This window comes from Nostoc sp. MG11, assembly GCF_014904695.1.
Taxonomy (GTDB): Bacteria; Cyanobacteriota; Cyanobacteriia; order Cyanobacteriales; family Nostocaceae; genus Komarekiella.
The window spans coordinates 57,672-98,829 of the sequence record NZ_JACXXN010000023.1; the positions used below are offsets into that span (position 1 = coordinate 57,672).

The window sequence follows — 41,158 nt, forward strand, 5'->3', positions numbered from 1 at the left end:
GATCAGAAAGTTGATTTTGCGATCGCCAGAGTCACAGCAACCGAGTCACGCGCTCGCCTAGTTAATTTCAGTGTTCCTTACTACTTCGATGGCGCAGTCTTGGTTACAAAAGATGCCTCTGTGCAAAAGCTGAGCGATTTGGCAAAACGGAAGATTGCCGTACTTAATAACTCCAGTACCATCGCCCAAGTGCGTTACTATGTGCCAAATGCTGAGTTAGTAGGAGTAAATTCTTACGAAGAAGCAAGAGAGCAAATAGAAAGTAATACCGCCGTAGCTTTTGCCGCAGATGCTAGCGTTCTAAGTGGTTGGGTGCAACAATATCCTCAGTATCGGCTACTGCCAACCAAACTATCTACTGAACCCTTGTCCGTAGTAATGCCCAAGGGATTGCAGTACGATGAGTTAAGACGAGGAGTGAATGAAGCGATCACTCGTTACTTAGCAGAAGGTTGGCTTCAGCAACGCTCTCAATATTGGGGCTTACCGTAATTTGCACGGTAGCGGGGCGTTTAGCCCGTGCTGAGTGGGAGATGAGGAAGCGAGAGACAAAGAGAATAACTACTAACTCTTGACCCTTGACTTTTGACCCTTGACAAAAACCTGATAATAGATACAGAAGTAACTTTTAATAATTGTATTTGCAAATAATGGATAACAATCTAGCCGTTGTTTATCTCTCGATTTTGGTGGGTCTACTCGCATTTACACTTGTGGGTGTTTTTCGCCAGATTTTGAAAACTCGCAAGCTTGAAAGCTCTCTGTCACGATTGCGAAAGAAATTAGAGAAAGAAAAGGGTACAGCTCAAGAATATTATGAGTTAGCCAGTATTTATTCAGAAAAAAAATTGTTTTCCCAGGCGATCGCGCTATTTCAAAAAGCTCTTAAAGCCGCTGAAGAAGAGGGTGAAGAAAATATTGCCCCCATTTACAATGGTCTAGGCTATGCTTACTTTACCCAAGAGCAATACGACTTAGCGATTCGCCAGTACAAAGAAGCGCTCAAAAAGAAACCAGATTATGTAACAGGGTTGAATAATCTTGGTCATGCTTACGAGCGAAAAAAATTAACTGCTCAGGCATTACAAACTTACGAAGAAGCACTAAAATATTCTCCCAACAACTCTACTGCTAAACGCCGTGCAGAATCTTTACGCCGTTTAGTTTCTGCGTAAATAAAAGTAACTGAGTATCAGTTAAAGCGAGAGGGGTAAGGGGCTAAGAAAGAATTATCCCCTTACCCTTTAACCTTTCCCCTCTTAAGAGTCCCTAGCTGTTAGCAAATTAATTTGACATTAATCTCTTAATTTATCGGTTTCTAGGCTATTGCTCGGAAATAGATAAATATACGTTTATTGGAAAAATGTAAAGGGATGATTAAGAGATTCCGTTTTTTTTGGATAGCTATTACCCTCATTGTCTTAATTACTATCTCACTAGGATTTATGGAAATGTTGTCTGCTCAGCAGCCCTCGATTTCCCATCCTCTTACTGAATTAACTGAGGTAGAAATTAGAACAGCTGTTTCGGTGATCAAAAGAGCAAAAACTTTGAGCGAAATGGCAGCTTTTCCACTGATTACTTTGCAAGAACCAGATAAAAATGAAGTTATAAAATTTACACCTGGTAAAGCCTTCCAGCGAAAAGCTTTTTTGGTAGTGTATGAACGTTCGCAAAACAAAACTTACGAGGGAATTGTTGACTTAACAAGCAAAACTTTAAGTTCTTGGAAAGAAATACCCTCTGCTCAACCTGCAATTATTAATCCAGAATATGAACTAGCAACTCAGGTAGTCAAAGCCGATCCCCAGTGGCAAAAAGCGATGAAAAGCCGGGGAATTACAGATTTCAATCAAGTTAAAATTAGTTGTTGGGCGCCAGGAATCCTGAGTCAACTCGAAGTTGTCGCAGGCGATCGCCTTTGTCGAGCTTTATCCTATTACAAAGGCGATCGCTGGAATTTTTACGGTAGTCCCATTGAAGGAGTGCTAGCAACCGTCAATTTGAATACAGGTAAAATTGCCAGTTTTGTTGATAGAGGAAAAGTACCTTTTTCCAAAGAAAACTGGAACTACGATGTTAAGTCCTTGGGCAAATTACTTTCACCACCTAAAGCATTGAAAATTTTCCAACCTAATGGTAAAAGCTTCCGGCTCAACGGTAATGAAATTAGCTGGCAAGGTTGGAAGTTTCGCTATATGATGCATCCCCGCAGTGGATTGGTGCTCTACCAAGTGAATTACAACGACGGGGGAAATGTCCGACCAGTGTTATACCGCGCTAGTCTATCGGAGATGGTAGTACCTTACTTTGATCCTGAGCCTACCTGGTCGTTTAGAAATGCATTTGATGTTGGGGAATATAACTTTGGTTTGTTAGCAAATACGATGGAGTTGGGAAAGGAAATTCCCGAAAATGGTCTTTTGCTAAACGCTGTGTTGGCTAATGAGCAGGGAGAACCTTATGTGATACCAGGTGTTCTCGGTATCTACGAGCGCGATCGCGGAATGCTCTGGAAGCACTATGAGTACAACACCAAACGCAACGATGTCCGTCGTAATCGAGAACTAGTTATGACGATGACTGCGGCGGTTGATAACTATGATTACAACGTTAATTGGATCTTTCACCAGGATGGGATGCTGGAGGTCGAGAACGAATTAACGGGTATCGTACTAGCACAGGGAACGGCTGCCGAAAAACAGTCTGAGGATAATTCCTATGGTCGGTTAATCGCAAAAAACATTGTCGGAGTGAATCATCAGCACTTTTTCAACTACCGTCTAGATATGGATGTAGATGGTCAGGCTAATTCTGTGATGGAAATGAACATGAAAGCCTTGCCAATAGATGAGAAAAATCCTGTAGGAAATGCGATCGCACTTGCAGAAACCCCACTAGCAAAAGAAACGGCTGCTGTGCGCGATATAGATATGAAACACAGTCGGGAATGGATGATTGTTAGTGCAGATAAGAAGAATAGTCTGGGGGCTGCTCCTGGATATATGCTGATGCCTGGAGGTAACTCAATATTTTTCCCTGTGGAAGGCTCGAAGATCCGCCAAAAGGCTGAATTTGCAACTCATCATGTCTGGGTAACGAAATATGAGCCAGATGAACTTTATGCTAGCGGAGATTATCCCAACCAAGGACAGCCGGGACAGGGTTTACCTCAATATATTGCAGACGATGAGTCTTTAATGGGTGAAGATATCGTGTTGTGGTACACAATGGGCGTGACTCATATTCCGCGATCGGAGGATTGGCCTGTGATGCCTGTTCACCGAGTTGGTTTTAAACTCGTTCCTAGAGGATTCTTTAGCCGCAATCCAGCTATTAATTTGCCTGAACCGATACCTTTAAACTAGCCTATTCCTCGTTCTGCGGCTCCATATTGCTCTTTGCTGGTAGCAAAACTGTTAATCAACCTCCCTTTGCAAACTACGGTATGCCTCTAAAGAGAGTCCTTTGAAGCGATTTTGAGACAACACCAACAACGTGGAACTAATTGAAATCACTAGCATTACTAGTACCGCCGCTGCTGCATCACTATAGGAAACACTCTCAGTTGCTTTCCAAATATGCGTTGCTAAGGTACTAAAGCCAATGGGAGCCAATAGTAATGTCACTGGTAACTCCTTAATTGCAGTCAGAAACACCAACGCTGCTCCACCCAGAACCCCCGGACTCACTAGGGGCAACGTAATTTCTTTTAAACTTTGCCAGCGGGTTCTGCCTAAACTCTGGGCAGATTCTTCTAATTGGGGATTAACTTGAAGCAGGGAACTCCGCACTGTGCCAACGGACTGGGAAACAAATAATACTAAATATGCAAATATCAGCATTGGCAAAGTTTGATATAACCAAGGCAGGTAATTTGCTCCCCAAAATACCAGAGAGAGGGCGACTACAATTCCAGGTAAACCAAAGCCAATATAGCTACAGCGTTCAATGGCGACGGTAATGCGACTGGGAAACCGGACTGCAAGGATTGCGATTGGCAAAGCGCAGAGAGTGGCTACTATGGCGGCCAATCCTGCGGCTACTATCGAGTGCCAAGCTAACTGCATCAGTTTCAGTAAAGAGATAATTTCACCTACGCCTGTGCTTGTTAATCCTCTGACTAGCCAAAACAAAGTGACACTTATTGGTAACACCAGACCCAAGCTAGCGATGACGAGGCAAAACAAAATTGCAGGCACTTGCCAAACACCAAGATGAACCAATGCAGGCAAACGGTAGGATTTGGTGGCACGACTGTAGTAGGCAGCTCGCGATCGCGCTTTGTATTCTAACCACAACACCAGCAAAACTAAACCCACCAGCATTAAAGCTAGCGCCGCTGCATGATTGCGATCAAATGTATATCTGTACTGCAGAAAAATCGCGCGTGTAAATGTATCAAATCGCATCACTGAAGTTGTGCCAAAATCCTGCAAAGCATTCAGCGTGACCAACAATCCTCCGGCTACAATTGATGGACGCAGAGTAGGTAAGGTGATCTGAAAAAAGGTTTCCCGCTGACTATAACCTAAACTCCTTGCAGCTTCCTCAATTGTTGGGTCAACGCCTTGCCATCCAGCCTGAATACTCAGCAGTAAATATGGATAGGAAAACAGAGTTAGTCCCAGAATTGCTCCAGTCCAACCGTAGATTTCTGGTAACTCCTGCACTCCTAGCGGTTCTAGCCAAAGTTGTAACCAGCTCCCCTTGGGGCCAAAAGCAGCAATTAAAGCAAAACCACCCACATAGTCGGGTACAGCTAAGGGTAATGTGGTAACAATCAGCCAAAATCGCCGCCAAGGTAAATCCGTCCGCATTGTGAGAAACGCCAGTGGTATTGCGATCGCAGCTGAAAGTAAAGTACTAACTACAGCTAGTCCAACGCTGTTAAACAACACAGTCAGCGTGCGGGGACGCGATATCAAAGCCAACAACTTTTCAGGGCCGACACCAGCCATGCGTATGACTAAGTAAGTCAAAGGTAGTGCGATCGCCATAGCCGTCAGTCCAGCTATGATTACAAGAAACAAAGGTGGATGATGAGTTTTTATACCTCTAATGCCTCTAAGCATAGCTTCTAATAAAAATTGCAAGGCTTGAGGAGATGAGAGATTACGGAAGAGGTAGATAGGTTACAGATGATTGGGAATAACCTGCACTCATTCCCCAGTCCCCAGTCCCCATTGCCCCTTATCCCCAGAGGGGGCCCCGAGTTCCCCAATCTAGTTACAATAAACCTGCCTCTTGGAGTATTGAGATAGTTCCCTTTAAATCAGATAATTCACTTAGATCAAGCTGCGGAGACTGTAGCTGATTCAGCGGAACTTGTTTGTGTGATACAGGGATGCCTTTTACCAACGGATATTCATAAAACTTCTGAGTCAGGTACTTTTGTACGTCTGGGCTGAGCATGTAAGCAACAAACTTTTCTGCATCACTTTTTTGATCGGTTGTATTCAGTACTGCCAAACCTGCCACGTTAATCAATGCTCCTGCATCACCACGTGTATGATGAATAGCGACGGGGAAGTTAGGATTTGTTGTGATAAATCGATATAGGTAATAGTTATTTACTAATCCCAAAGCGATTTCTCCCCGTCCTAAGGCCTCAACAATTGCAGAATTTTTGCTATAGTCTTTGGCTCCATTGGCTTTCATCGCCTTCAACCACTGCAAAGTTTTTTGATCCCCTTCTATGAGTCGCATTGCAGTGACAAAAGATAAAAAAGAACCGTTAGTAGGTGCCCAACCGACTTTACCTCGCCACTTCGGATCACTCAGTTGCATTACACTTGTGGGAAGTTCGCTAGCTTTCACAAGCTTAGTGTTGTAGTCGATTACGCGTGCGCGTCCAGAGATGCCAACCCATTGCCCGGCGGGAGAGCGAAATTGCTGAGCAACTTTGTTCAATAATTGCGTAGGAAGAGATAAGGTTCGCCCTTCTTTGGCTATAGCTCCCAAGGAACCAGCATCTTGAGCATAAAATACATCAGCGCGGCTATTTTTACCTTCTTCGAGGAGGGCGATCGCTAACTCAGTGGAGTCACCATAGCGTACCTGAATATTTATCCCCAAATCTTTCTGAGCTTTTTCAATCAGGGGAGCCATAATGTCCTCTTCTCGCCCTGAATAAATCGTCAATGTTTTTGAGGCCGCTACGGCTGAAATTCCCACTCCCCAGTTCAAAAGCACAGCAGCAATTACAAATGAGATTTGCTGTACTCGAATTGAAACCATTAAATTGACCTCCGATTCTAGATCTGGGTTATGGACAAGTATTTCTGCAAGTTCTTGTGAGATTGCAAGTATGTAGAAGATTAACGAATAGTTTAAGTAACGATAGGTTACATCCAGGTATGGATTAGGTTAACTTCAGGTAATTCAGTAAGTTAATAGTTATTAAGTACTGTAACAAAGATGACTTGCGGTTTTTAACTGTATAAATTAGGCAATTACTTGTTTGAGGAGGTGTCGCCTGTAGATATTCACGGTTCGTAAGAGCAAGAATAACCGTGCTAACTGCTTCGGATCGATACAAATGGTTTCAAGAAGCGATCGCTAGCAGGTCAAAGGCGCAAACAAAGAGAATTATAAAGACTATACGTTTTAATTGTAGAAGAACTATCCTATTAGTTCTTTGATTGAAAATTGAGCAACTGTCATATTATCTCTACAAGTCGAATTCAATTTTCTTAATATTTTATTAACAAAGTTTTGCATTATTTGCTACATTTTTTAAATAGTATTTTGTCTAGTTAATTTACTTAACCTAAAACAGCTATCGTTGACAACCTATGTATATACGAAATACAATCGTTTTTATATAAAGCCTGATGATAGACTTTAGCAAAAAAAATCGTTTAAAGAATAAAACCAAGCAATATAAATAGAATTTGGATACAACAAATGAACGCCAAAATTATTGCTTCCTTTGGAATGATACTGATCTTTGCAAGCTCAGGAAACTCGGTGTATGCACAATCACCATCGAACTCAAACCCAGTACAATATAAAACAACTGGTAATTCTCTAAATGGAATTGAGAGTAAAACAACCCAGGATGACTTCCTTATATTTTTCGAGCCAAATAATCTAGGAAGTAACTCCATCAATAACCGAAGAAACAATACTACTCCAGTTAAATTACGTCTCAACCAATCACAACCACTGCCAGATAGTTCTGTTTTTTTAGTACCAGTTGAATCGGGGAACGAAAATCAAGGAATGCGATTGCAGTTAGATCTGGAAAACGAGTAATTAGGTATACAGGTTGACCATACGAGCGTGCCGAGTTAGCGATCGCCCTACAGCCCTTCTCCTTTAGGAGAATGGAGGCGAACGGTTATCCTACGGTGGGCGCCTCCCCTTAGGCTACGGTGTACACGGGGACTTGGGATTAGGAAGGTTTTCTTCTGGAGCGAGACGCTGCGCGAACAAAACTTGGTTGGGGTCTGAATCCCCTTCCAAGTTTTCCCAGTTCCCAGTCCCTTTTTCAAATGCCAAATCTATCTATTAATACTTGTGCAGACATTTTGCAGTAAAATTAGTCCTTTAGATAGAGGAGGGCAAGATAGATGACTCGTGTCATCATTATGCGCCACGGTCAAAGCGGCTATAACACCGAGCGGCGTATTCAAGGGCGCACTGATGCGTCGAAATTAACAGAAAAAGGTCGTAACGATGCCACTAAACTAGGCAAAGCCCTCAGTAATATTTTATTTAATGCAATTTACAGCAGTCCCTTACAGCGAGCAAAACAGACAGCAGATATTATCCATAGTGAGTTAGCAATTCATGCTGGACAGTCTGCTATACCCCAAGCTTGTGATCATCTGCTGGAAATTGACTTGCCTCTGTGGGAAGCAATGCTTAGTGCTGATGTCAAGCAGAAGTTTGCCGAAGACTATCGCACCTGGCATGAACGTCCCCACGAAATGCGGATGCTGTTGAAAGATGCGGAGGGGACAAAAGAACATTTCCCTGTCCTGGCTTTATACAAACAGGCGCAGCAATTTTGGCAAGAAATTTTGCCCCGTCATCAAGGCGAAACCATTCTCATCGTGGGACATAACGGCATTAATCGCGCTCTCATTAGCACGGCGCTGAATATTCCCCCAAGCCGCTATCATTCAATCCAGCAATCGAATTGTGGCATTACCGTACTAAATTTTTCTGGGGGATTAGGGGAAGCAGTCCAACTAGAGTCTTTGAATCAAACACAACATACTGGAGAAACTCTGCCTTCATTGCGACCGGATCATGAAGGAGTACGATTGTTGTTGGTGCGTCATGGAGAAACTGAGTGGAATCGCCAAACCAGGTTTCAAGGACAAATTGACGTTCCCCTCAACGACAATGGTAGACAACAGTCGCAAAAAACAGGCGAATTCTTGCAAGAGATCGCGATTGATTTTGCAGTGAGTAGCCCAATGCTGCGTCCCAAAGAAACAGCAGAGATTATCTTAAAGCACCATCCTAATGTAGAGTTGGAATTGCAAGATGGTTTAAGAGAAATTGGTCACGGACTCTGGGAAGGAAGATTAGAAACAGAAATAGAGCAAGAGTTTCCCGGCGAGTTGCAGCGCTGGCGGACAGTACCAGCAGAAGTCCAAATGCCAGAAGGAGAAAATTTGCAACAGGTGTGGGAGCGCAGTGTTGCAGCTTGGCAATCAATTGTGGAAGTAGCACTAACTAAACAATTCAAAACTGTATTGGTGGTAGCTCACGACGCTACTAATAAAACTTTGCTTTGTCATATTCTCGGTTTACCACTAGAAAATTTCTGGAATTTCCGCCAAGGTAATGGTGCAGTTAGTGTCATCGACTATCCTGCTGGTCTAAATGGTTTACCAGTATTGCAAGCGATGAATATCACCACTCATTTGGGTGGAGGCGTACTAGATAAAACAGCAGCCGGGGCATTGTAAAAAAGTGAGAAGTGACGGGTGAGGAGTGAGGAATAAAGTTAGAGGTGACGAGTAAATAACTCATAACTGATAACTCAAACATTTTATGACTGAACTACTGCAACAAGTACGGGTGATTGACCCTGGTTTTGGAACTGACCAAATAGCTGATGTGCTAATTGCTGATGGTGAAATCCGAGCGATCGCCACGCACATTTCTGACATTAGTGCCGATACTCAAATCAGAGATTGTCGGGGATTAGTTCTTGGGCCTGGGTTAGTGGATTTGTATAGCCACTCCGGCGAACCGGGGTATGAAGAACGAGAAACTCTCTTGTCTTTCTTGCAAGCTGCTGCGGCTGGCGGTTTTACCAGAGTTAGCATTTTACCCGATACATCTCCATCCATCGATAACCCGGCTTTAGTGGCGCAGTTGCAAAATAAAGGTGGGGAGATGAAGAGAATGAGAAAGATGGGAGAGAAAGAGAAAATTAATTTGTCTCCCCCTGCTTCCCCTGCTCCTCCTCTCCCCCTGCTTCAAGTTTGGGGTGCTATTACCCTAGATATTGCTGGGAAGCAAATGACAGAATTGGCAGATTTGGCGAATGCTGGAGTTGTTGGTTTTAGCGATGGTCTACCTTGGGAAAATTTGGCGCTGGTGCGGCGGGTGTTGGAATATCTCCAGCCGTTGGGTAAACCAGTAGCATTTTGGCCTAGCGATCGCCAATTGACAGCAAACGGTGTAATCAGAGAAGGGCCAGAAGCGATTCGTCTGGGTTTACCACCTATACCCGCCAGCGCTGAAACTGCTGCGATCGCTGCTTTGTTAGAATTGGTTGCTGCTACGAGTACACCAGTACATATCATGCGTGTCTCTACAGCGCGTAGTGTGGAACTGATCGCCTCAGCAAAGGCTGCTGGATTACCCATCACCGCTAGCACTACTTGGATGCATCTTTTGTTAGATACAAAAGCGGTTAAAAGTTATCATACCAGCTTGCATTTAGACCCACCTTTAGGCAATCCCAGTGATGTAGCAGGATTGCGTGCGGGGGTACGTGCGGGTATTGTGGATGCGATCGCTATTGACCACGCACCCTACACCTACGAAGAAAAAGTTCAAGCTTTCGCTGAAGCGCCACCAGGGGCAATTGGTTTAGAGTTAGCATTGCCGCTGTTATGGCAGCACCTTGTAGAAACTGGGGAATTTACAGCTTTAGAATTATGGGGTGCTTTGAGCATTCGATCAGCAGAGTGTTTGGGTCAGAAAGTGAGTGCTATTACTTCTAATCGACTAGCAGAACTCACTCTATTTAATCCTCAAGAAACCTGGAAAGTAGAAAGGAAAAATCTTTATACACTTTCTAGTAATACACCTTGGTTAGGACAACAGTTGAAGGGTCGTGTTGTGCAAACTTGGTGTTAGTTGCAGTCACTTAAGTCTCTCCATTCGATAACTGCGATGCGCTAATTTATGACATCGAAAATGAGGTAATTGTCAGATGGCTAAATTAGAGGAATATAGAAACTATATTAAGTAGTTGCTAACAACAGCATATAGTAGGTATGAAAAATCTGATAGTCCAGTAGAAGCACAGACTATATTTGATACTGAACACGATCATTATCAGTTAGTATACGTGGGTTGGCAAAACAAGCGACGTGTATATGGTTGCGTATTACATTTAGATATTAAAAATGAGAAAATTTGGATTCAGCATAATGGAACGGAAGCTAATATTGCTGATGAATTAGTGGCTTTAGGTATTCCAAAACAAGATATTGTGTTGGGATTTCACTCGCCTTATAAAAGACAGTTTACAGATTTTGCTATGGGTTAAGATAGGTTAATAAGGAATTTGAATTGGGTTGTGCGATCGCTTAATTTGAGTTGAGTCTGAAAATGGAAATGGAATGAACTCCTCAATACCTCGTTCCTTGACTCTGGCAAGGAATAGCGTGCAAACATCGTGTTAAGGGCATTCAATCGGTGTTAATGCAAATTCTCAAAGCAATTTGCAAGTTATAGCAATACAATCTAACTTAGAGGAAAAATTACATCATGGAAACAAATACAGATATTTTAGTGAAAGTGACCGCAGAAGGTCAATTAGAACTTCCAGCAGAAATTCAAGCAAAACTGAGTCCTGGCGATGAATATATGGTATCAATTACAGAAGCGGAAATTGTTCTGAAAAAAATCCACAAGCCGACTGTAAACCTAGATGAATTTCTCCAACGCCTTGATGAATTGGAACCAGACCCTAATCAACCTTCTCTAGAAGAAATTAGTGAAATTGTCAAGGAAGTGCGACGGGAAAGACGTTCTAAAGCATGAGAATTGTATTAGATGTCAATGTTTGGATTTCGGGTTTGCTTTGGGGCGGTATTCCTAGTAAATTCTTGCATTTAGCACGAAATGAAAGAATCACCATTTTTGCCTCCCAAGCACTGTTTTTGGAACTAGAAACTACTCTCAGACGTGCCAAATTTCAATCGCGCTTAGAGATGCGAGGTTATACAGTTGAATCTTTAATGTCTGTCGCCGAAGGATTTTCCGAATCGTGTTCGACAGAAGTTGTAGATGTTCCTGAATTACGTGATCCAGATGATATTGTGATTCTAGAAACTGCCAATTCAGCTAACGCTAAAGTTATTATTACTGGTGATTTAGATTTACTGGTCTTAAACGAATTTAACGGTATTCAGATTTTGACACCACAAGTTTTTCTCAGTCGGCATTTTCCTGATATGCTCTAATTTTGAAAAAGTTCATATAAACCAGTTTTCTATTTGTAGTTCTTGCCTTAGCGTAAGCGTGCAGTTCTTGTACATGAATATTGCCATCGTTGTCTGTGTCTGCTGCACCTGTCTCAATTCCCTCAACTAAATACTGAGTGTAGAGCGAAAGCGGTAAACCTTCTTGCTCAAATGAAGTTTGAGTTGCACTCGAAGATGTGAGAACAACTCGTCCCTCAGCACCAAGCTGCTTTTTGATATCGACACCGACACTTTTTGTCCGCCAACCTTGAGCGTAAGCACCACTGTAGCAAGCATCCAAAATCAATACTTGCCGTTTGGCGTAGCAGTTATTTGATTGTCCTTGGATAAAATTTGCGTCTACAGCAGTAGCTTCAAAATCGTTTTTAGCTGTAATCCGAGTCGTTAAATAAAGATGACCATCATCATTAGTAATACCATGACCAGAGAAAAACAATAATACTAAGTCATCTTTTGTAGCTTCTCTAAACAGCCTTTGAATTGCCCTTCGCATGGCGATCGCATCAGGATTAAGCAGTCGTTCCACCTGCTCAAAACCTCCCAGACTTGGGTTTTGCAAAACTCGCTGCATAGCTTCTACATCATTGAGAGCAGATGATAGAGCAGGTATCCCTTCACCGTATTCACTGACTCCAATCAGTAGCGCTATCTTCTTAGCCATTTTTGCCGTCACCCATTGCAGCCAAAAGGTCTTTTGCTATTCTCTCACTCTCTAATAGCTCTCGTTGGCTTTTCGCTTCAATGTTGACTTCTTTATCTCCAACTTTGACACTAATTTTCATCGGCTTGTCACCCAAGCGATCGCCCAAAAAACTTAAAAAGCTGTTGACATTCTTTATGCTTACTTCAGCCGTTAGCACTCCGATTAAAGTGGCAAAACCTGGCTTACTTCCTGCTTCCGGGTTCAAATCTTCCGCGCGATCTGCCTTCTCTACCTCATCCAAATCCCGAATTTCCCATAGCAGCTTGTTCGCTATTTTTTGTCGTCTCTCATCATCTAACTCTGGATCGTCAACGGCAAAGGTGAATTTAATGGTGGGTTCGCCTGTCATTTTAACCTCCAAAGTCCCGTTATCTACGCAGTGTTCAGCTACACTTCCAAATTCTACGATTCCGGTCAGGAAAAAGATAGTCCACAGGCGATCGCTTGTCGATTTCATGTATACCAACGAGAAAATTTCTCTTAACAAGACTTAAAAAATTAGGTTTCTGGACGACAAATCTAGGTTTTTTCGGAAGTGGTACTAGCTATAAGTTTTAAGAGATTGGCTCTCTAAACATCCCTTAGAATAAAAAGGATTAGAGAGGAACACTTTTATAAACATCTAACAAGAGTTTACGCAAATCTCCAAGTCACGCCCCGAAGTGTCATTTGACGTTTTCTAGCTACATGACTCTAATGTTACTGTGATTTAGGAAATGGCTTTAGCTGCTAAATAATATAATTAAATAATTACTGTCAATATCAAGCAAAAATCAATGACAATTCTCAACGCTCGTAATTTATCCTTAGAAGAAGTTCAGCGTTTGTTTGGCTTTCAAGAACAGTACAGTGACTCATTTGCTCCTCTGTTATCATTAGAACCTCTTATAGATACAGAACAACAAGAACTTCTGCAAATTAGAGACGACTTTCGGCGTTACCTCACAGCAGGCAAAGTTTCCGAAGGTCAGGTAAAGTTTCTTGCAGTTGCTCCTCTACTAAGATTAGCTGGCTTCTATAGATATCCTATCGAAATTCGCCTAGAAGAAAATATAGCTGATATTGAAGTTGAAGATGAAGATGTAATAATTAAAGGCAGGATGGATATTTTAGCTGTAACCAAAGCTAAACATACAAAAGCTAATGCCTATTTTTGGGTACTTTTAATTGAATCTAAAAATAGTAGCATTGCCCCATCAGAAGGTTTACCTCAACTACTTACATATGCATATAAAAGCTTACAGCAACACAATTCTGTTTGGGGACTAGTAACAAACGGGCAATATTATCAGTTTGTGTATATTCAACAGAAAGATTCTCTAATTTATCACTTGATGCCATTCTTGAATTTTATGGAATCTCCCCGTGCGATTGAATCGCTACAAGTGCTGAAAGCAATTTGTCAGTTATAAAAAAGGAATTGATGAGGGATACAATTGACCTCTCAAATTATCTAATAGCTCTGCTGTCTGTCGTGGTTGCACTAAACTATTAGCACACAAAATACCAGACGCCGCTACTGCTGGTACACCAATTCCCGGCATAGTGCTGTCACCTACGCGATATAAACCTTGTATTGGTGTATGTGTATTAGGAAACATACCTTTACCTGCTGAAATAGCAGGGCCATAGGTTCCCTGATAGCGTCGGAGATAATGGGCATGAGTTAGCGGTGTACCGATGAGTTCTAAGACGATGCGATCGCGAATATCTGGGATAATCCGCTCTAGGGCGCGATATAGAGATTGTGCTTTTTCCTGCTTCTTCTGTTCATAGCCATTATTCCGTTCCCATCCGGTGTATGGTTCGAGAGTATAAGCATGAACCACATGATGTCCTTCAGGTGCTAAAGTTGCATCCCACACACTGGGAATCGAGATCATGCACGTATTACCCGGTGTAGTAATATCTTGACTTGAATCGTGAACTACCACATGATGTCCGGTTAAATTTTCCAATCCAGCCGCTTGGATGCCTAAATGCAAATGTATAAAACTTTCAACTGCTGGTGTTTCTAAAGCAACTTGACGGTAAGATGCGGGTAAATCTTCAGGACGCAACAGGTGATTGTAGGTATCCCAAATCGTTGCATTTGAAATCACCACAGGCGCTTTTAAAACTTCACCGTTTTGCAACTTTACACCTACAGATTTACCAGATTCCACCAAAATTTGCTCGACGTGGCATCCCGTCCGCAACTCACCACCCCAGCGTTCTAATCCTCGCACTAAAGCCTTGACAATTGCGCCACTACCACCCATAGGATACTCAACTCCAGCACGGGAGCGTTCTCCTAACATAAAAGCTACTTCTGGAGCGATTGTCCCGTGTGCCTTTAAACCAGAAAGCAGAAAGCATTCCAGGTCAATGAGCCGCCGCACCCAAGGATCTTGCACTGTTGCATCCATCACATTGCCTACAGAAGCTTGAATAAGTGGCAAGCTGGTTAGCATTTTCCCTAAAGATGGCAGGTAACGACTTAGCAACACCAGAATTACCTGCCAATCGGCTCTCAGGGCCAGGGTAGGAATGCCTTTCATTGCCTCGTATAAACCTAACAAGCGTTCTTCAAACCGCTGGAGTTCCCTAGCACCTTGGGGCGTAACCTTAGCTACTTGTTCTCGGTAACGCTCAGCATTACTATAAACTGCAAAAGCGCTTTCAGGAAAGTGGTAGTGTCCCAAGGGATCATAGGATATAACTTGAATGGATTCGCCGAGAACATCCAAAACTTGTTTTAGCGGATTCAAACTCTGGGGATCAGTTAAACCACAATAAAAGGAGGGGCCAGAATCAAATTCAAATCCACGCCGTCTAAAGCTATGAGCAGCACCTCCAGCAATTATGTGGCTTTCATACACAACAACTCGTTTCCCATAACGAGCAAGTAACCCAGCAGCACATAACCCGCCGATACCACTACCAATAACAATGACATCACTATCTTGTATTTTTGTCGTTTGTCCTTTGTCATTTGTTTTTACCACTGACTCTTATCTCCTATTTCCTAACTCCTGACCACTGACCACTGACCACTGAGTTATAACCAATGACTGAACCATTGATTGAACTAAAAGGTGTTTCTAAGTCCTTTGGTAGCCATAAAGTTTTAGATAACGTAGATTTGACAATTTACCGGGGAGAAGCACTGGGGATTATTGGCCCTTCCGGGACTGGTAAATCCACGGTTTTACGGATAATCGCGGGGTTACTGGCTCCTGATGAAGGAGAAATTTATGTGCAAGGGGTACAGCGAGACGGTTTGATTGAGGATGGTGGCGACCCGGTTGGTATTGGTATGGTGTTTCAGCAGGCGGCATTATTTGATTCATTAACGGTAGAGGAAAATGTCGGATTTTTACTTTACCAAAACTCAAAATTACCGCGATCGCGCATTCGAGAACTGGTAAAAGAAAAATTGGAGATGGTAGGTTTGCCGGGAATCACAAATCTTTACCCAGCCGAACTCTCTGGGGGTATGCGAAAACGGGTAAGTTTTGCCCGTGCGATTATGTCTAACCCCGATAACCCCTCAGAAACTCCAGAAGTTTTACTATACGATGAACCAACAGCCGGACTTGATCCAATTGCTTCAACAGTAATTGAAGATTTAATCCGTTATTTGCAAAGCACACAAGGAGTCTGTGGTACTTATGCCGTTGTTACGCATCAAGATAGTACTATACGTCGTACATCTGACAGACTTGTGTTTCTCTATGAAGGTAAAGTGCAGTGGCAGGGTACAGTGAGTGAAATAGATAGCACAGAGCATCCATTGATTAGACAATTTATCAGTGGAAGTGTGCATGGACCTATTCAGGTAGTCGGCTAATCAGTTTTGATTGATGAGTACTGAGTGCTGAGTCCTGAGTATAGTTATTTTCACTCACCACTTAAATACTCAGGACTCAAAACTAATTTTTGGGTGGAGAAAAAAATGCGAGGTCTAATGACAAGCCGCTTCGCGTCTATGCGAACATTTAGAGAAGGTTCTGTAGGGTTGTTACTCCTGCTAGGACTGGGGGTATTTGGATTAATATTTTTGTGGTTGAATAGATTCACTGCTGCTCAGAGTTCGTACAAAGCTATTGTAGAATTTGCCAATGCTGGCGGGATGCAAAGGGGAGCGCCAGTTCGCTATCGTGGCGTCAAAGTAGGCAATATTTCTAGAGTTCAACCAAAACCAAATGCCGTCGAAGTAGAAATTGAAATTGCCCAACCTGACTTAATCATCCCGCTTAATGCATCGGTAGAAGCTAATCAAAGCGGACTGATTAGCGAAAGCATTATCGACATTACACCAAAAGCAACGCTACCGACTGGGGTTGTCCTGGCTAAGCCACTAGAAAGAAATTGCGATTCCAGCCTCATTGTCTGTAATGGTTCTCGCTTAAAAGGTCAGATTGGCATCAGCGTTGATGACTTAATTCGCAGTTCAACTGACTTAGCCACTACATACACTAATCCCAAATTTTATAACAACGTCAATAGGGTTCTGGAAAGCACTACAGGCGCGGCGTCTAATTTTGCGGAACTAAGTGAGGATTTGCAAGCTTTAACCAAAAGCTTAAGACAGCAACTAAGCACGTTTTCTGCTACTGCCAATTCTGTGCAACAGGCGTCAAATAAACTCAGCACATCCACTGCTAAAACAGTAGATCAATTTGGCGTAACTGCAAGTCAATTTAGTGCAACTGCAAATCAAGCGAATCGTTTGCTTAGTAACCTAGATAATCTAGTAACAACAAATCGTTCTTCGTTGGTTGGCGCTTTGAACAACATCACCGAAACCAGCAACCAACTGCGCGTTACAGTTAGTACTTTATCACCTACTGTAAGTCGATTGACTCAAGGACAATTACTACAAAACTTAGAAACCCTCTCGACAAATGCAGCGCAAGCGTCAGCTAATTTACGCGATGCTACTAAAACCCTAAACGATCCAAATAACGTAGTACTACTGCAACAAACCTTAGATTCAGCACGAGTAACATTTGAAAATACCCAAAAAATTACATCTGATTTGGATGAGTTGACGGGCGATCCTGCTTTCCGGCAAAATCTCCGACAATTGGTGAATGGTTTAAGTGGCTTGGTGTCTTCTACCCAGCAAATGCAGCAACAAGCGCAGGTTGCTACTACCCTAGACTCGATAAAAGCTGCTGTGAATCAACCAAATGCTGTAATTAAGAATCCAGCACCAACCCAACAGGCGCTAACGCAGCAGCAACGGCAAATTGCTGATATTTTGGACTCGGTAACAGCTACTTTTGACACAAATGCTGTGATTATGAGTCCAGCACCAACCCAACAGGCAATGTCTGATGATAAGTCCTTACGCGTCTATACAACCAATTCCTCATCTGCTACTTTTCAGAGTGCTGGTACAAACTCTCAACTTCCCAGTCCGTCCACTTCCAAATCATCCCAAGAAGACCTATTGAAGCAACTGCGGGAGTATGGTAAGCAACGGGAGCAACTGGAGACGGGGAAATAGAAAGACAAGAATTCTAGGGTAGGGCTAAATATCTACAATTGTTGACATGAAGTATAGGTTTACCTATAAGTCTTGGAAAGCCCAGCCGCAAATATGGTTAGCCATATAAAAGAAGTTTAAATTTAGAGCTTTGGACTTGGATGTTTGAGTGGAAAACTCAATATTCCCAGTTCAAAGCTTAAATTTTGGGGTTTTTATCTAAAAGCTTCAAATTTTAGGCGATCGCGTCAACACTTCACAATTATTATCTGTATTGTTCAGAACAGATTTTGCTAGTTTTTATTAGTAAAACTTTTGCATATTCACATTTACTCAAAGTACCAACTAAGTAAATTATTGAAACTTTATTTAATTTCCTAATCATGGTTTATTTATCTGATAAATTTTAGTTAACCGTATTGTTAAACCTTCTTCAGGTTACTCCTTTCTCAACGTAAAAATACCTAAGCTTTTTGAGGAACCTCCTAGGAGGAGATGGCACAGGTAATCTTGTAGTAGAAACATAGAAAGTGTAATTAAAATCACTTTTCGATTTGCTATGGTGTGTCACTGCCGCAGTATTCCCCAGATAATATAAATGAGAACTGAGGCATGGAGAATAATATATTTTTAGACTTTTTAGCTAGCCTACAAAGATTATTTATAGGCTACATCCCAGCCGCCGTTTTGGGTAGTTTTACTGGATATTTAATAGGTATAAATGACCCAGTTTATCAGATATTTAGGCGGTTATTTCAAATACCACATAGTATCCCTCCTATAGCCTTGTTACCCATTGCACTCATAGCATTTAAAGACCTAGAACCGGCAGCCGTGAGCGTAATTTTTATTGGGACACTCTGGACAGTAATTATTAATACGGCAATAGGTATACAGCATTTTCGCAGACAGGGCAATAACTTTCGAGTGGCGATCTTTCATATATTTCATGCTTTGAAAGTTGGCATTTGGGTAGCATGGTTTACAGTTATTGCTATAGAAATGCTCACAGGAACTAGAGGACTTGGCTTTCTTGCCTGGGATGCTTATAAAGCTGGTAACACTGATTACATCATTGAGATGATACTTTACATCGGTATCATTGGCTTATTGCTAGATCAGTTACTAGATTTCACAGCAAACCTTCTCTCGCAGATTGTCACAGATGGTAAAAAATCTTCTTAATCGAAGCCATCGCCCACAGGCATAGCGAAGACAGCAGCGATTATAAGCTAGTAAGCATTAACACTATTGGGTGGATTTATGTTGTGGCTTACGCTGTCAGGTTGTTAACTACACATGGCTGACGCAACTGGCACATAGTTAGGACTTACGCACACTCGGCGCATTCTTCTCTACGTTCGCGCAGCGTGTCGCAGACAGACGCTACGCGTTGGCGTCTTAGTGGTATGCCTCCGGCACGCTACGCGAACGATAAATTAAGCTTTTAGGCAATTTTTGCGTAAGTCCTGACAGTTTCTAAAAAAGCCAGAACTTACGCAGCAGATGCTAGAAACCAGGTTTATTTACGTAAGCCTAAAGTTTATATTGCAATTTCTTCAAACTCTGTTACATTAGTTTACATACAGATGAAACTGTTAAAACAAAAAAGCTTGGAGTGTTAATTATGACAGGCACGAAAAAGACCACGCCTTTGGTTTCAGAAGATCCTAATGCATTGCGTTGGGGATTCACTCCTCAAAGCGAAAATTGGAACGGTCGTTTTGCAATGATTGGTTTTTTATCTGCTGTTCTACTTGAGGTTTTCTCTGGTCAAGGCTTCCTCCATTTTTGGGGCATCCTATAAATTGATGTAGCTTTTTACATCTTTATTTGAGGGATAGCAATACTCTCAGGAGCCGATGCTTTTCATCTGTAACTGTGGAAGAATCTCTACAATAGTGTTTCGCATTTTTGCTTCCGAAATGCTGAATCAGGTGAACTGTTTGTAGATAAAGTGTTGTATCTAAAAAAATACCTATGAGATGCAAAGTTTAAATATACTTTGCATTTCATAGGACTAATGATAAATTTCACAAAGTTAGATAAAATAAAAAGTGTAAAGAGCTAAACAGAAAAATATTTTGAATGCTAAACCATAGTTCGGTCAAATACTCTCTACACTGTAACTACAGGCTTTGACCAAATGTATGGCTGAAATGGTTTGTCGAGAGGCGTTTTAGCAATGTGATTTGTGTAGTTGTGCATTACTTTAATTGCTAGGCCAAGAATCACTTCCAATACTTGGTGTTTACCATAACCAATTGCTAAAAACTCCTCAATTTCACTATCTTCAATCCAACCCCGTGCTTGAATCATTCGTTGCGTGAAATGACGCAATGCTTGCAATTTTGGATCTTTCATTGGCGTTCCATTACGTAGAGCTTGAATATCTTCAGCAGACATGCCAATCATCTTTGCCAAGCCGGAGTGAGCTGCCATGCAATAGTGACACTCATGTTCATAATTTGCCGTCAAGTAAATAATTTGCTGTTGAATTGGACTGAAACTTGTTGTAGCAAACAAATCCCATAGCGCTATCGAACCTTTGAGCAATGCAGGCGCTTGAGCGAAAATTCCTTCTAAATTTGGAATAAACCCAAACGTTTGTTCCACTTGAACTAACGTTGCTTTGGAGTCTTCAGGGGCGCTATCAATGGTGTGAATGGTAAATTCCATCGGTTGTCACCTCGAAATGTATGAGCAGGGAGACAAGCTTGTCTACCAAAAGTTGGTGCTATTGTATTTCAAAAGAGACAACTTTGTCTACTAATCTAACTATGACTTCTGAATCGAGTCACGCTCGGCAACAAATTTTAGAAACGGCTTCTGAACTGTTTTACCAGAAGGGGATTCAGCATGTAGGTATTAATGAAGTCATTGCAGCATCGGGTGTTGCCAAACGAACACTTTATCGTTGGTTTACATCCAAAGACTTGTTAATTGAGGAAGTGATGAAATATCGCGCCCTTCAGTGGTTACGCTGGTTTGAAACTGCGGTGTCAGAGCGAGGTAATACACCCAAAGAACGTTTATTAGCCACGTTTGATGTGTTGCGTGAGTGGTACTCAAGTCCCAATTTTCGGGGTTGTCCGTTCATCAATGCTGTTTTGGAAATTGCCGATGCCTCTCATAAGGCGCATCAGGTTTCAGTTGATTTACGTGAGTCGATTCGACAAATTATTATGGGTTTGGCAGATGAGGCTGGCATTAAAAATCCTGAATCCTTTTCGCAGCAATATCTTCTTCTAATTGGAGGAGCCAGCTTAATGGCAACTATCGAACAATCACCCAATGGAGCAACGTTTGCTCAAAGTGCTCTCTCTGTGCTAATTGATGCGAACATAGAAAATGACTCTTGACTCCTGTCTCTTTTTTTGCAAACTACTTACCAATAAGCGGAGTACTGACGGCGAATCAGTTAAAATCTGATTCAAACAATTGGTAAATTTCGCTAGTCGTGTCTACTTCTGCAAAAACCTTTCCTGTCTGGGCATTTTTCTCGCTGTTAACCAACGGCATATTGATGCTGGCCGTAGTCCTGCTAATTTGGCAACAGCAGAGATTGACTGCTTTTTTTGGGACTACAACTTCCTTAGCTCAAGTCAACCTGAACAGTGAAACCCAATCTGTTACACCTGTTTTGGGTTCCCGTCTAAAACTCAATTACCAGCAGTGGGTAGACATCCTCAAGAAAGAGGCTGAGGTAGTCGCTAAGAAACGTCCTCCGCATTTAACTATACTGGCGGGAGATTCTCTGAGTCTGTGGTTTCCTGCTGAGTTATTACCTGAAGACAAAAATTGGCTAAATCAGGGAATTTCTGGCGAAACCAGCAATGGACTATTGAAAAGATTGGATTTATTTGACCGCACCCAGCCAGAGGTGATTTTTGTGATGGTTGGCATTAATGATCTAATTCGGGGGATGAGCGATGAGGTAATTTTAGATAATCAGCGGCAAATTATGAGTTACCTGCGAAAGGTACATCCAGCAGTACAAATTGTTGTCCAGTCAATTTTGCCACATGGGGGAGAAAAAACAACCTGGGAAGGACGAGAGAAACTGCTAGCTGTTGACAATAGTCGCATTCGCCAGTTGAATCAGCAATTACGAAGTGTGGCTGCTAACGAAGGTGTCAAATATCTTGACTTGTATCCCCTGTTTACCAGCAAGCAAGGTAATCTCCGCCGCGAATTTACTACTGATGGCTTACACCTCAGTCCTGAAGGCTATATAGTTTGGCGTTCCGCATTGCAGATTTATAGCAACATGGAATTACAGCCTTAACAAAAGCAGAAGAGGGGCCAAGGGGAGCCAGCGCCATGGGCGGGTTTCCCGACTTGAGGCGACTGGCGTTCAAGGGTCATTAATTATTCTCTTTTCACACTCCTCCACTCTTCCACTCCCTCACCCACTCTGCCAAGAATAAATAATATGTTTGAACACAACTCTGTATAAATCGCGTCTTGGCGCGAGAAAATAGGAGATGGTGATTTAATTAAGTTGACAAATCTAATGGATACAAAAGCTTTTAAGCGATCGCTGCAACATTCAGAAAACTACAATCGCAAGGGGTTTGGTCATCAAGCAGAAGTTGCTACCCAGTTGCAATCTGAGTATCAAAGTGACTTGATTCAGGAAATTCGCGATCGCAACTACATCCTACAACGCGGTAATGTCACAATCCGACTAGCTCAATCCTTCGGCTTTTGCTGGGGTGTAGAACGCGCTGTAGCAATGGCCTATGAGACTCGTCAGCACTTCCCCACAGAACGCATCTGGATTACTAATGAGATTATTCACAACCCTTCTGTGAATCAGCGGATGCAAGAGATGGAAGTACAATTCATCCCCGTTGAAGCAAATCAAAAAGATTTTTCTGTTGTCGCCACTGGTGACGTGGTTATATTACCTGCTTTTGGAGCTAGCGTCCAAGAGATGCAGATACTTCACAATAAAGGCTGCAAAATTGTTGATACAACTTGTCCTTGGGTATCTAAAGTTTGGAATACGGTAGAGAAACACAAAAAAGTTGATTACACCTCAATTATTCACGGCAAATATAAGCATGAAGAAACTGTCGCTACTAGTTCCTTTGCTGGCAAATATTTAATTGTGCTGAATTTGCAGGAAGCAGAATATGTTGTTAAATATATTCTCAATGGTGGAAAACGTGACGAATTTTTGGCTAAATTCGCTAAAGCTTGTTCCCCAGGATTTGACCCAGACCAAGATTTAGAACGGGTTGGTATTGCTAACCAAACCACAATGCTCAAAGGCGAGACTGAGCAAATTGGTAAGTTGTTTGAGCATACTATGTTGCAGAAGTATGGACCCACTGAATTAAATCAGCATTTCCAAAGCTTTAACACTATCTGTGACGCCACCCAAGAACGCCAAGACGCAATGTTGGAGTTGGTGGAACAAAATCTCGATTTGATGATAGTAATTGGTGGTTTTAATTCATCGAATACTACTCAATTGCAACAGATTGCTTTTGACCGAGGAATTCCCTCCTATCATATTGATAGTGTTGAGCGAATTAAATCAGGACATTCTATTGAACATCGGCAATTAAATGGGCAGTTGGTAATCACAGAAAATTGGTTGCCTATCGGAGAAATTATTGTGGGAATTACTTCTGGCGCATCTACACCAGATAAAGTGGTAGAAGATATCATTAAGAAAATTTTTGACTTCAAGGCGATCGCATCGGTGGTTTAAGCAGAAACTCAGCCCTAACCCCTCTTTGCCTACACAGAGGGGTGACGATAATTCGTAATTGTTAGCTCATGGATATAGCGGTTCTTACCTCAGTGAGGTACAGGTTTGTTTTCTTGCTCAATTAATTTATGAAATATTTTTATAACTGTATCTCTGAGGCTACCGTGCAATATGATGTTAATATCGTGTTAATTATAGGTTTTATAGAGCAAGTAACTAAATATTTTCATAATATTTTTGACAACTAAAGCCACAAAGATTATGATACTGTAGGCTAATGAGGGGTAACACCCCCTATAGCATTAAATTACCCAATTAACAGGGAATTTGCCTATCGTAGCCTGTGCAAATTCTTTAAGCTCAGCCTCAAAAAATTAGGATTGAGCAGCCAAACTCATGTCAAATTAAAGTTAAGTGTGTCATAATGTCGCGAGCCAGGATAAATACCATTCTTGCAACGTGTGGGTAGCCACCACTACTGGAGGATCTTAGAGCTAGAAATTCAATAGCCTATCCGACAGCACAGTGTTAAGAAAATTGAGATACCCAGCAAATTTTGCTACGCGTAGTTCACGGTTATCTTTCAACAAGCTAACTGGTTGTTGTACGCAGTTCGCAGGCCTCAAGAAAAAGTTGAGGCGATCCGACCTGTAACTCTTTGAGAAGAAGGATTATGTACTCCCACCAGCTTTTAAAGCCGGACGGTCGTCAACTAACCCTATACAGCCGATTCCCGATCGCCGAGGCTATCATAACCACTAGTCCCAGCAACCAACTAGTCCAAACAAACTCTCATCTGCGCTGGCATCCGTTGCGTGGTGAATGGGTAGCTTATGCAAGTTATCATCAAGAACAGACTTTTTTGTCGCCCCCAGAATGTAACCTGCTGGCATCGTTCAACGGCTGCCAATTACCTACCGAACTCCCTCCAGGTAGATATGACGTGGCTGTGTTCGATAACCGCTTTCCTGTAATGACGCCATCTGTATCCGATTCACCTGAGTGCATAGTGGAAACGCTACCTGCAAATGGGGTGTGTGAGACTGTAGTTTTTACACAAAATCCGCAAGCATCCCTGAGTTCCCTGGAACTGGATCACCTGGCTTTGCTGTTGGAAGTCTGGGGCGATCGCACCTTAGTACTGGGAGCAAATCAGCAAATTCAGTACGTGCTACCGTTTGACAATAGGGATGCAGAAGTAAGTATTACTTTGCACCAACCGCATGGTGAAATATATGCATATCCCTTTATACCGCCTATTCCTGCACGGATGTTGGAAATGCAGAGACGATTTTACTATAAACATCACCGGGGTTTGCTGACAGATTTAATTCAAAAAGAGATTGCACAAAAAAAGCGGATTATTTATCAAGATGAGTATGCGATCGCCTTTGTGCCAGTGTGCGCTCGTTACCCTTATGAAGTCTGGATTGCGCCAGTTGAGCCAGTAAGTAGCTTGTTTGAACTGACTGCACAACAACGCTGGGGACTTGCTAAAGCTTTGAAAACTGTTACCCTCAAGTATGATGGTTTGCTGGAACGCCCATTTTCCTACTCGATGACTTGGTTTCAAGCACCAACTGACGGTAAAATACATCCCGAAGCGCATTTATACGCAGAGCTTTATCCAGCTGATCGAACTCGAACCGGAGCTGAATTCGCAGGGGGAATATTTACCAATAAAGGTTTGCCAGAGGAGAAGGCAAAAGAGTTACAAGCTGTAGTTGTGAATATTGAACAAATGGCAGAACAGCGTAAATTTAGTCTTCAACTTAATGGTTCCCAGCGCTTTTAGCCTAGCAATAGTAGTTCACTACGCAAGTATTAGATGATGAAAAGCTTGCTATGAGAGCTTTTCTGAGTGTGTATTAATTACGAATTAGTATGATACGCTATCTGCTTGAGGAATGTAGAGGTACTAAAGATGACTAAACTGCGCGTGGGGTTACTATTTGGTGGTCGTTCGGGAGAGCATGAAGTTTCCATAAGCTCAGCACGGGCGATCGCTAAAGCCTTGAGTGCAGAGCAAAATGCTGGCAAGTATGAAATACTGCCTTTTTATATCCAAAAAGATGGACATTGGCTTGCAGGGGAAGCACCTCAAAAGGTTCTAGGAACTGGTATGCCGCTACTGGAATCTCAAGAATCAACCTCTGAGGGACATCTGACAGCTCTTAGCCAGTGGCAATTTCCTTCCCAAGTCTCTGAAGTAGATGTTTGGTTTCCTGTTCTCCACGGGCCCAACGGTGAAGACGGCACAATTCAAGGGTTACTCACCTTGATGCAAATCCCTTTTGTTGGTTCTGGGGTATTAGGTTCGGCAATGGGGATGGATAAGATTGCCATGAAAATGGCGTTTGAGCAAGCGGGACTACCACAAGTTAAATACAAGGCATTAACTAGAGCACAAGTTTGGTCTAATCCTTGCGTGTTTCCTAAACTTTGTGATGAAATTGAAGCGGCATTAGGCTATCCCTGTTTTGTCAAACCTGCTAATTTGGGTTCATCTGTAGGTATTGCCAAAGTGCGATCAAGGCAAGAATTAGAAGCAGCATTAGATCAAGCTGCTGGTTATGACCGACGGTTAATTGTGGAAGCTGGTGTTGTGGCCAGAGAAGTTGAGTGTGCAGTTTTAGGAAACGATCAACCAAAAGCTTCTATTATAGGTGAAATTACTTACGAAAGTGATTTCTATGATTACGAAACTAAATATACTGAAGGCAAGGCAGATTTACTGATACCCGCACCGTTGCCAGATGCGATCGTTCGTCAAATGCAAGACATGGCTTTGCAAGCCTTTGCCGCTGTTGACGCTGCTGGGTTAGCAAGGGTAGACTTTTTCTACGTGGAAGCCACAGGAGAAATATTGATTAATGAAATCAATACTTTACCGGGTTTCACAGCGACGAGTATGTATCCGCAACTCTGGGCCCATAGTGGCATATCTTTTCCAGAATTAGTTGATCAGTTGATTCAACTTGCTCTCGAAAGACATTCTATTGGCTAGCCAGAAGCCTGAGCAAATTGATTTTTAGAGAATTACAGCGAAAAGTTTGCGCGTCCGGGTTTCCCGGCGCAAAACTTTTCAAGACAGCGAAAAGTAATAAAAAATACAGATTTTTAGAAAAAATTAGTCGAATTTAGTAGCCTTTGTGTTACAAAAAAGCTACTTAAATCCGCAATTTTGTTACGGATACCTGATGCTTGGCTCCTCTATTACAATCAGGGACTAGAGGGGTACAAATCTGAAAGTAATCATGGAAAATAGTCAGAGTGTACAGTACGAGCTAACCCAACTAATAGGGGACACTCCAGAGCTGACAAACAGTAAATCTAGACCATTAGAAAGCTCCAACGTTGTAATATATCTGGTTGCACATCATCCTTGGCTATTGTTAACTGGGTTGTTAGCCATGTTTCTAGGAGGCGGTGCCTTTGCCTTATACAGCCTAGGTCATGTTGGACGTATGGCACAAGAAGAACCAGAACAAATCCCAGCTGTAGTTGAAAAACCACTCAACACGCCCTCTGAGAATAGCAATCTTACACCTTTATGGATGGTGGTTGCGATCGCCCTCAGTTGTGGTAGTGGTTGCTTGATAATTTTTCGGATGCTCAATCGTCCAAAGCAACCGCAAAAAGTTCAAAGACATATTAACCGCTATGAGGCAAACTCAGCACAAACTCGCTACCCAAGACTGGAACCACGTCTTCCCAAAAATCCACCAGTGTTTGTGCCACAGCAACAACTGACGCCTGTTATGCCGATACCACCTAAAACAAAACACCTGGTAACGGTTCTCCCGCCAGAGCATAAGCACCGCCTAGATACACGCACAGAATCTTTGGCAGATTTAATGGATCTTCGCAAAGAGAGTTCATTGTCTGCAATTTTACACAAGTATTAATAGCGCTGTAAGATAAAAGTCCGTCAAATTAATACTTTTTGCAAACAAGGGCACGGTTATACTGTGCCCTTACTTGTTGGCTGGGGATTAGGGACAAGAAGATATTCCCTTCTGATTTCAGCTTCTTTTTTCTCCATGCTTTATGTTTCAATACACTTAGTTTATACCAATTAGCCAAAATAAGACTACAGATGGAAACCTCAAAACCTAGATTAAATATGACTTTTTAAGTACATTTTCAAAGTATTAATAATTACAATAAAGTTGTGCATGAAGAGGTAGAACACCGCGAAAGATATCTTTGCTGATTTGGCAAAACTAGAGGCAAAGATTCAGCAGGGAATGAAGGACTTAGAAAAGATATTGCAACAATAAAGCTAATGATGTTTTGACATGAAGGTAAGGCGATTATGGCAATCACATTAGATCAATCTTCTTCTCGGATTATGACTCTTCAGGAGTTCTTTAATTATGACGATGGTACAGATGCAATGTATGAGTTTGAAGATGGAGAATTAATCCTGATGATGGCCGAGAGTGAGATAAATCGAAGAATTGCCATGTTTATCCTCGTCTGCTTTGTGCAATTGGGTATTCCTGCTGATCGGCTGTCGATGAAAACGGAAATTGTGACTACTGGCTCACGGGTGCGTATTCCTGATTTGGTGGTGTTTTCTCAGGAGTTAGCGACTGCAATGGAGGGAGCTAAACGATCTACAGTGATGCCAGAGATGCCACCACCGTTATTGGTGGTTGAGGTGGTAAGTCCCAATCAGAGCAATCTTGATTATCGCTATAAGCGATCGGAGTATGCAGCGCGGGGTATTACTGAGTATTGGATTGTTGATCCCATCGCCCAAAAAGCAACGGTGTTGGAATGGGTGGAGGGTTTGTATGAGGAGCAGGTGTATGTGGGGGACAGTGCGATCGCTTCACTGGTATTTGCTGATCTAAAGTTGACTGCTGCTCAAATTTTGCAGTGCTATTAAGGAGAACTAAATGAATTAAAAACAGCTACAAGAACTGATGAATCAAACAAAACTCCTCTCAAATAAGGCACGGCTGAGGTTAATTAGCTACTTGCTGGTAGAAGTTAGGGGAGCAAATAAGTCAACAAGAGAAGCAGCGATCGCTCGAATTCGTAAACGTTGGGAGATATTGCTGATGAGGAAATTTAAAAACCTGCCAAAATGGCAACCAGCTTTTGATTAACCTGGTTAAATTGTAGAAGATAAACGACTTCAAGGTGTTGTTATCAGGGTCTACCGCGTAACCAAATTTTTCTCGCTAAACATTATCTACCAAGTTATTTACAAAAAGAGGAAAGGTATCCATAACAAGAATTTGCAAACTATTTATCTCAGCAAATAAATATTAATAATTAAGTTTGACATTTGCTGCAACAGGAAGATTAACTGTGTATGGGTGTTGTTTTTGAAGTACGCGTTAGCCCCCTAAATAACGGGCAACATCTGTACACAATCCTGTTCACTCCAGCGGCAAATGGTAGAGTGGGAGTTTGAAAGCTAAGTGATATGCTTCCTCCCACTCTTTTTTATGGCGAATGATCGCGTTTTGCTTTGAAAATTATAGGCACAACTTTAAAAGCGCAAAATAGCGATTCTTAACTAACAGTTAGTCGGTAAGCTCGTGGTGTTTGTCCTGTCCATCGTTTAAAGGCACGGTGAAAAGCACTAGGTTCAGAGAATCCTAGCAGAAATGCGACATCGTGAATTGGAGTATTCGGATTTTTTAAATGTCGCAGGGATAGCTGTTTGCGAGTTTCATCTAGTAGTTGCTGATAGGAAGTGCCCTCAGCTTGTAACTCTCGCTGCAACTGGCGGACGCTGATTGCTAAACTGCGGGCGATCGCTTCTATAGAGGGAAGTTCGCCTTTGAGTTTTTGGGCGATCGCCTCTACAACTTTCTTGGTGTAATCGTCCTCTCGATTCATCGCATCAAGCATTGCTTCTGCATGTTGCTCAAAAACTGAGAGTAAATTAGAATTTGCCGAGAGTACCGACCAATTCAAGCAATTGGCATCAAAGATAATTCGATTTTTCGGCATTGAAAAGTACACGTTTGTCTGAAAAATGCGTTCATGTTCAGAGATAGCAGCAGGACGCGGGTGTTGAAACCAGACAGCTAGTGGACAAAGCGGTTTTCCTGTCAACATCTGAGTTGCCGTTAACAATGATACAAAAGTGCTTTCAATCGCCTGCCGGGGTTCTTTGAGCAGGTAGTTTTTTAAGTGGTCTACAATGTCACAGTCGCAAAATACTAGCCCCTCGGACACAGAGAAGTGAATGTAAGCTCCTTGACTAAACAGATGGGTATACCGAGAGAGTTTTTCTAGTACTTGCTCGAATGTTTGGCAATTGACCAGCACATAACCAACAATACCGAAAGTCGCCAAATTGAAAGCTTCACCCAGATGTAACCCCAGATTTTCATCGCCTGTTCGCTTGAGCGCTTCCCACCACACCGCGCTATGAAGCGTTCCTGTAACCTGCTGATCGGGCATCTTCAGCAAAGCAGGTTCAATCCCAACAGCAGCACATAGACTATCAGAATCGACTCCATACCTTGCTGCATATTGAACAATGCCTCGCGTGATGTAGACAGAGAAGGTGGCTTCTTTCATGATTTGGTCAGGATTCTAGAAAGGCGCTTTGGGTCAATTTTTTGGCAGGGCATGTCAACTCAGGATTTTGCACAAAGTTTACCTTTGAAGTGTAGTCAAACTGCATCAAACGATGACCAAAGTTCAGATGCATTTAAGTTGTCAACAAAAGGAGTTTTTTGCAATGGAATTAACAAATTCACAGATTCACTCTACCACTCCAACCGTAATTGCTGCCCAGCAACCAGAATTAATTGTAAATCCGGTTACAGGCGATCGCATGACCATTCTGCAATCAAGTCATGATGGTGGAAGGTATACAAAGATTCGTTTTGATTTACCACCTGGAGCTAAAGGTAGTCCGTTGCACTACCACACCAACATGAGTGAAACATTTACCGTGCTCAAGGGTTGCTTAGAAATGGAAGTTGGTCACAAGGGAAATCAACGGACATTACAGGCGGGAGAAAGTTTACATGTTCCAGCGCTCATGCACCACAGTTTTCGCAATGCCTCTAATGATTGGGTAGCGTTTACGAGCGAAAACCAACCTGCGGGACAATTTGAGCAGTTTATTAGAGGAATGTTTGGTCTAGCAATTGATGGTAAAGTCAATCATGAGGGTATGCCAACTAATCTGCTCTACTTTGCGCTATTGCTAAAGAAAGCAGACACAATCCTCGTTGGCCCGCCGCTCATAGTACAAAAGCTATTGGTTAACATCTTGGTTTGGATTGCTCATCAGTTAGGAGCAGAGCAAGCACTCCTCAAGTACTGGGATAATAGCAATGAAAAATAGACTTCTTGCAGAAGTCGGGAAAAGGTTAAATGCATAGAATTTCTTTTCCCATTCCCCTTTAACCCTTACCCAAAATTTTGCAAAACGCAATGAACTCTAGATGTTCTTGCAAAACAATTAAGAGCAATAATCTAAGATATGAACGCTCAGGGACGTAAGTCGGGGCAATAAATGCATTCGAGTAATAATCCAAAAGATTGGTCATGGAAGTTCTGGCCTGCTCTACCACTTTACCCCTACGGCAGGCGTCGGACACTATGTAAGGAAATAGTTAAAGACACTATCTGGACATTCGATCAGCTTCATGGCATTATCTACACAATCGTGCCGATTCGGATGACCATAGTCAAGCTAAAAACAGGTGGTCTTCTTGTCTATGCACCGATTGCTCCAACAACCGAGTGTGTACGCTTGGTTAATGAGTTGGTGGCAAAACACGGTGAAGTTAAGTATATTATTCTGCCTACCAGTTCTGGTTTGGAACACAAAGTCTTCGTTGGCCCCTTTGCCAGACGCTTTCCACAAGCGCAAGTTTTTGTTGCTCCGCATCAGTGGAGTTTTCCGCTAAACTTACCACTGCATTGGCTTGGCTTTCCCCAAAAACGTACTCAGGTGCTTCCAGAGAATAAAAGCCTTGCTCCCTTTATTGATGAGTTCGACTATGAAGTGCTGGATATCAACTTGGGACGAGGGGCTTTTACAGAAGTTGCTCTTTTGCATAAGCGATCGCACACTCTATTAGTAACTGATTCTGTATTGTCTGTACCAGAAGATCCACCTGAGATCATCCAATTAGACCCTTACCCTTTATTGTTTCACGCCAGAGACAATGCCTTGGAGATGATTGAGGACAGCGAAGCAAACCGTCGCAAAGGATGGCAACGTATTTCACTGTTTGCAATTTACTTTCGTCCCAGTGCGTTGGAGATCAATAAACTGGGGCAAATGTTCAGCGATGCATTCAAAGCACCACAGCGATCGCTAAAAGCATACTTTGGGTTATTCCCATTTCGATGGCAAGACAACTGGAAGCAGTCGTTTGATGCTCTCCGAGGAGAGGGACGTCCATTTGTAGCACCGATTCTGCAAATCCTCATTCTTCCGCAAGCACCGAGACAAGTACTCAATTGGGCTGATAAGGTTGCTAAGTGGGATTTTCACCAGATTATTCCCTGTCATTTTGACTCATTAATCAAGGCGAGTCCGCGTCAATTCCGACAAGCATTCACTTTCCTCGAAAAGCAACCCTCCGTAAGTGAAGACCTTTCTGCAAAAGCAAATCAGCCCTTATTGGAGAAAGACTTTAAATTCATCAGAGAACTCGAAGCCAGTCTAGTTAGGCGCGGCATCGCAACCCCAGTTAAGGAGAAGGTTTAACGCTCCTTAGAGCATGAGAGGCTCTGAAAAACTTTATCAATAAAAATATACATTACTCAAAAAAATCTGTGCATTACTAGAAATTATCCAATCTGACATCCTTCCAAATGTCAGAAACCTGCCATCCTGAATTTCCAACAGATTGAACAACAGGATTATCAATCAATGGAATATAGTTAGTTGTTCTATTCTCTAAATACAGTTCTGGTTTTTCTTCAAGCGTTGGCTCTTGGGTATTGACAATATCAGCTTGAAGATTTTGTTCTTCGGTTTCCTCCATTATCTTTATCTTATCGAGGAGGAGCTTTTCAGATTTTTTGATCAGTTTCATATTATTTGTTTGAAGTTCTAAAAATTGGACATTAAAAAAATAGCATCTGAAATACTGATTTTCAAAGAAATCAATATCATTTTTTATGCATCCTTGGTGAGCTCCGTAAAAAGCTTTTCTGAAGTCTCCTTTTGAGTAAAATTACGCAGGATATACTAGGATACAGCAAAATCACCAAAATCCCAAATCTGCCTTGAAAAGTTTCCTACAGTCGGCTTCCCGCCGTAGGAAACGTTTCCCTTATCCTACTAAAAGGGGTTTAAAACCTCATCCCCAACGCCAAAGCTGATGAGTGTGTGGGGGTATAAATCCCCTTACCTAAACGTAATTGCGTGATTGCAGCGAGGCGTAGCCCATTGCGAATTGTTTAAAGGTGTGGTTTTTTATAAAACGCCATACTGCTTAAACCATGCTTGGAGCCGTTGCCAACCATCCTTAGCTTCTGTTTCGCGGTAGGAAGGGCGATAATCGGCAAAAAAAGCGTGGGGTGCATCGGGATAGACAATAATTTCGGACTTGCTAGTGCTGGGCTTTAGGCGATTCTCGTTCCGAGACGCAAGGCGATCGCGCATTTGCTGTACTGTATCCAAAGGAATGCCCGTATCTTTACCGCCGTACAGTCCTAGAACAGGGACTTTCAGCGTAGATGCAATATCGACGGGATGCTTGGGCGTCAGCTCAGTCTGATCACCCACTAATCGCCCATACCACGCCACGCCTGCCTTGACCTTGGGATTGTATGCTGCGTACAGCCAGGTAATGCGACCACCCCAGCAGAAGCCCGTAATCCCCAATTTATCAGCATTCCCTTTGGCTGACTTCACGCCCCAGTTGACTGTAGAATCGATATCGGATAATACTTGGGCGTCCGGCACTTTAGCTACCACTTGGCGAATTTCATCAATGCTGCTTAACTTTAAAACATCGCCCTGACGTACAAACAATTCTGGAGCGATCGCCACGTATCCCAACTTGGCAAAACGACGGCAGATATCCTGAATATGTTCATGTACGCCAAAGATTTCTTGGATTACTAAGACAATCGGGAAATCTCTACCCTTTGCAGGCATTGCTCTGTAAGCAGGAATTTCACCATCTTTAACAGGAATTTTGACCGCACCAGCTACCAATCCCTGATCATCGGTGGTGATGACTTGAGCAGAAATAGGTTGTACTGCAAGGGCGAAACCTGTGGCCAGGGTGGCAGTTGCGATAAATTTACGACGCGTTATTTCTTTCATTATTTTTACTGAAAGCTATCCGGTATCGATCTTAGTCTTTCAGGAAAACATACTTTAATTTCTCGTAAGGGAAAGATTGCTTTAAATGGCTTGCTTGGAAAAGATGAGCGATCGCTAATATCACCGCACTAGCACAAAGCAGCTACAGCACCACAGCAATACTCTGTAGTCCATACTTAACCTGAATACGCCTGTACTTGCTTCTCGGCTTGCCTATAGAACCAAAGGCAATACAGTTTTGTTAAAGGGGAAATGTTTGCATTCACCCTTCCTTTTTGCCCCTTACCCTTTCCCCAACCTCTACCCAGCAACTTGGGGTTGCCAGACCACTAGGTAAACGATACTTGCCTGGTTTTCACCCAGAGATACAGATTGTAGCTTACTAGACTGAACGAGCAAAGTTTCAGGGATATGATGAAAAAAAAGCTCAACTAGCAACGCTACTGACGAGTCAGCCGGAAAATTTAGCACAGTTAATTTGGAATGCAGTAGAGCAAAACAAGAGAATTTTTTATCTGAATATATACCTCTTTTGTCAGACAGTAAGAAGTTTAATTAGTGAAATCCTCTCGTAGTAGTATTTTTGCACAATTGTTCTTTTTAAAGTTGATATTAGAGGTTAAAACTTCAAACTCTTTAATAGTAAGACTTCCAAAAATTGTCACCATTATAGTCATGTGCATAAACCCAAGGCAGGTTAGTTAAGGCTTGATCTCCACAAAGAGAAACTATGCCCTTTTTAAGAATCATAGTTAGAGGAATCTCCGTTCGCATAGCGTCCCCTAGCCTTACCGAAAAGCCAGCTACGCGCGGTATCGAACACATAAAAAGGTAAGTAGAGTAGTCAACATTACGAACTGAACTATATTGTTTTTTAATCCGACTTATCAGAATTTAGTTTGCAGTTAAACAACAATAAAGGCAACTTATATATACAGCTAAAGGTAGAGGTTGGTTTTCTTCTCTCTACTTAAAATTAAATTAGTTACAAATACCATACTGTGCTATAAGTTAAGTTCTAAAAATGATTAATATGTCTAATCTAGTTAAAAGTAATTCGGAACATAGCACAAATCAAGATAAAACTCTATCAATAGAAGTTGAACTTGCTCTGATTATAGATAAACTGAAAAATGGTGTTTGGCTATTTGGTATACCATCTTGGCTTTTTGGAATAACTGATAGGAGTATAGCTGCATTTGCAGATGGTTATTTATCTCCTATAGAAATTTTTCAGCTATTTACAGCTTCTTTCTTTTTTCTGAGTTGGCTATATCTTAAACCTGGAGAGAGCTTTAATAGCAACGATTTAGAACCCAGTCAATATCAAGAATATTTATATCGGACTCAAGTTGACAAGCTGAAGTTAAAAAACCGACACATGATTAGTCAGGAGTATATTCTACCTTTTCCTTATATGTGCCAAATATACCATCTCCTGAATTTAAAGCATTTGGAGAAAGTTCACGGATTTAGTTTAAATAATTTAAAAATCTTAAGTATTAGCTATTTCCAACCAACAAATATCGGTGGAATAATCAAATTTAAAACACTTTTGGATTCTCCTGTCAATGCTCTGCGAATTTGGCGGCAACCAATTATTGAAGTAGATTTAATTTTACATACTCCCTATACTGTTGAATTAAATATTCCTGTCTACGATAACAAAAGAATAGTTGTCATATTTCATGCTTTCCCTTTAAATGACACAGAACATCAATTCTTTATAGATATTTACAGCGATTTAGAGTGGCCAAAACCTTTGCTGCAAATAATTTTGCATTTTGCTTCTTGTTTGACACTATTTGAAGATTTGCCGTATTTACGTGCTTTAGCCGATAGAAATATAGAGCGCTCATTCAACTTAAATAGGGCTTCAAATCACGAAACTATGTTGCTGTTTAAAAGATTCGTTGAACTGTATGGTTCAAGTGGGGAAACTAAATTAATTGAGGGAGGGGATGATACTAAGTTATGAGTCCTGAGTAAGTAAGTATAATTAAATAAAAATCCTAGTTCGTAGTGAGCGATGAATCGCTCAAAACAAGGATTGTCAGGACTAAAGTCCTGACTACAAACTTTAATTTATTTACGCCTAGCTACTTAGCAATAAAGGTCTATCAATAGCTAGCCAAATAAAAACAGGACTTACGCACTCAGATCCCCCAACCCCCTTAGAAAGGGGGCTTTAGACGTTCCCCCCTTAAAAAGCTACGGTGTACACACAAGTCTTTTAGAGTTGCCCCACAGGCTTTTGATCCCCCCAACCCCCCTTCAAAAGGGGGGCAAAAACCTCTCAAAGTCCCCCTTTTGAAGGGGGATTTAGGAGGATATACAACGATTTTGGTTTTGTACACAGATGTGTGTACACCGTAGCCTTTTTAAGGGGAGCCAGCGCGGTCTTCTCCCAAGGGGAGACGCAATCATGCGATGGGGTCTCCCCAAGTGGAGCGACTGGCGTGGGCTAGGGGGGATCTAGGTTTCAGGCTTCAGTGCGTAAGTCCTAAAAAAGTTTATACTTTGACAACTAGCTATGAGAAAGAAAGCAAACATAATCTGATTTGCTGTTGGAAAAAAACTCAGAACTCAAAACTTATTAATCAGCACTAACTTTGTTAGGCGCGTGCAAGTAAGGGAGCGGCTGCTAGTAAGGTTTTGGTATAGGGGTGTTGAGGATTAGCAAAAATCTGTTTTGTAGGGCCTAGTTCTACAATTTTGCCACTATTCATGACGGCAATCCGATCGCACAAAAATCTCGCTAACCAAAGGTCATGTGTGATAAACAAATACGTTAACTCAAATTCTTCCTTTAATTCCAACATTAAATCCAATACTTGCGACTGCACGCTAGCGTCTAACATACTCACAGGTTCATCACAAATCAGCAGTTTGGGATGAGTAATCAAAGCGCGAGCGATCGCTACTCGTTGCTGCTGTCCACCAGATAAATCAGCTGGATAACGTTGATAATACACTTCTGGTGGTGTTAATCCCACTTTCTGAAGCATTGATAAAACTTGTGCTTTTGCTTGAGCAGCATCAGCAAGGTTGTGGATAAATAAAGGATCGGCGATACTTTCTCCCACTGTCATTGCTGGATTAAGACAAGCGTGGGGGTCTTGAAAAATCATTTGTATTTGTCGCCGTGAGGAACGAATTGCTTGGCGCGACAAAGTAGTTAAATCTTGTCCCAAAAACTCAACTTTACCACTAGTGGGACGAATTAGCTGCAAGATTGTTCGTGACAGCGTACTCTTACCACAACCTGACTCCCCAACTAAACCGAGAATTTCCCCTGGATAAAGATCCAAGTTAATATCATCCACTGCTTTAATTGTCTGCCCTTGTGCCTTAAATAGGCGTTCGATAAAGTTAGGTTCTATGGTATAATATTGCTTGAGTTCTGTAATGTGTAAAATTGGAGATTGCTCATTAATAATTGGTAATAGCTTTTCTCCCTCATTGGCAATTACCAACTCTCCATGATTATCCACTGCTTGAATATGCAAAGCTGCTTTTAAGAGCGATCGCGTGTATTCGTGTTGAGGTTGCCTAAATACAGATGCCGTCGCACCCATTTCAACCATTTTACCGTTATACATCACGCCAATGCGATCGCAATACTCCGCCACCATTGCTAAATCGTGGGAAATCAGCAGCAATCCCATATTTTCTTGAGCGCACAGTCGAGTTAATTCTTGCAATATCTGCGCGGAGACGGTGACATCTAGACTAGTTGTCGGTTCATCGGCAACAATTAACTTGGGGTTAAGCAGGAGAGCAAGGGCGATCGCTACTCTTTGTCGCATTCCACCGCTAAACTCATGAGGATACTGATTCCAGCGACTAGCAGGAATCTTCACTTTTTCTAGTGTCGCAAGTGCTTTTTCTTTGGCTTCTCGTGTCGATAATTCTGGTGAGTGCGCCTGGAGTGTTTCGATGCAATGCTTACCAATAGTCATCAAAGGATCAAGACGCGTCATCGGATCTTGAAAAATCAGCGCCACAGCTTCCCCCCGAAATTTTCGTAACTGAGGTGGCGTTAAATTAAATACCGATTGTCCCTGAAATATTACCTGTCCCTCAACGCGACTAGAGTTTGGTAGTAGGCGCATGACTGCCCGTCCTATGGTAGACTTACCACAACCAGACTCTCCCACTAGTCCCATTCTTTCGCCTGGTTGGAGAGTGAAAGATACATCATCAACTGCCCAGCTTGGTTCTTCTCCACTCCGCTGAGGATAGGCAACTCGCAGATTTTCGATACAAAATAAGGCTTTACTCATACTTAGTTGTCAGCCCTGGGCTATCGGCTTTGATAATTTCAAATTTAAGATAGTGTATCAGATTAGTAAAACTAGCTGTTCTAGGGGATTACTACTGAGAGAAAGTCTCTCAGAAACAGCCGAAATCTTAAGCAGGATAGGAGTGCAGTCTTAGCCCATACTCAACTTGTCGTGATATTCTGCCATAATTCTGCTGGAACAAACCTAGATAAATGACCAATATTTGTTGTTGCAATCACAATCTCTGGAACAGCAAGAGTTACAGCTTGGGCTACTAAAATCATGTCACCGTCAATCGTCTTATCACTCGCGGTTGGTTGGCCTTGTTGACGAGCTTGCGCCCAGCATAGTGCAGCTTGACGCATTGCAGCCGTTGTAATGGGCAGATATTCTAGCAACTGAGCTAATTCATTTAAGCGAGCAACACCTCTGACTTTGTTTGCTCGCAATAACTCTCGGCGAACTTCATAATCAGCGATTTCTGGAATGATAACTCGACTACCTAATGCAATGAGTGTTTGAACCCATTGAGCACACGCAACACTTTCAGAAGAAAGTTTTAGATTTGTGACTAAACCAATCGGCCCTGCATCCAACAGTATCACCTGACTCACCAAGTTACACCCTTTAACTCAAGAGGAAATAACTTACGATCAGACAATCGATCTTCATCTAAGGCATGAATTAAATACTCTCCTGTTTCTTGCTGCTCCTTAGCATCATCCTCATCAATCCAAGACTGAAGCAAATTAACTAGCTTGGATTGTTTCTCTTTCAGAAGAATGTGATTTGTAATAATCTGCAACGTATATGCCTCAACCGAAAGCCCTTGCTCTCTAGCTTTTTGTGCAAGATACTGTTCTAATTCTGGTGATAAGTTAAGGGTTAGCGTCATGAGTCTCTTTTGAGTGACACCATACATTCTAAACTTGTCAAACTTGAAAGATTTGGTTCTCAGTGCTGAGTCCTGAGCAGAAAATTTTCCCTCAGTACTCATTGCTTAGCACTGTTTTAGTGAGTTTTTCTATCGTGTTCGCTTAAATTTCAGTAACCCCATTGAAGCAACTGCTACTAAGCCTAGAATAGCTCCAGGTTCGGGAACAGATTTGACATCATCAGGAACGTTAATTGAAAAGAGCGTTGTTGTTCCACTCACCTCATTAGCTGTAACCAGTAACGGCTGACCATTGGGGCTATCTGCGGCGGAGATTAAAAGTAGACCTTCCGGGCCTAAATCTTTGATTGCTGGGTTAGTTGTCCCATCTAGCAAAGTTGGTTCAGCCGTGAAGTCACGGTTGTTTACGTAGTCTATAAAGACAGGGTTTTGCGGATCAGTAATATCGTATGCCATCACGCCACCAATGCGCTCCAGTCCGATGAAAGCATAAAAGCGATCGCCAATTTTGGCAATCTTTACATCCTCTGGTTCCGGCCCCTTATCATCGCTGCGGGTATCGAAACTGTTTTCATTGTTATTAGAGTTGAAGAAATCGGGTAAGCGCTGGGCAGTAATCTGCTCAAAGTCGTCGCCACTGTCGTAGACTGGCTTGAGTGTGCTGGTAGCCTCATCCCACTCCCAAATTGTGAAGGAGCGAGCTCCAAATGCATAGATTTGCTCAAATAGACCATCACCATTCAAGTCGCCTAAAGTATTGGTTACTGTTAAGCGACCCAGATTCTCAGGGCGTTTTAGCTCATCGGCATTGGCGAACACATCGGGGTTGAGTTGATAGCGAGCATTACCTAATCGTAACTCTTCGCTAAAACCGTCATAATCGCGAGCATCCCCTTCATTGGCTGTGACAATGTAAGTCTTACCATTGACGGTGTAAGAGGTAATACCATCTGGTTGGTACATACCTAGAATGGGTCTGTTGGTAATATTAATAGCGTCATCGCGATCGCTAGTATCAATTTCATTTCCTGGCAGGCTATGATCCTTAAAGCCCAAAGGGATAATGTCGGTAAACATATTATTAATTAAATCAAGTGTTGCGATCGCATTGTTTTCCTGCAACGCCACCCAAGCCTTAGTAGAATCTTGAGAAACGGTGATGTATTCTGGCTCTATATCTTTTGCCACGGTGGCATTAGGGCCAAAAATCCGTACTCCGTTATCCCGTAACTGATCAATCTGGCTGTTGAACTGGTTAAAACCAGCATTGATTACACTAAAGTCCGCTAAATTGATGATGCTAACTGAACCTTCGGGATCAACAGTATAATCATCACCTGGCTGACCCTCATTTGCTACCAGTACACGAGTGCCATCTGGTGTAAAGGTCAGCATATCAGGCAGGACTCCAACATTAACGGAGTTAACTAAATCACCATTAGCGTTAAAAAATACAGCCTTGCCCAAATCTAAAGGGTCAACTGCTTCAACTGCTGCTGCAAGCAGGCCATTTTTAAAAGCGACGCTGTTAGCTCCATTACCGAAGGGTGTGATATCAATGTTAAATAGCAACGATGGCTGAGTCGGATCGCTAATGCCTATTACATCAATAGTCTTGTTTTCTCCATTGACGACAAACAGCCGTTGAGTAATTGGGTCATAAGTCGGGATTTCAGCACCCCCAGCATCGAAAAGACCCGTGCCATAAGTGCCGATAGGTTTGAGCAGCATTGCCTCTGCTGGAGCCGCCAGTACTCCCAATAAAAGAGCGGATGGAGCTATAAAGCCGATAAGCTTTTGGATGGTCATGATCTCAATGAATGATTAAAATGTTGGAAGTCATCACGCAGGATAGGATGAACCAACATCTACAGGTACATCCGCAAGCTATCGGTTATAGGTTAAGTAAGTTAAGAGTTTAGGTTAAGCAAAGGTAAAGAGGTAGTACTTTCACGGATTCTTCACTTAGGAAAGATTACACTTTATCTCAAATTTGTACTCTTAATACCCACATTCCGCAGGTAAGAGAGGAGATCAATGGTATTTTTGGTGAATGACACCATCAGGATCACAAATAAGAGTACAAGATATTGACCACTGTGGG

39 protein-coding genes (1 of these 39 running past the window's edge) are annotated in these 41,158 nt (G+C 42.2%); 25 read left to right on the forward strand and 14 right to left on the reverse strand.

All coding sequences use genetic code 11. The features are described from left to right. The 3 genes from HCR01_RS24915 to HCR01_RS24925 all read left to right on the forward strand — a co-directional run. Positions 1–492 carry the 3' portion of a transporter substrate-binding domain-containing protein gene (locus HCR01_RS24915; RefSeq protein ID WP_193198765.1) on the forward strand. Its footprint begins 324 nt before the window's first position, so 492 of the gene's 816 nt are visible here — the last part of the coding sequence; its start codon lies off the left edge, out of view; the stop codon is at positions 490–492. A gap of 158 nt (positions 493–650) precedes the next feature. Beyond that, positions 651–1,175: a tetratricopeptide repeat protein gene (locus HCR01_RS24920; protein ID WP_193198766.1), complete on the forward strand. Its 525-nt coding sequence runs from the start codon at positions 651–653 to the stop codon at positions 1,173–1,175. A gap of 198 nt (positions 1,176–1,373) precedes the next feature. Then, on the forward strand, positions 1,374–3,368 hold the full coding sequence (locus HCR01_RS24925) for a primary-amine oxidase (protein WP_193198767.1): 1,995 nt from the start codon (positions 1,374–1,376) through the stop codon (positions 3,366–3,368). Between the two features lie 51 nt (positions 3,369–3,419). Here the strand turns inward: HCR01_RS24925 and HCR01_RS24930 are convergent, their stop codons facing one another. Both HCR01_RS24930 and HCR01_RS24935 read right to left on the reverse strand, forming a co-directional pair. Then, entirely contained in the window at positions 3,420–5,075 is a 1,656-nt protein-coding gene (locus HCR01_RS24930) for an ABC transporter permease (RefSeq protein WP_193198768.1), read from the reverse strand. A gap of 154 nt (positions 5,076–5,229) precedes the next feature. Then, positions 5,230–6,240 (reverse strand): iron ABC transporter substrate-binding protein, encoded by a 1,011-nt coding sequence (locus HCR01_RS24935; RefSeq protein WP_193198769.1) that lies wholly within the window; start codon positions 6,238–6,240, stop codon positions 5,230–5,232. 669 nt (positions 6,241–6,909) lie between these two features. Here HCR01_RS24935 and HCR01_RS24940 point away from each other — a divergent pair. The 6 genes from HCR01_RS24940 (at position 6,910) to HCR01_RS24965 (ending at position 11,669) form a co-directional block, all read left to right on the forward strand. After that, on the forward strand, positions 6,910–7,260 hold the full coding sequence (locus HCR01_RS24940) for a hypothetical protein (RefSeq protein ID WP_193198770.1): 351 nt from the start codon (positions 6,910–6,912) through the stop codon (positions 7,258–7,260). Between the two features lie 317 nt (positions 7,261–7,577). Then, positions 7,578–8,930 carry a histidine phosphatase family protein gene (locus HCR01_RS24945; protein WP_193198771.1) on the forward strand — a complete coding sequence of 451 codons (1,353 nt, stop codon included), beginning with the start codon at positions 7,578–7,580 and terminating at the stop codon, positions 8,928–8,930. An 85-nt stretch (positions 8,931–9,015) separates the two neighbouring features. Continuing rightward, positions 9,016–10,335, forward strand: a complete 1,320-nt coding sequence (locus HCR01_RS24950; protein ID WP_193198772.1) for a dihydroorotase — start codon at positions 9,016–9,018, stop codon at positions 10,333–10,335. 115 nt (positions 10,336–10,450) lie between these two features. Next, positions 10,451–10,750 carry a XisI protein gene (locus HCR01_RS24955; protein WP_226889604.1) on the forward strand — a complete coding sequence of 100 codons (300 nt, stop codon included), beginning with the start codon at positions 10,451–10,453 and terminating at the stop codon, positions 10,748–10,750. Positions 10,751–10,971: 221 nt separating this feature from the next. Beyond that, positions 10,972–11,247 carry an AbrB/MazE/SpoVT family DNA-binding domain-containing protein gene (locus HCR01_RS24960; RefSeq protein WP_193198773.1) on the forward strand — a complete coding sequence of 92 codons (276 nt, stop codon included), beginning with the start codon at positions 10,972–10,974 and terminating at the stop codon, positions 11,245–11,247. Next, complete coding sequence (locus HCR01_RS24965; RefSeq protein ID WP_193198774.1) at positions 11,244–11,669, forward strand: putative toxin-antitoxin system toxin component, PIN family; 426 nt, start codon at positions 11,244–11,246, stop codon at positions 11,667–11,669. The genes HCR01_RS24960 and HCR01_RS24965 overlap by 4 nt, the downstream gene beginning before the upstream one ends. On the opposite strand, the gene HCR01_RS24970 is transcribed toward HCR01_RS24965, so the two are convergent. Beyond that, positions 11,641–12,351: a caspase family protein gene (locus tag HCR01_RS24970; RefSeq protein WP_226889605.1), complete on the reverse strand. Its 711-nt coding sequence runs from the start codon at positions 12,349–12,351 to the stop codon at positions 11,641–11,643. The two genes, HCR01_RS24965 and HCR01_RS24970, sit on opposite strands and share 29 nt — an antisense overlap. Then, positions 12,344–12,850, reverse strand: a complete 507-nt coding sequence (locus HCR01_RS24975; RefSeq protein ID WP_226889606.1) for a hypothetical protein — start codon at positions 12,848–12,850, stop codon at positions 12,344–12,346. The genes HCR01_RS24970 and HCR01_RS24975 overlap by 8 nt, the downstream gene beginning before the upstream one ends. 319 nt (positions 12,851–13,169) lie before the next feature. Here HCR01_RS24975 and HCR01_RS24980 point away from each other — a divergent pair, with 319 nt between their 5' ends. Then, a complete protein-coding gene (locus HCR01_RS24980) occupies positions 13,170–13,805 on the forward strand; it encodes a restriction endonuclease subunit R (protein ID WP_193198775.1) in 636 nt (211 codons plus the stop codon). Here HCR01_RS24980 and HCR01_RS24985 read toward each other — a convergent pair. Then, entirely contained in the window at positions 13,800–15,344 is a 1,545-nt protein-coding gene (locus HCR01_RS24985; protein ID WP_193198800.1) for a phytoene desaturase family protein, read from the reverse strand. The two genes, HCR01_RS24980 and HCR01_RS24985, sit on opposite strands and share 6 nt — an antisense overlap. 98 nt (positions 15,345–15,442) lie before the next feature. Here HCR01_RS24985 and HCR01_RS24990 point away from each other — a divergent pair, with 98 nt between their 5' ends. The 4 genes from HCR01_RS24990 (at position 15,443) to HCR01_RS25005 (ending at position 19,676) form a co-directional block, all read left to right on the forward strand. Continuing rightward, positions 15,443–16,225, forward strand: coding sequence for an ABC transporter ATP-binding protein (locus HCR01_RS24990; protein ID WP_193198776.1), 783 nt, complete (start codon positions 15,443–15,445; stop codon positions 16,223–16,225). Positions 16,226–16,330: 105 nt separating this feature from the next. Continuing rightward, on the forward strand, positions 16,331–17,890 hold the full coding sequence (locus HCR01_RS24995) for an MlaD family protein (protein ID WP_193198777.1): 1,560 nt from the start codon (positions 16,331–16,333) through the stop codon (positions 17,888–17,890). A 591-nt stretch (positions 17,891–18,481) separates the two neighbouring features. Continuing rightward, a complete protein-coding gene (locus HCR01_RS25000) occupies positions 18,482–19,054 on the forward strand; it encodes a nitrate transporter (RefSeq protein ID WP_193198778.1) in 573 nt (190 codons plus the stop codon). 442 nt (positions 19,055–19,496) lie between these two features. Continuing rightward, positions 19,497–19,676: a high light inducible protein gene (locus tag HCR01_RS25005; RefSeq protein ID WP_162397189.1), complete on the forward strand. Its 180-nt coding sequence runs from the start codon at positions 19,497–19,499 to the stop codon at positions 19,674–19,676. 311 nt (positions 19,677–19,987) lie between these two features. On the opposite strand, the gene HCR01_RS25010 is transcribed toward HCR01_RS25005, so the two are convergent. Then, positions 19,988–20,548, reverse strand: a complete 561-nt coding sequence (locus HCR01_RS25010) for a carboxymuconolactone decarboxylase family protein (RefSeq protein ID WP_193198779.1) — start codon at positions 20,546–20,548, stop codon at positions 19,988–19,990. Positions 20,549–20,649: 101 nt separating this feature from the next. Between HCR01_RS25010 and HCR01_RS25015 the strand changes: the two genes are divergently transcribed. The 8 genes from HCR01_RS25015 to HCR01_RS25050 all read left to right on the forward strand — a co-directional run bounded on the left by HCR01_RS25015 (position 20,650) and on the right by HCR01_RS25050 (position 28,714). Next, on the forward strand, positions 20,650–21,231 hold the full coding sequence (locus tag HCR01_RS25015; RefSeq protein WP_193198780.1) for a TetR/AcrR family transcriptional regulator: 582 nt from the start codon (positions 20,650–20,652) through the stop codon (positions 21,229–21,231). Positions 21,232–21,329: 98 nt separating this feature from the next. Then, complete coding sequence (locus tag HCR01_RS25020) at positions 21,330–22,157, forward strand: SGNH/GDSL hydrolase family protein (RefSeq protein WP_320073172.1); 828 nt, start codon at positions 21,330–21,332, stop codon at positions 22,155–22,157. A 228-nt stretch (positions 22,158–22,385) separates the two neighbouring features. Then, the gene (locus tag HCR01_RS25025; protein WP_193198781.1) at positions 22,386–23,594 is read left to right on the forward strand and encodes a 4-hydroxy-3-methylbut-2-enyl diphosphate reductase; all 1,209 of its coding nucleotides are present in this window, start codon (positions 22,386–22,388) and stop codon (positions 23,592–23,594) included. Positions 23,595–24,267: 673 nt separating this feature from the next. Next, positions 24,268–25,389, forward strand: a complete 1,122-nt coding sequence (gene galT, locus HCR01_RS25030; protein ID WP_193198782.1) for a galactose-1-phosphate uridylyltransferase — start codon at positions 24,268–24,270, stop codon at positions 25,387–25,389. A gap of 129 nt (positions 25,390–25,518) precedes the next feature. After that, complete coding sequence (locus HCR01_RS25035; RefSeq protein WP_193198783.1) at positions 25,519–26,601, forward strand: D-alanine--D-alanine ligase family protein; 1,083 nt, start codon at positions 25,519–25,521, stop codon at positions 26,599–26,601. Positions 26,602–26,851: 250 nt separating this feature from the next. Beyond that, positions 26,852–27,502 (forward strand): hypothetical protein, encoded by a 651-nt coding sequence (locus HCR01_RS25040; RefSeq protein WP_193198784.1) that lies wholly within the window; start codon positions 26,852–26,854, stop codon positions 27,500–27,502. A 410-nt stretch (positions 27,503–27,912) separates the two neighbouring features. Beyond that, on the forward strand, positions 27,913–28,491 hold the full coding sequence (locus tag HCR01_RS25045) for a Uma2 family endonuclease (RefSeq protein WP_193198785.1): 579 nt from the start codon (positions 27,913–27,915) through the stop codon (positions 28,489–28,491). A gap of 37 nt (positions 28,492–28,528) precedes the next feature. Then, entirely contained in the window at positions 28,529–28,714 is a 186-nt protein-coding gene (locus HCR01_RS25050; RefSeq protein ID WP_193198786.1) for a hypothetical protein, read from the forward strand. A gap of 412 nt (positions 28,715–29,126) precedes the next feature. On the opposite strand, the gene HCR01_RS25055 is transcribed toward HCR01_RS25050, so the two are convergent. Next, positions 29,127–30,146, reverse strand: a complete 1,020-nt coding sequence (locus tag HCR01_RS25055) for an AraC family transcriptional regulator (RefSeq protein WP_193198787.1) — start codon at positions 30,144–30,146, stop codon at positions 29,127–29,129. Between the two features lie 163 nt (positions 30,147–30,309). Here HCR01_RS25055 and HCR01_RS25060 point away from each other — a divergent pair, with 163 nt between their 5' ends. Both HCR01_RS25060 and HCR01_RS25065 read left to right on the forward strand, forming a co-directional pair. Then, positions 30,310–30,924, forward strand: a complete 615-nt coding sequence (locus HCR01_RS25060) for a cupin domain-containing protein (RefSeq protein ID WP_226889607.1) — start codon at positions 30,310–30,312, stop codon at positions 30,922–30,924. Between the two features lie 171 nt (positions 30,925–31,095). Next, the gene (locus HCR01_RS25065; RefSeq protein ID WP_193198788.1) at positions 31,096–32,301 is read left to right on the forward strand and encodes a DUF4336 domain-containing protein; all 1,206 of its coding nucleotides are present in this window, start codon (positions 31,096–31,098) and stop codon (positions 32,299–32,301) included. 76 nt (positions 32,302–32,377) lie between these two features. On the opposite strand, the gene HCR01_RS25070 is transcribed toward HCR01_RS25065, so the two are convergent. The 3 genes from HCR01_RS25070 to HCR01_RS25080 form a co-directional block, all read right to left on the reverse strand. Further along, entirely contained in the window at positions 32,378–32,632 is a 255-nt protein-coding gene (locus tag HCR01_RS25070) for a hypothetical protein (RefSeq protein WP_193198789.1), read from the reverse strand. A 383-nt stretch (positions 32,633–33,015) separates the two neighbouring features. Beyond that, positions 33,016–33,873, reverse strand: a complete 858-nt coding sequence (locus HCR01_RS25075) for a dienelactone hydrolase family protein (RefSeq protein WP_193198790.1) — start codon at positions 33,871–33,873, stop codon at positions 33,016–33,018. A gap of 300 nt (positions 33,874–34,173) precedes the next feature. Further along, a complete protein-coding gene (locus HCR01_RS25080) occupies positions 34,174–34,344 on the reverse strand; it encodes a hypothetical protein (protein ID WP_193198791.1) in 171 nt (56 codons plus the stop codon). A 562-nt stretch (positions 34,345–34,906) separates the two neighbouring features. On the opposite strand from HCR01_RS25080, the gene HCR01_RS25085 reads away from it, so the two are divergent. Further along, a complete protein-coding gene (locus tag HCR01_RS25085) occupies positions 34,907–35,851 on the forward strand; it encodes a hypothetical protein (protein ID WP_193198792.1) in 945 nt (314 codons plus the stop codon). 637 nt (positions 35,852–36,488) lie between these two features. Here HCR01_RS25085 and HCR01_RS25090 read toward each other — a convergent pair. From HCR01_RS25090 to HCR01_RS25105, 4 genes are all read right to left on the reverse strand, one after another. Further along, complete coding sequence (locus HCR01_RS25090; RefSeq protein ID WP_193198793.1) at positions 36,489–38,159, reverse strand: dipeptide ABC transporter ATP-binding protein; 1,671 nt, start codon at positions 38,157–38,159, stop codon at positions 36,489–36,491. Between the two features lie 161 nt (positions 38,160–38,320). Beyond that, a complete protein-coding gene (locus HCR01_RS25095; protein ID WP_193198794.1) occupies positions 38,321–38,773 on the reverse strand; it encodes a nuclease in 453 nt (150 codons plus the stop codon). Continuing rightward, entirely contained in the window at positions 38,770–39,156 is a 387-nt protein-coding gene (locus HCR01_RS25100; protein WP_226889608.1) for a hypothetical protein, read from the reverse strand. The genes HCR01_RS25095 and HCR01_RS25100 overlap by 4 nt, the downstream gene beginning before the upstream one ends. 27 nt (positions 39,157–39,183) lie before the next feature. Beyond that, positions 39,184–40,863, reverse strand: a complete 1,680-nt coding sequence (locus HCR01_RS25105) for a choice-of-anchor I family protein (protein WP_193198795.1) — start codon at positions 40,861–40,863, stop codon at positions 39,184–39,186. Positions 40,864–41,158: the final 295 nt, after the last annotated feature.

Bases quoted from the DNA above. Each gene is read 5' to 3' on its own strand.
- HCR01_RS24920 (WP_193198766.1), top strand. From the start codon at position 651: ATGGATAACAATCTAGCCGTTGTTTATCTCTCGATTTTGGTGGGTCTA.
- HCR01_RS24925 (WP_193198767.1), top strand. From the start codon at position 1,374: ATGATTAAGAGATTCCGTTTTTTTTGGATAGCTATTACCCTCATTGTC.
- HCR01_RS24930 (WP_193198768.1), bottom strand. From the start codon at position 5,075: ATGCTTAGAGGCATTAGAGGTATAAAAACTCATCATCCACCTTTGTTT.
- HCR01_RS24935 (WP_193198769.1), bottom strand. From the start codon at position 6,240: ATGGTTTCAATTCGAGTACAGCAAATCTCATTTGTAATTGCTGCTGTG.
- HCR01_RS24940 (WP_193198770.1), top strand. From the start codon at position 6,910: ATGAACGCCAAAATTATTGCTTCCTTTGGAATGATACTGATCTTTGCA.
- HCR01_RS24945 (WP_193198771.1), top strand. From the start codon at position 7,578: ATGACTCGTGTCATCATTATGCGCCACGGTCAAAGCGGCTATAACACC.
- HCR01_RS24950 (WP_193198772.1), top strand. From the start codon at position 9,016: ATGACTGAACTACTGCAACAAGTACGGGTGATTGACCCTGGTTTTGGA.
- HCR01_RS24960 (WP_193198773.1), top strand. From the start codon at position 10,972: ATGGAAACAAATACAGATATTTTAGTGAAAGTGACCGCAGAAGGTCAA.
- HCR01_RS24965 (WP_193198774.1), top strand. From the start codon at position 11,244: ATGAGAATTGTATTAGATGTCAATGTTTGGATTTCGGGTTTGCTTTGG.
- HCR01_RS24970 (WP_226889605.1), bottom strand. From the start codon at position 12,351: ATGGCTAAGAAGATAGCGCTACTGATTGGAGTCAGTGAATACGGTGAA.
- HCR01_RS24975 (WP_226889606.1), bottom strand. From the start codon at position 12,850: ATGAAATCGACAAGCGATCGCCTGTGGACTATCTTTTTCCTGACCGGA.
- HCR01_RS24980 (WP_193198775.1), top strand. From the start codon at position 13,170: ATGACAATTCTCAACGCTCGTAATTTATCCTTAGAAGAAGTTCAGCGT.
- HCR01_RS24990 (WP_193198776.1), top strand. From the start codon at position 15,443: ATGACTGAACCATTGATTGAACTAAAAGGTGTTTCTAAGTCCTTTGGT.
- HCR01_RS24995 (WP_193198777.1), top strand. From the start codon at position 16,331: ATGCGAGGTCTAATGACAAGCCGCTTCGCGTCTATGCGAACATTTAGA.
- HCR01_RS25000 (WP_193198778.1), top strand. From the start codon at position 18,482: ATGGAGAATAATATATTTTTAGACTTTTTAGCTAGCCTACAAAGATTA.
- HCR01_RS25005 (WP_162397189.1), top strand. From the start codon at position 19,497: ATGACAGGCACGAAAAAGACCACGCCTTTGGTTTCAGAAGATCCTAAT.
- HCR01_RS25010 (WP_193198779.1), bottom strand. From the start codon at position 20,548: ATGGAATTTACCATTCACACCATTGATAGCGCCCCTGAAGACTCCAAA.
- HCR01_RS25015 (WP_193198780.1), top strand. From the start codon at position 20,650: ATGACTTCTGAATCGAGTCACGCTCGGCAACAAATTTTAGAAACGGCT.
- HCR01_RS25025 (WP_193198781.1), top strand. From the start codon at position 22,386: ATGGATACAAAAGCTTTTAAGCGATCGCTGCAACATTCAGAAAACTAC.
- galT (WP_193198782.1), top strand. From the start codon at position 24,268: ATGTACTCCCACCAGCTTTTAAAGCCGGACGGTCGTCAACTAACCCTA.
- HCR01_RS25035 (WP_193198783.1), top strand. From the start codon at position 25,519: ATGACTAAACTGCGCGTGGGGTTACTATTTGGTGGTCGTTCGGGAGAG.
- HCR01_RS25040 (WP_193198784.1), top strand. From the start codon at position 26,852: ATGGAAAATAGTCAGAGTGTACAGTACGAGCTAACCCAACTAATAGGG.
- HCR01_RS25045 (WP_193198785.1), top strand. From the start codon at position 27,913: ATGGCAATCACATTAGATCAATCTTCTTCTCGGATTATGACTCTTCAG.
- HCR01_RS25050 (WP_193198786.1), top strand. From the start codon at position 28,529: ATGAATCAAACAAAACTCCTCTCAAATAAGGCACGGCTGAGGTTAATT.
- HCR01_RS25055 (WP_193198787.1), bottom strand. From the start codon at position 30,146: ATGAAAGAAGCCACCTTCTCTGTCTACATCACGCGAGGCATTGTTCAA.
- HCR01_RS25060 (WP_226889607.1), top strand. From the start codon at position 30,310: ATGGAATTAACAAATTCACAGATTCACTCTACCACTCCAACCGTAATT.
- HCR01_RS25065 (WP_193198788.1), top strand. From the start codon at position 31,096: ATGCATTCGAGTAATAATCCAAAAGATTGGTCATGGAAGTTCTGGCCT.
- HCR01_RS25070 (WP_193198789.1), bottom strand. From the start codon at position 32,632: ATGAAACTGATCAAAAAATCTGAAAAGCTCCTCCTCGATAAGATAAAG.
- HCR01_RS25075 (WP_193198790.1), bottom strand. From the start codon at position 33,873: ATGAAAGAAATAACGCGTCGTAAATTTATCGCAACTGCCACCCTGGCC.
- HCR01_RS25085 (WP_193198792.1), top strand. From the start codon at position 34,907: ATGTCTAATCTAGTTAAAAGTAATTCGGAACATAGCACAAATCAAGAT.
- HCR01_RS25090 (WP_193198793.1), bottom strand. From the start codon at position 38,159: ATGAGTAAAGCCTTATTTTGTATCGAAAATCTGCGAGTTGCCTATCCT.
- HCR01_RS25100 (WP_226889608.1), bottom strand. From the start codon at position 39,156: ATGAGTACTGAGGGAAAATTTTCTGCTCAGGACTCAGCACTGAGAACC.
- HCR01_RS25105 (WP_193198795.1), bottom strand. From the start codon at position 40,863: ATGACCATCCAAAAGCTTATCGGCTTTATAGCTCCATCCGCTCTTTTA.